We start from the raw sequence: 55,159 nt of genomic DNA on the forward strand, positions 1-55,159 counted from the left end.
TCACCGGCCTCGGGCTGATCACCCGTCGGGTGTTCGCCCGCAGGAACGGTGCTCCTCGGCGCTGACTCGCGCCGAACTGTCCCGACCATCCACTCATGTGCCTGCGCGTCAGGTCGGCTTTGGATGATTCGTCAGTAAATGTCGACACACCTCGGTTCAAATGTCGCATTTGATGACGTATGAACTTAGCCTGACCCTGGCACTGCCCGTCAGATCCGGGCCGCCCGTTGCGCGACACACCGACCCAGAGGATCCGTGCATGGACGTCACCCGCGATTCTTCGCAGCGACCCGACAACCTGCCCAAGGCGCTCCCGCCGGCACTGCCGGAACGTTCCGGCTCCGGCTCCAGTCCGCTGGCCGGCGCCACGACCGTCCGGACCGTCAAGCCGGGCGGCCCGGTCGACAGCGGTCCGGCGACCACCCCGCTGGCCGTCGTCCCGCACCCGTCGCCGGCCGGCGGCGCGACGGCGGTGCGCGACCCGCTGGAGTCGGCCGCCCCGGAGACCGTCGAACTCCCGGACCCCACGGCGGCCGGGGCCACGGCCGCCACCACCTCCCGGCGCCCGCCGCGCGCCGACCAGGCGCTGCGCGAGCAGCCCGCCACCGCGCTGCCCGGCTGGGTCGCCCTGCTGGCGCTGCTGATCGGCGTGGCCGGCGTGCTGTTCGTACTGCTGCGCACCGGTGTCATCCCGTACTGGGACGCGCTGCCCGACCTGCGGGGCAGTGCCGTGCGGGAGAGCGGCCTGGTGGAGGTGGACGCGAAGTGGATCGCCGCGGCGGCCGCGGCCGGCCTGCTGGCGGTGGCCGCGCTCTCCGGGCTGCTGGTCAACGCGGGCGGCGAGACCCGGGTGCTCACCCGTTGGGGCCGCTACCGGGGCACCGTCCGCCGGACCGGCCTGGTCTGGGTCAACCCGCTGCTGCGCCGTCGGCGGGCGGACGTGCGGCTGCGGCACTGGCGCAGCGAGCCGGTCAAGGTCGTGGACCGCACCGGCACGCCGATCGTGGTCCGGCTGCTGATCGTCTGGCGGGTCAAGGACACCGCACGGGCGCTGCTGGCGATCGAGGACCACGAGAGCTACCTGCGCGAGCAGGTCCAGGCGGTACTCACCCGTACCGCTTCCACCCTGCCCTGCGACAGCAACGCCGCGCCCGGACCGGCGCTGCGCGACGGGCAGTGGTTCGCCGACGAGATGACCAGGGCGCTGGCCGCCGAAGTCGCCCCGGCCGGCCTGGAGGTCTACTCGGTGCAGCCGCTGGCCCTGGACTACGCGCCGGAGGTGGCCGAGTCGATGCGCCGCCGCCGGCTGGCCGACCTGGACGCGGGTCTGCGCACCGTGCTGGTGGACGACGCGGTGGAGGCGGCGGCGCTCGCCGTCCGACGTCTGGAGCGGGCGACGGCGCACGAACTGGACGAGGCCGCCCGCAGCGCGCTGATGGAACAGCTGCTGGTCGCCTTCGTCGCCCCGGCCGGAGTGGCCGCCTCGGTACCGCCCCCGGCCGCCCGCGCCGGGCGGAAGGAAGGACGACCCGCATGAGGATAGCCACCGGCGCGTACGCCGAACCCGCCGAGGCCGTGGGCCCGCTCGGCCCCGACGGTGATCCCGGTCTGATCGGCTTCGAGGAGCGCCTCGGCCGCGTCCCCGCGATCGAGGGCTGCGGCTGCCCGAACTGCGTCGTCCGGCCGCGCACCGCCCGCTCCGCAGCGGCGGCCGGCGGCAGCCGAATACACCGGGCCGTGCGGAGCACCTGTCTGGCCACCACCGTGCTGGCGGGCGCCGGCGTCGTCGGCCTGACGGCCGGCGCCGGATCCGCGCACGCCGCGGCCGGGAAGCAGGGCTGGGACGGGTCGAAGTACTGGTTCAAGAACGGCGGTGGCGAGTGGCGCTGGACCAGCCACTACGACGTCTACGCGAGCCGCACCGGTCAGTCCGGCGGCTCGGCCGGCGCCACCGCCCAGGCCGTCTCCAACGGCTCGGCCTCCTCCGCCGGGATGCGCCAGGGCTGGGACGGGTCGAAGTACTGGTTCAAGAACGGCAGTGGCGAGTGGCGCTGGACCAGCCACTACGACGTCTACGCGAGCCACGCCGGTCAGTCCGGCGGCTCGGCCGGCGCCACCGCCCGGCCCGCGCCCCCCGCGAGCCGTCCGTCGACGACCCCCGCGCCGGCCTCCGGGAGCATGGAGGCGGCCATCGACTACGCGCTCGCCCAGCTGGGCAAGCCGTACGTCTGGGGCGGCAACGGCCCCTCCGGCTACGACTGTTCGGGACTGGTCCAGCAGGCCTACCGGCGCGCCGGGATCAGCCTGCCGCGGGTGGCCGACGACCAGTACGCGGCGACCACGCCGATCAGCGCCGGGCAGCTGCGCCGCGGCGACCTGGTGTTCTGGTCCGACAGCGGCCGGGCCTCGGGGATCCACCACGTGGGGATCTACCTGGGCGGCGGCAAGTTCGTGGAGGCCCCGCGGCCGGGTAGGACCGTCCGGGTCTCGACACTCAACTCGGGCTACTACCCGACCCACTTCGGGCGGCCGTAGCCGCGAGAACGGTGACGGGCCCCCGGCAGCGCGATGCCGCCGGGGGCCCGTCCCGTGTGCTCAGGGCAGTTGTGGCGCCGAGCAGCCGTGGCGCTGGGCGGAGCGGGCGGCGAAGGTCCGCAGGGCGTCCTTCTCCAGGGCCGGGTCGGGCGCGGCGATGTGGTTCCCGTCGAACACGGTGGCCACCGTGAAGAGGGCGGTGGCGCCGCCGGGGCAGGTGGCGGTGGCCCAGGCCACGTCGTCCTTGGCACCCGCCGGGCCGGTGACCGGGTAGTCCGCGACGGCGGGGAGGGCGTCCGCGAACGGCGGGTAGTACGCCCCCAGGCGGAAGCGCGGGGCGTCCTGGCCGGCGTACAGGAAGCAGTCCTCGATCGGGGCGTCCGGGTCCGCCGCGGACTCGTTGGTGGTGCCGGACAGGCCGGCGCAGGTGCCGGTGGCCGCGCCGTCCGCGACCTTGACGTACCGGGTGTCCGCCGGGACCTCGGTGATCTCCGGTCCGGAGGGCGCGGTGCAGCCCCAGACCCGGGCGGCGCCGTCCGCGGCGCGGGCGGCGAAGCGGGCGAACCGGGCCCGCTGGGCCGGGTCGTCGAGGAGGTGCTTGCCGTTGGCCGGGACGGCCCCGACGGTGACCAGCAGGCCGGGCGAGTTCGGGGCGGGGCAGTCCAGGGCGACCACGGCGGTCGCGCCGATCCGGCCCTGGAGGTCCAGGACGCCCCTGCGGCCGTGGCCGAGCGGCATCACCATGGTGGTGGAGAGGTTCGGACGGTCCCGGCCGAGCCTGTGCAGCGCCCCGTCGGCCCGCTGCCGGCTCCGGTCGATCCGGACGTCCAGGAAGCCGTTGCCGGGATTCCCGGCGTTGTCCACGGAGCAGCCGGCCAGGCCCTCGGGCACCTTGGCGTCCTTGCCGCGCGCCCGGTCCACCCCGAGCAGGTCCTCGACCTCGGCGGTGTCCACACTGCCGTGGCAGAGCCCGGCCAGCGAGCGGCCGTCCTGCCAGCGGTCGTACCCGCCGCCCAGGTAGAACACGGCGCCGGCGACGAGGACCAGCCCGACGGCGGCGGCGACCGGAAGCCGCCACCGCCGACGGGCCCCGCGCGGTTCCGCGGGCTCGGCCGTCACTTGTTCTCGCCCCCGCGGCCGAGGGCGGCGGCGGCGTCGCTGCGGCCGGTGTTGTAGATCGTCCGCATCTGCTGCTCGTCCCAGTCGACGGCCGGGGCGTCCGGGTTGAGTCCGGCCCGCTGCTGCTGCCACTTCTCGACCATGGCGCTGATCCCCTCGTGTCCGCTGCGGCCGTCGGCGCCGGTGAGGGTGTTCGCCTCGATCCGGCCGGCCGCAGCCGCGTTGATCTCGGCGGTGGCGTTCATCTGCCACCCCATGATCCCGTCACCGAGCAGGCTCTGGGCCATCGCCCCGACCCCGGGGACCGGGACGAGCTTCAGCGGGGTGCCGATGCCCTGGTACAGGCCCTTGGCCTGCCAGGCCTTGACCTTGGTGTCGTCGTCGCGCTCGTCGAGGATGGCGTCGGCCTGGACGGCGTCGTACACGCCGAGGGCGACCGAGGAGTTGGCCATCACGCCCTTCCACTCCTTCTCGCCCACGTTGGGCGGGAGTTCGGCGAGCTGCTGGGCGACGTGCACCATCTCGGCCTGCTGGACGACGTGGTGGGACTCGGGGTCGTCGGCGATGCCGCGCAGGACCCGGACCAGGGAGCCCTTGTCGGTCGCCATCCTGGTCTCCCCGGTGACCGGGTCGACCCAGACGCCGCTGGCGTCCTCGCCGGAGTGGTCCTTGGCCGCGCGGTTGGTGCCGGAGAGGATGTCGTGGGTGTCGGCGGTGTAGTCGGCCAGCGCGTTGGCGATCGGGCGCTGCATGCCGGCCGGGAGCTTCTCGTGGCCGATGCCGCCGTCCAGCATGTTGACGGTGTCGCGCATGACCCGGGCCTGGGCCTCGCTGTGATGCCTGACGGTGTCCTCCTGGCCCGCCCGGTCGCCGGTGGCGGCGGCCTCGATGGCCAGGCCGAGCGAGTGCTGGCCCTGGACGTACTTGCCGTCGCGGATCTCGTCCGGCCAACCGCGCTCGTCCAGCAGGTACTTGAGGTGGTCGTTGGTCCGGGGGTCGCCCGGGTCCAGGAAGCGGGTGGAGGCCTGGGGGTTGTGACTGAGCGACTCCATGAAGCCGGCCACGGCGTCGCCGCCACGGCCCTCGCCGAGGTGGTCCCACTTGGGCTGGGTGGAGTCGGGCGCCCAGACCACCTGCGGGTCGACCTTGGCGTCGCGCTCGTACTTGAGCAGGCTCTCGCCGTAGGAGTTGAGGAAGTCGGAGTCGTACTCGCCGGAGCGCATCAGGCTGCTCATCAGCTGGTAGCCCAGTGGCATCGGGCCACCGCCCTCGCGCTTCACGAGCTGGGGACCGAGCTTGATCATCTCGTTCTCCCAGTCCTGCATGGGCTTGGAGTGGCTCTGGGTGGCGGTGCCCAGGGTCGCGCCCAGCGACGCCTGGAGCTGCTTCACGGCCTCGTTGCGTTCCTTGCTGTACCTGCCGAACTTCGTCGGGTCGTTGACGTCGCGCCAGAAGTCCAGGGTGCCGCGCGGGCCGAGCGTGGTGGCGAACTGCTCGGCGAACGCCGGGTCGCTCTTGCGCTTCTCCAGCAGGGAGTTGAGCCTGGTCAGTTCCTCGACCGAGAGGTCGCCGCCCTTTCCGGCCAGGGCGAGCGCGTCGGAGAGGTCCTTGCGGGCCTCGGTGGCCTCCTGGAGGCTGTGGTAGCCGTTGGCGTTGAACGAGTGGTCGTTCGCGCCGTTCGGGTCCGCGCGCAGCGCCCAGGCGGCGGCCTGGTCCGCGTCGGCGGCCTGCTGGAGCGCCGCTTCGAGGCTGTGGACCAGGTTCTCCACCGCGCGCTTGCGCTGGGGCAGGAACACCGTCTGGTAGTCCGGGTCCTCCTGGGCGCTCTTGTCGTTGAGCAGCGGGTGGACGTCGGTGACCTTCCCGGTGCCGTCCACCTTCAGGTGGTCGGCGGGGCCGTCCTCGTCGGCGATCTTCTTGAGCAGGTTCTGGGCGGCGGTGAACTGCTGGGCGGCGTCGGCGAGCAGCCCGCTGATGTCGGCGGACTCCTTTCCGGCGGCGTCGAGCTGTTCGGCGGCCTTCTTGATCTGCGCGCGGGCCTGGGTGGCGGCCTCGCCCTCCCAGCCGGCGGCCAGCTTGTCGGCGACCTCGCCGGTCAGCCGGTCCTTCAGGCCGACGTAGCGGGCCTGGAGGGTCTTCCACTCCTCGGCGGCCGCGTGCAGCGGCTCGATCTTGGCGTTGCGGACGATCTCGTAGCTCAGCACGGTGGTGGCCCCCTCAGTTCCCGCCGGACAGGTTCTGCTTGTTGGCGTTCTCGGTCGCCGTGTACTGGTCGGCGGTCTTCCGCAGCCGCTCGGCGATGTCGTAGAGGAGGTTGCCGAGGGTGGAGACCTGGCTGTCCCAGCGGATGGAGCGGTTGCGCAGCTCCGGGCCGGTCTGCCAACTGGTCAGCGCGGCATAGGCGGTGGTGGTCTTCTCCGCGGCGGTGTCGTCGACGGTGTGGAAGTTGCCCCTGATCTCGTCGACGGTGCCGGCCCGCGCCTTCAGGTCGGCGGGGCTGACGGTCACCTTGCCGCCGCCCCCGCCGCCACCGGCGGAGTTGAGCCGCAGGCCCGCGTACTTCTTCCGGTCCTCGTCGTCGAACAGGCCGTCCCAGGCAGGATTGTCAGCCAAAGCGTTCCCCCGTGCTGGCGTCTCGGTCATGAAGTCTTGGTCCGTGCATGGTCGTTCATTGACCATGACTTTTCGGCCCCGTCGATGGTTCCCGAGCCGACGGACCTGAGCCGGAACGCCGCGGGCCGCGAACCGCGCCCGGAGCGGGGCGAGTTCGCGGCCTACGCGGGGGAGCTACCGGACCGGCGCGGCTCAGGCGGAGGCGGCGTCCAGCAGGGCGGTCTGCTCCGGGGTGAGCTTCAGGGTGGCGCCGGCCAGCAGCGCCGGGAGCTGCTCGACGGTGCGGGCGCTGGCGATCGGGGCGGCGACCGTCGGTCGGGCGGCGAGCCAGGCCAGGGCGACGGAGGCGGGCTCCACCTCCTGCTCGGCGGCGACGGTGTCCAGCGCCTCCAGCACCTTGGGGCCGCGCGGCTCGGCCAGGTAGCGGGCGGCGCCCTCGGCGCGGGCGCTGTCCACGCCACCGGCGCCCGGGCGGTACTTGCCGGTCAGGAAGCCGGAGGCCAGCGCGTAGTACGGGACGGTGGCCAGGCCGTGCTCGGCGACGACGTCGGCCAGCGGGCCCTCGAAGGTGTCGCGCGAGACCAGGTTGTAGTGCGGCTGGACGGCGACGTACTTCGCCAGGCCCTCGCGGTCGGCGAAGGCCAGCGCCTCGGCGAGCCGCTCGGCGGAGATGTTGGAGGCGGCGACCGCCCGGACCTTGCCCTCGCGGACCAGCTCGTCCAGCGCGGTGACGAACTCCTCGACCGGGGTGTCGTCGTCCCGGTGGGTGTAGTAGAGGTCGATCCGCTCGACGCCCAGGCGGCGCAGCGAGTCCTCGGCCGCGGCCTTGACGTTGGCGGCGCCCAGGCCGTTGCGCTCGGCGAGCATGCCGACCTTGGTGGCGATCACGACGTCCTCGCGGTTGCCGCGGCTGCGCAGCCAGTTGCCGAGGACGGTCTCGGACTCGCCGCCGGTGTTGCCCGGCGCCCAGGAGGAGTAGACGTCGGCGGTGTCGACGAAGTTGCCGCCGGCCGCCGCGTAGGCGTCCAGGACGGCGAAGGACTGCTGTTCGTCGGCCGTCCAGCCGAAGACGTTGCCGCCGAGGGAGAGCGGGAAGACGGACAGGTCGGAGGTGCCGAGGCTCACCCGGCTGTGGTTTCCGGTCATGATCCCAGTCAACCGGATCGCGGCGGGGTGTGTTCCGTGAACCGTACGGTTTCACGGGCCCGTCGTACCGCTGTCGCACGTGGGGGTGGTGTGTCCCGCGCGACGGGGGTCCGGGGTGTGCCTGAGGTGGGCCGATTCGTTAGAGTCCCTGCCATGGCTGACAACGACTACGACCCCGCCGGCAGCACCCAGATGTTCCGGGCGTTCGTCGACGAGAGCCCGGCCCCGCAGGCTCCGGGCAACGTTTCCACCTACGGCAGCAGCAAGAGCGGCAGCCGCACCGGCGTGATCGCGCTGATCGCCGTCGTCGCGCTGGTCGTCCTGGGCGGCGTCATCTGGCTGGCGGTCAAGTGACCCTCGCGCGGGTGGCCCTCGTCCGGGTCACCCGCGCGACGGGAGTGGAAATCCTCAGCAGGGCTTGCGCCAGGCGTTCAGCTCGAGCTTCTTGCGCATCGAACTGAAGCCCAGCGACTTGGCCTTGGCGCAGAACTGGTCCGTGTCGAGCTTGTACTCGACGTGGAAGACCGCCTTGCCCGCCTTGACGAACGGGGCGACCCGGTCGCACTCGTCGAACTGCGCGCACTCCTCGTTGACCGCGAAGTCGAAGTCCCCGAGCAGCGCCGGGATCTGGTCGAGGTCGTTCTTGAGCCCGATGGCCAGGCCGCGTTCGTGGGCGAGCTGCGCCAGCATCCGGTTGTACCTGAGCTGGTCGTCGGAGGTCAGCGGGAAGCCGCTGTTCTGGTTGTAGGCCTCGATGGTGTCCGGTTCGACGGCGTCGAAGCCCTTGCTCCGGCACATGTCGAAGCGGGCGGCCATCAGCGGCTTCAGCTGGTCGAGCTTGCGGATGTCGAACCACTTCTCGCCCTTCCAGCCGGTGTCCGAGCCCTGCAGGGACTTGGCGAAGGCGGCGGAGTCGGGGCGGAAGTCCTCCCAGGAGCCGGCGTTGATGTAGCAGATCACCTTGCGGCCCTTGGCGTGCAGGGCGGCCACCACCGAGGCGTCGTTCTCGAAGCCGTCGATGTCGTAGACCGGTACGTCCACGGACTGGTCCACGCCGCCGCCGAGTTGCCACTGCCAGGCCAGGCCGGGGGTGGGCTGCCAGCGGGCGCCGGCCGGCGGCGGTGCCGGGTTGCCGGGCGGGGTGGCGGGCGGCGGGGTTCCGCCGGGCGTGCCCGGGGCCGGGACGGTGGTGCCGGGAGCGGTGGGTACGGGGGCCGGGGTGTCCGGCGCGGCGGTGGTCGCGTCGGGGGTGCCGGGGGTGCTCGGCGCGGTGGCCGCGGGGGAGTTGCTCGGGGTGCCGTCGGCCGAGTCCTGGTCGTCCTCCGATCCCGAGCTGCTGCACGAGCTGACCAGCAGGGCGGTGGCGGTGGCGAGGGCCAGGGCGGCCGGAAGCAGCCGGTTGCGACGGTTCACGGTAGTCGGACTCCGGATCGGGTCAGGTCAGTTCAGCGGCGTTCAGGCCGTACGGCAGGGTGCGCCAGGGGTTGTCCCCGGCTCCCGGTACGGCGCAGCCGACGCCGGCTCGCCGGGCGGCGATCAGGGCGGCGGCGTCCCGGGCGTGTTCGGCGGGGACGTCGTAGACCAGGTGGCAGAAGCGGGAGGCCGCGTGCCGGCCGGTCCACAGCGGCAGCGTCATGCTGCGGTAGGCGTCCCAGTCGCCCTCGAAGGTGACCAGCAGGTCGGCGAGGCCGACCTCGGCGTAGCCCGGGTCCGGGTGCTCGCCGTGGCCGAACACCACGGTGCCGCAGCCGGCCGCGCGGGCGGCCGTGGCCAGCCGCCGGTAGTGCGCCAGCGCGCCCGGGTGGGTGCTGACCTGGTCGAGGTAGACGCCGGTGATGCCGTGGCGCTGGCGGTACGTCAGGATGTCGGCCACCACGGCGGCGTGCGGTCGGCGTCCGTAGTCGGTGTCGGTGTAGCCCACCAACGGCAGGCCCGCGGCGCGGAGTTCGTCGGCCGCCTCGGCGAAGACGTGGTCCGGGACCGCGCCCGGGCCGTCGGCGAGGTTGAGCACGACGGCGGCGACCCGGGCGGGGTCGGCGGCGGCGACCGCCCGCCAGGCCGCCGGGTCCACCGCGGGGTGGACGTACAGCGGCACCAGCAGGCGGCCGTCGGGGGTCTGCCCGGCGGTCATGCGACCACCGGGTCGGGCGTGGGCCCGGCGGTGCCGAGCCACAGGTCCCGCAGGGTGTCGGCGAGGTCCGTCTCCGGCCGCCAGCCGAGTTCCCGGGCGGCGGCCGACACGTCGGCCTGCTGCCAGGAGACCCCGGCCGAGCGTTCCGAGCCGGCCCCGCTCTCGTCGATCCGGCCGGTGAAGCCGGCCGCGGCGACCAGCCCGTCGGCGATCGCCCGGACCTGCCGGGCGTGCCCGGAGGCCAGGTTGAGCACCCGGGGGAGCGGGCGGTCGGCGGTGACGGCCAGGCCGACCGCCTTCGCCACGTCCCGGGCGTCGACGAAGTCCCGGTACGCGGAGAGGTCGCCGACCGTGATCACGCCGTCGGCGCCCTCGGGCGCCACCCGGCGCAGCTCGGCGGCCAGCCGGCCGGGCAGCGAGCCCGCCGGGGCTCCGGGGCCGACCGGGTTGAACACCCGCAGCACCACGGCGTCCAGCGCCGAGCCGGCCACCGCGAGGGAGCCGGCCAGCTTGGTCGCGCCGTACACGCCGACCGGGCGGGCGTCGGCGTCCTCGGCGAGGGACTCGCCCTGCGCGCAGACGCCGTACTCGCCGGCCGAACCGATGTGCACCAGGCGGGCCTTCGGGGCGCCGAGGGACAGCGCCTCGCAGAGCACCGCCGGGCCGCGGGCGTTCACCTCGGCGAGCTTGACCGCGCTGCCGGCCACCGCGCCGGCGAAGTTGACCACCGCGTCGGGGGCCAGCGCGGACAGTTCCTCGCCGAGCGGGCCGGCCTGGGCGGTGGCCAGGTCCAGCCGGAGGTCGTGGGTGGGCCGCCGGCCCGCGGTCAGCACGGTGGCACCGGGCAGTGACCGCAGGACGGCGGTGGCGTGACGGCCGAGGAAGCCGTCGCCGCCGAGGAGCAGGATTCTCACGCGGCCCGTCCGTCGCTCTCCACGCCCGCGGCGGCGGGCTCGGCGGTCGCGTCGTCCGGAGCGGTGCGGGCGGCCGGGATCGGCAGTTCCGCGACGCCGCCCGGGGTGGGGCCGGTCGACTCGAAGGGCATCAGGACCGGGCGGATGGTGGAGAACTCGGCGTTGGCCCGGTCGTAGTCGTCGGGTCGGCCGATGTCCAGCCAGTAGCCGCCGAACTCGTAGGCCGCGGGCGGGGTTCCGGCGGCCAGCAGGTCCAGCACCAGCTCGTCGAAGCCCAGCGGCAGGCCGGGGGTGTAGTTGGCGAGTGCCGCGCGGGAAACGCCGTACACGCCCATCGAGACCCGGTAGTCGATGCTGGGCTTCTCCTGGAAGCCGGTGATGGTGCCCTCGGAGGTGGTCAGCACCCCGAAGTCGATCTTGACCTGACGGGCGTAGGTGGCGATGGTCAGCGGGGCGCCGGACGCCTCGTGGTGCTTGAGCACCCCGGCGAAGTCCAGGTCGGTCAGGATGTCGCCGTTCATCACCAGGAAGTGCTCGGGCAGGCGCTCCAGCATGGTGAGCAGCGGGCCCATGGTGCCGAGCGGGCTGTCCTCGACGGCGTAGCCGACCCGCAGGCCCCACTGGGAGCCGTTGCCGACGTAGGCGCGGATGATGTGGCCGAGGTGGCCGATGGCCAGGGTGACGCTCTGGAAGCCCGCGGCGGCGAGCTGTCGCATCACGATCTCCAGGATCGCGTGCTGGTCGCCGATCGGAACGAGCGGCTTGGGAAGCGCGGTGGTGTACGGGCGGAGACGGACGCCCTTACCGCCGGCCAGGATCACTGCGTGCATGGTGTTTCCCCCACGGAAAGGATGTGCAGGACACGAACCTTGGTTACCAGGACGAGCAAGATCGGTTGCGGCGGGTCAGACGTTGTAGATGTCGGTCTTGTAGCGGGCCAGGTTGGCCGGGTCGCGGAAGAACTCGATGGTCTGCTCCAGGCCCTGCTCCAGGCTGAACTCCGGGGCCCAGCCGGTGGCCCCGCGCAGCCGGGTCGCGTCCGCGACCAGGCGCATGACCTCGGAGTTGGTCGGACGGATGCGCTGCTCGTCCTCCTTCACCACCAGGTCCACGCCCATCAGCTTGCCGATCAGGGTGACCAGGTCGCCGACCGAGATCTCGCCGCCGGTGCCGGCGTTGAAGGTCCGGCCGACCACCGTCTCGGCGGGGGCGGTGCCCACCGTGCGGAAGGCGTTGGCGGTGTCCTTGACGAACAGGAAGTCGCGGGTCGGGCGCAGGTCGCCGAGGGTGATCTCGGTCTGGCCGGCCGCGACCTGGGCGATCACGGTCGGGATGACGGCGCGCATCGACTGGCGCGGGCCGAAGGTGTTGAACGGGCGCAGGGTGACGACCGGGGTCTCGAAGCTGGCGTGGTAGCTGTCCGCCAGCCGGTCCCCGCCCGCCTTGGAGGCGGCGTACGGGGACTGGGTGTTGATCGGGTGGTCCTCGGTGATCGGCACGGTCTGCGCGGTGCCGTAGGTCTCGCTGGTGGAGGTGTGCACCAGGCGGGGGATCTCCAGGTGGCGCACCGCCTCCAGCACGTTCAGGGTGCCGGTGACGTTGGTGTCCACGTACGAGTGGGGGGCTCGGTAGGAGTACGGGATCGCGATCAGGGCGGCCAGGTGGTAGACCGCCTCGGTGCCCTTGACCAGGCCGTTGACCGAGCCCGGGTCCCGGACGTCGCCGAGGATGATCTCGACCGACTCCAGCACCTCCGCGGACAGGGTCTCCAGCCAGCCGAAGGACGAGAAGGAGTTGTACTGGACCATCGCGCGGACGTGGTGCCCGTCGGCGACCAGGGTCTCGACGAGGTGGGAGCCGATGAAGCCCTCGGCTCCGGTTACCGCGACGCTGCTCATGCGGATTTCGCTTTCTCGATCTGCCGGGGCGGCCGGGTGACGGCCGGCCGCCGCCGACGGGTGGGTGTCTCGGGTGGAACGGGTACGGCGGTGCACGCGAAGGAAGGCGTGCGGGATATTCGATGTGTTCAGCGGTGCTGGGTGGTGCGGCCGAGCGCGGGCCCGGCGAGTGCGGTGAGGACGACGGCGGCCGCCCCGCAGCCGATCAGCTGCAGGACGATCGGGTCCACACCTGCCAGCAGCCCGGCGCTCTCGGCGACCGCGGCGGCCAGACAGACGAGGGCGGTGCTCCAGCTGAACCCGAAGGCGTTCAGCAGCAGCGCCAGCCAGAGTGAGCCGCCGAGGAGCAGCATCGCGCCGAGCTGCGGTACGCCGAGCGCGGGGGCGCCGGGCCACAGCACGGTCGCGGCGGCGTCCAGCGCGGCCACGGTGGTGAGGTAGATGAACAGGCAGCCGAGCAGGATCGCACCGGTGCGGCGGGAGAACTGGCCGCTGGTGTGGCTGGTGCGCAGCGCGGCCACCGCCAGCGCCCGGTAGCGGAAGAGCAGCCACTCGGCGAGGCCCAGGCTGAGCGTCAGCGCGATCATGGCCGGGCCGGTCGGGGTGGTCGACGTCCCCTGCGTGGCGTGGCCGCCGGTCTGTACGGCCTGGTGGATGGTCCCGCCGAGGCCGGCGATCAGCGTGAGCGCGCCGCAGGCCAGGCCGAACAGCAGGTGCGGGAGCTCCTGGCGGACCGGCAGCTTCAGCTCGACGGACTCGCGTTCGCCGCCGCGGATGCAGACCAGCAGCTCCCGGACGGCCAGCCCGACCGCCAGTGCCACCGAGGCGAGCAGCACCACCGTACGGACCAGCTGCGGGACGTCCACCGCCAGCACCACGCCCGCGCCGACCGAGGCCGGGGCCAGTGCCAGCAGCAGGAACTTCTCCCGCCCGAGCACCAGCAGCACGGTGGCCGCGGCCAGGTAGCAGGACTGCCCGGCGGCGAAGCACAGCGCGCCGAGCGGCCCGCCGACCACGTACGCGGCGGCCGAGGCGACCAGCGCGCCGGCCGGGGCGCCGAAGGCCAGGCAGACCGCGGCGTCGCGGCGGCGCAGCCGGCTCAGCCAGCGGTAGGAGCGGTGCGCCAGTGCCTGGTTGAAGCCCCAGCTGACCAGCGTGGCGACGGACAGCGCGAGCATGCCCGAGGGCAGGCCGAAGCGCATCCGGGCGGTCGCGAACAGGTTGGCGCCGAGCAGGTAGCCGAGTCCCGGCAGCGCGAACACCAGGCCGCGCACCACGCAGCGCCAGGGGTCGGCCCGCCAGGGGTTGGCGAACTCGGAGCTCGGGCCGGGGTAGCGGCGCTCGACCTTCTCGAACAGCTCCTCGGCGACGGTGAAGGCGTCGGGGCGGCCGTACAGCAGGGCGGCCTGCTCGTCCGAGAGGCCGTCGGACTCCAGGAAGGCCGCGATCTCGTACGGGTGGACGGCGTCGGCGCAGACCTCGCGCAGGCGCTCGGCGAGTTCGTCCAGCGGGTCCGCGGGCAGGTAGAGCGAGTCTTCCGGCTCCGGCTCCGGCTCCGGCTGGACGGGGCGGCGGCGCTTGAGCGGCAGCGCGCGCAGCTGCATGGTGTGCTCGGGACCGCCCTCACCGGGGACCAGACGCAGTGGACCACTCATGCGCCCACCTCGCTGTGCTCGGCGGCCGCTTCGCGGGACACGCGCCTCTCGATGGTTCTCTCTCCCGCGGCCTTCGGCCGGGGGTACTCCCAACGCTCGTTCACGCCCCGACCTCGCTCGGCTCGGGGCGGGCGGCGGCCAGCTGCTGGTCCCAGTCGGGGCTGGGGGCCTGGTCGGTGACGGCGACCATGCCGCCCGGCATCCAGCGGGCGGTGCCCAGGAGTTCGGTGTAGATGCCGCGGAAGCCGTCGATGTTCTGGCGGAGGGTGAACTGCTCGATCACCCGGAGCCGGGCGCCCTCACCGAGCCGGGCGCGCCGTTCGGGGTCGCGCAGCAGCTCGATCGCGGCGGCCGCCATCGGCTCGGGTTCGCGCGGGGGGACGACCAGTCCGGTGTCGCCGACGGCCTCGCGCACACCGCCGACGTCGGTCGAGACGGTCGCGCGGCCGCAGGACATCGCCTCGATCAGGGTGAACGGGAAGCCCTCGCTGATGCTGGAGAGCATGACCACGTTGCCCGCCGCGTACGCGTCGGTGATGTCGGCGACGCGGCCCTCGAAGGCCACCGAGTCGGCTATGCCGAGCTCGGCGGCCAGGGCTATGCAGCCGTCCCGGTACGCCTCGCCGCCCTTGGGAGTGCCGCCGAAGAGCCGCAGCCGCGCCTCGGGGATCTCGCGCCGGACGATGGCGAAGGCCCGGATCAGCGTCTCCAGGTCCTTGATCGGGTCGACCCGGCCGGCCCAGCTGAGGGTCGGCGTCTCGGGTTCGGGGCCGGCCGGCGGGAAGGCCGCCGGGTCCACCCCGTTGTAGACGGTGCGGATGTGCGAGGACGGCGTGCCGCCGCGCTCCTCCCAGCGCCGGTTGTACCGGTTGCCGGGGGTGACCAGCGCGGCCTGCCGGTAGCTCTCCTCGGCGAGCATCCGGTAGAAGCCGAGCAGCAGCGCCTTGACCGGCCAGCGGTACGGGCCGGTGCGGTAGCCGAGGTAGCGCTCGCGCAGGTAGATGCCGTGCTCGGTGAGCAGAAACGGTACGCCGTACTGCTGAGCGGCGATCAGCCCGGGCAGGGTGGCGAGCCCGCCGCTGGCCGCGTGCGCGACGCCGTCCTTGGGCGGCTCGACCGAGAGCGGCCGCAGGGCGTGCTCCAGCAGGTCGGTGGCGTTCAGGGCGTCGTGCAGGGTGGGCCGGGAGACGGCGGTCGGCAGGTAGTCGCGGGTCCAGACGTGCTGGAGGGTGCGCAGGGCGCGCTCGCTGCGCAGCGCCGGGCTGAGCAGCCCGTGCCTGGCGAGGTCGGCGAAGCCGTACAGCTCGGTGCCGAAGTGGGTGGTGTAGACCGGATCGAGGATGGAGTGCAGGAAGCGCTCGTACGCGTTGAGGAAGCGCCGCATCTCCTTGCCGCGCGGCGGTCGGCCTTCCGAGGCCGGCCCCCACAGCGGTGCGGTGGTGACCGACCGCACGTTGGCGGGCAGTTCCCAGGCCAGCGGCTCGTGACCGGTACCGGTGACGGCGATGACGTCGAACTCGACGTCCGGCATGCCCTGAACGAGCTGGTCGCACCAGACGCTCACGCCGCCGTGCTGGTGCGGATACGTCCCCTCGGTGAGCAGGGTGACGCGCATTCCTGTCCCCCCTCCTGTTCTTGCGTCGGTTCCGGCCTGGATGACCGGAACGGGAGCCGTGGCGGGGCCGGGCCGGGCGACCGGCCCGACCCCGCCGACGGCGGGTGGTACCGGTTACCGGTTGCCGGAGCGTCCGGTGGTGCTGCTCGGCGTGGCCGTCCCCCCAGACGCCTTGCCGTTCTTCGTCGCAGCGGTGTCGCCGTGGTGGCCGTTGCCGCCCTCACCGATGGTGCCAGCGACGACGTCCTTGCCGGGCACCGGGGTTCCGCTACCCGGGACCAGGGACGCGGCGGGCTTGCGCGTGGTGTCGCTCGGGCCCACCGGGACCGGCGTGGCGACGCCCTGCGGCACGACCTTCTTGTCCGCCGGCACCGGGGCCGGGACGGACTTGGCCGCGACGCTCGGGGCGACGGCCGCCGGGGCGGCCGGGGCGGACGGCAGCTGCAGGGTGACGCTGCTCTGCAGCGCGCCCGGGGCCACCCAACCCGAGAGGGTACCGGCGTAGGACGAACCGAACCCGCCCGTCCCGATGGCCAGCTTCTGAGCGGTTCCGGTCGGCATGGTGGCCTGGACCTGAACGCCGGACGGCGCGTTCACGGTGACGGTGTTGCCGACCCGGTAGGCGGTGACCTGGCCGGCGGCGAGCGCGTTGTTCCAGGCCGCGCGGCGCTGGAACTCCTGGCCGATCTCGCGCTGGCTCAGGTTCACGATCGGGGCGTTGTCCGCGTGCAGCGAGCGGTAGGTGCCGAGGATCTTCTCCAGCACCGGGTACAGGATGCGGTCCTCGGACAGGTTCGACTGGTGCACGAAGTGCGGCCGCGGGTCGTTGTTCAGCACGTGGCCGAGGTCGATCCGGGCCTCCAGCGGCACGATGTACGACTGGTAGCCGGTGTTGACGTCCAGCGGCTGCGACAGGCAGGTCGAGTTGGCGTTGTTCTCGCAGACGCCGCTGCCGCCGTTGGCCTTGCTGGTGTAGATCCAGTTGTACTCGTCGGCCTCCTCCTTCGCCGTGCCGGCGTTGTAGAAGACGTTCATCGGGTACCGCGGCACGGTCAGCGTGGAGGTGCCGACGGCGCGCTGGCCGCTTTCGCGGGAGGCGTCGCTGGCGGTGAACTTGATGCCGTTGGAGGCCAGCGCCGGCGCCAGGTTCGGGTTGTCGCTGGTCTCCTGCGGGGCGGTCAGCAGACCGGAGTGCTCACCGGTGACCAGGGTCTGCGGGTCGACCTGGAGGCCGCGCGCGGCGGCCCAGTCGAAGTTGTTCCGGATCTGGGTGGAGATGGTGTTCTGGTCGACCCAGACCGTCCCGCCCGCGGCGTTCTTGCTGCAGACCCACGGCACCACGGTGACGTTCTGGACGCAGCCCAGGTACGGGTGGGTGTAGGTGTGGTTGATCCACCGGTAGCTGCTCTGGTCGGCGATCATCTGGTCCGCCGTGGGGTCCACGGTGGTCTCGTGGTCGGTCTTCCAGTCCTCGCTGCCACCACCGTTGAACACCATGTCCAGGGTGAAGTTGTTGGCGGCCTGCCACTGCTTCAGGTGGTTGGCGTCGTCGACGGTCATCCGGATCGGGTTGGCGGTGTCCGGGGTGCCGGGCGGGCAGGTGACGTCGCCAGGGGTGCACTTGAGCGTGGTGTCCCAGCGGTCGTCGGCCAGGAAGACGTCGTCCACGTGGGTGGCGAAGTAGTTGCGGTCGTAGCCGAGGTGGACGCCCTGGGTCAGCCAGTCGACCATGCCGCGGGCCAGCAGGCGGTACTGCTGCTGGTACTGGTTGTAGACGAACGTGACGACCAGTTCCTTGCGGCCGTCGTGGGTGTACTCGCCGACCAGAGAACCGCGGGCGGTCGTGCTGGGTATCGGCGCGTCGACCAGCGGGACGAACGAGGCGCCGGCCGGCAGACCGGCGAGCGGGGTGGCCAGGTACCCGTAGCTCTCGCTGACGTTCGGGTCGTTGTCCTCGAACGGGACGCTGCCCTTGAGGTACCCGAACGGGCCCGAAGTTCCGGCGGCGGTGGTGGCGCCCTGGAATCCGTCCAGAGTGCCCACGAATCCCGGATTCTGAGCGTAGTTCAGACCCACTGCCGGGTTGGCCCACGTGTACGCGTCGATCTGGCGGACGTTGAATGCGGCTTCGTAGCTCGCGATCGCCGTCATCTCGGCGGCGCTGTTGGGGAAGGGGTTTTCGTTGGGCAGCACGATGCCCTGGAACTTCCCCCGGGGCAGGCCGTTCACCGTGTCACTCAGGAAAGCGGAGTTGATGACGGGTCGGTTGGGGTCGTTGAGGCTGACGACCTTGTAGGGCGTCCCCTGGCTCTTCAGCTCGGCGGCGATGGCCGCGACGGACGGGCCGCCGTCGTCGACGACCAGGACGGTGAGGTCGATCCTGGGCGGCGTGGTCTCGCCGTGGGCCAGGGTGGTCTGCAAGCCGCTGGCCAGCAGGACTGCCGCCGCGCACGCGGCGACTCTTCGGGTCGCTCGACCCATGGTGATCCTCCCCTTGGGGCAGGCGCGGCGCTGCTCGCCGCTCGCCTGCCCGTGTAGCTGTTCGCGGGCAGCAGGCTGCCCGGGGCCCATCCTGGTCGAGGGACAGCGGTGCGAGGGGCCAATTGGGCGAGAGTGCAGCGAACCTGTTACCAACGTTCATGGCGAAGCCATGAAGGCGCTGATTGTGACCGGAACCGTACCGGCGGCGCAAATAATGAATTGAGAATGAAAACCGGAAGCTGAGTGCTACAGGTGGTTACCGACGGTGTGGCCCGGTGGGGCGGACGGGACACCTGCACTGTTGCCCTTGCCCATCACACTCTTGCACATCCCGCTGCCCCGTTGGGCAGGTTCATGCAATATCGGGTACCGCTGTGCCATGTGACAGTCCGAATATGCAATGGAAGTGCTCGCGCGGTTGATCAGCATACCGAGCCGCGGGGATTCCGGACCGTACGGAATGCGTCACCGGAGCCGGGCGGAACGCCGCTGGTCGGACGCGGGCCCCGGTGCCGCGCGGCGCGCCGGACGCCGGGATCCGGGCCGCTGACGGGCGGTTGACGGGCGGATTCCCCGTCGCGGGACGGCGCTGCGCGGCGATGGCCTGAACCGTGCCACCGCGCCGGATCGGCCCGGCACACGGCTCGGGGCCGGGCCGAAGAACGGCCCGGCCCCGGTACGGCGGGCTCAGCCCTCGTTGATCAGCCCCTCGCGCAGCTGGGTGAGCGTCCGGGTGAGCAGCCGGGAGACGTGCATCTGGGAGATCCCGATCTCCTCGCCGATCTGCGACTGGGTCAGGTTGCCGAAGAACCGCAGCATGATGATCCGGCGCTCGCGCGGCGGCAGCTTGGCCAGCAGCGGCTTGAGCGACTCCCGGTACTCGACGCCCTCCAGCGCGAGGTCCTCGTAGCCCAGCCGGTCGGCCAGCGGCCCGTCGCTGTCCTCCTCGCCGGTGCTGGAGTCGAGCGAGCTGGCGGTGTACGCGTTGCCGACCGCGAGGCCCTCGACCACGTCCTCCTCGCTGACCCCCAGGCAGGTGGCCAGCTCGGCGACGGTGGGGGAGCGGTCCAGCCGCTGGGAGAGCTCGTCGCCGGCCTTGGTGAGCGCCAGCCGCAGCTCCTGGAGCCGCCGCGGAACGCGGACCGACCAACTGGTGTCCCGGAAGAAGCGCTTGATCTCGCCGACGACGGTGGGCATCGCGAAGGTGGGGAACTCCACCCCGCGCTCCGGGTCGAACCGGTCGATCGCCTTGATCAGGCCGATCGTGCCGACCTGGACGATGTCCTCCATCGGCTCGTTGCGGCTGCGGAAGCGCGCCGAGGCGTACCGGACCAGCGGCAGGTTGAGCTCGATCAGGGTGTCGCGGACGTAGGCGTGTTCGGTGCTGCCGGGGTCCAGCGAGGCCAGCCGCAGGAACAGCGAGCGGGAGAGCGTCCGGGTGTCCAGCCCGGAGCCGGGCGGCGTCTCCGATCCCGCTTCGGGGCCGGGCGGCCGGACCGGTTCGACCCGCTGCCGCGGGACCAGGTCCTCGACGACGGCCGTGCCGTTGGCCTGGCCAGCGTGGATCTCCGCAGTGCCCAGCTCTCCGGACATGCACCCACCCCCTTGTGACTGTCAGTTGAACGGGGGCCGTCGCGCGGTGGTTCCCGGGCGAGGGCCTTCCCCCTCCATACCGGAACACGGTCCACGGCAAACCCGAACGTCGCAAGATGTCACGCCGGGGTGACGCGCTGCAATCTCACTCTTCCCAGGAGTTGCCGGTCCGAAGCCTGGTCAGGATCCGTGAGAGCAGCCGGGACACGTGCATCTGGGACATCCCCAGCTCGGTGCTGATCTGGGACTGGGTCAGGTTGGCGAAGAAGCGCAGCATCACGATCCGCCGCTCCCGCTCGGGGAGCTGGACCAGCAGGTGGCGGACCATGTCCCGGTGTTCGACCTCGGCCAGCGCGGAGTCCTCGTACCCGAGCCGGTCGAGCAGGGCGAGCCCGCCCTCGTGCTCCTGCGCGGCCTCCAGGGACGCCGCGTTGTAGGCCCGCCCGGCGTCCAGGCAGGCCCGGACGTCCTCCTCGGGGATCCGCAGGCTGGCGGCGATCTCGGGCACCTTGGGCACCCGCCCGTGCAGCACCGTCAGCTCCTCCATCGCGCCGCTGACCTGGACCCACAGCTCCTGGAGTCGGCGCGGGACGTGCATGGTGCGGACGTTGTCCCGGAAGTAGCGCTTGATCTCGCCCAGGATGGTCGGCAGCGCGTAGGTGGGGAACTGGACGCCGCGGCCGGGGTCGAAGCGGTCGATCGCGTTGATCAGGCCGATCGTGCCGACCTGGACGACGTCCTCCATGGGCTCGCTGCGACTGCGGAAGCGGGTGGCCGCGTAGCGGACCAGCGGGATGTTCACCTCGATCAGGGCGGCCCTGACCCGTTCCCGCTCGGGGGCGTCGGGGGGCAGTTCGGCGAGCCGCTCGAACAGCACCCGGGTCAGCGTCCGGACGTCCACGACGGGCCGGCCGCCGGGACCGCGCAGCCGGTCCGGGCGGAGCTCGCCGGCCGGGCTGGTGATCGCAGCCAGCACTTCGTCCACGGACACCTCACCCCTCCCAAAGTCGTCGACGGCGGGCCCCGCGGATCGGGTGTCGCGGCCGGTTCTCCACCTAGCCAGGTCCGGCAAAACCGGTCATAGCATCACAAGGTGGGCACAGGTCGGGCAAGCACCCGACGGAGGTGTGTTGGTGGGGCTTTCAACGTTCCCCGGGCCGGCCGGCGAAGCGCCGCACGGGTCGCTCCGGGGGCGGAGCAGAGCGCCCCGCCCGCGGGTGCGGACGGGGCGCGGCGGCCGTTCGGGGGAAGGGCCCGGGACGGGCGCGGGACCGGCTCGGGGCGGGCCGGTCGGACGGCTCGGGGCCGGACGGGTGCTCAGACCTCGACGTCGGCGATGACCCAGGTGGCGAACTCGCGCCAGAGGCCGGCCGCCGCCTGGTGGTCAGGGTGGGTCAGGTAGGCCTGGAGGGCGTCCCGGTCCTCGACCAGGCTGTTGATCGCGTAGTCGTACGCGATGTCGCGCTCGGTGGTGTTCCAGCCGCACTCCCACTCGCGCAGCTCGGGGATCACCGCGCCGAGCGCCTCGAAGGCCTTGGCGCCGGCGAGCACGCGCTCTTCGTCCTTGCCGACGCCTTCGTTGAGCTTGAACAGGACCAGGTGGCGGATCACGATTGCCGCTCCTCGCGGACGGGGACAGAGGGTCCCGCACACCGTAGCCGGTGCACGGGGGCCGGCGGCCATTCGAAGGGGCGGCCGTCCGTCACTTGATCAGACCGGTCATGAAGGCGCCGACCGCCTTGGCCGCGTTCGAGATCCCCTCGAACCCGAGCTGCACCAGCTCGGCGGACCGCGAGGGGGAGGTGATGATCGAGTAGAGCACGAAGACGAGCAGGAGGACCATGCCGATCTTCTTCGCCTGCGCCATCGGGTGACCTTCCTCCGAGCCGTGGGCCGCCGTCATCCGGTCCCCGAGCGGCCTGCAGGGGCAGCTTATCCACCCGGACGGGCTATCAAGTGTGCGACGCGTTCGGCCGGCGGGACGAAGGTCCCCGCGAGTGAGGCCTTTCTCCGGGTGCCCCGTCGTGGGCCGGGCGGCAGGATGGAAGACGTACCGAGGATCTGGCAGGAATCCCCGGTGCATGGATCCGGAGCTCCCCGCTGTGGGACCGGTGGCCGCGGCTTCCCCCCGACGCGGCGCCGGTTGTGGGACTCCGCCGGGGGAGCGGTCAGTCCCCCCGAGCCGCTCCCCCCTCCAGGCTCCGTACGGACCGGGCACCGGTGGTCATCGGCCCGGGGTACGGAGCCGTTTTCGTTCCCGCTCCCGTGTCCGCGCCGACCCGTGCACGGCGCCGGTGGGCGGCGCACCGATCCGACAAACGCCGAGGGCCCGTCCGGATCGGACGGGCCCTCGGGCTTTCGAGCGGTAGCGGTGGGATTCGAACCCACGGTGGAGTTGCCCCCACACACGCTTTCGAGGCGTGCTCCTTTGGCCGCTCGGACACGCTACCGAGAGGAACTCTACCGGAGGGGTGGCGCAGTCACGAAATCCGTACCGCCGCGGCGTCCGGCGGGCCCTCGGCGGCGGGTGTTCAGCGGGTGTTCAGCGGTGGGTGTCGAAGAAGGCGCGCAACTGCTCGCCGCACTCCTCGGCGAGGACGCCCCAGACCACCTCGGGGCGGTGGTTGAGCCGGCGGTCGCGCATCACGTCGAAGAGCGAGCCGGCCGCGCCGGCCTTCTCGTCGAGGGCGCCGTAGACCACCCGGTCGATCCGGGACAGCACGATGGCCCCGGCGCACATCGTGCACGGCTCCAGCGTGACGACCAGTGTGCAGCCGCTCAGCCGCCACTCTCCGATCTGCTCGGCCGCCTGCCGGATCGCGACCACCTCGGCGTGCGCGGTCGGGTCGCCGACCGCCTCGCGCTCGTTGTGGCCGCGCCCGATCACCCGGCCGTCCGGGCCCAGGACGAGCGCCCCGACCGGTACGTCCCCGGTGGCCGGCGCCAGCGCGGCCTCGGCGATGGCGAGGCGCATCGGCGCCGCCCAGCGGTCGCGGACCGGGTCGGGGCGGACGGGGGCGGGCAGCGGGGGGACGTGCGGGACGGTCAGCGAGGTGGCGGGCTGCATGGCATCCAGTGTCGGGTATCCGGTGGCGGACACCGGCACGGCCGACCCCGCTACCGGACGGCCTCCAGGACCTCGCCGCAGCCGAGGGCCTCGGCGATCTCCTCCAGGGCGTCGCCCGGCACCGCGCCCTCGCCGCTGAGCGCGAGCAGTTCCTCGGAGGCGAGGCCGAACTCGGTGAGCAGGTGGGCGTCGCCGAGCGGGCCGACCGGGACGCCGCCGCGGACGTCGGCCTCCTCCTCGTCCTGCTCCTCGGCCTCCTCGGACTCGTCCAGCAGGTGGTCCAGGTCGCCGAACTCGCTCTCTCCGGCCTGGTCGACCAACTCGTCGGTGAGGACGGAGCCGTAGGAGCTGCGGGCGGCCGCGGCGCCGTCCGACACGAAGATCCGCGGGTCCTCCTCGCCGTCCACGCGGACGATGGCGAACCAGACGTCCTCCTGTTCGATGAAGATCAGGACGCTGTCGTCGTCCTGGGCGGAGTCGCGGGCCAGGTCGGCCAGATCGGCCAGGGTTTCGACGTCGTCGAGCTCCGTCTCGCTCACATCCCACCCGTCCTCGGTGCGAGCAAGCACTGCAGCGAAGTACGCCACCAGGGACACTCCCAAGATCATCGGTCTCGGCTGCCGGCGCGCACGGGCAACGCGGAAAACTGGCCGCCCCCGCGCCAGAGGCGGTCCGCTTGTTCGGACCGTCCCATCGGAATCGTGACAGAAAGCCCGCCCTCGCGGGGGGTGTTCGGCAGCGCGTCTTTGCAGGTCGTGTCGGAAGGACCGGGTGGCGGAGGGCGTTTTCCGGCCGGGGCGGTCCGAAGCCGGTCGAAATTTGCTCCGAACGCCGGAACGGGGCCGCCGCCTCCGATCGCGGGCGGTCCGGGGCCCGCGCCGGGTGCGCGTCAGGATCCCGTCAGGAGGGGCCGGGGGCGCCTCCGGGCCGCGTCAGATCCGGAAGGTTCGCATCCGCATCGCCTCGCGCATCCGCCGCTCCTTGGTCCGCCGGGGCTGGACCCGCTCCCGCAGTTCGCGCGCCTCGGTGAGCTCGCGCAGGAAGACGGCCCGCCGCTTGCGGCGCTCCGCCTCGGTCTCCGGGTGGTCGTACGGCGGGCCCTGGCTGCGGCCCGCCCCGTCGAAGGGCTCGTCCATCGAGCCGTCCCCGGCGTTCGGGTTGCTCGTCATAAGACGTGACATTCCCAGAACGGTCCGGTTGATACCACAGAAGGCACTTCCGTCCGGACAGCCGCGGCGGGTCACGGCGTGTCACCGGCGCGTCACCCGCGCCGGCGCACGGGTGGGGCACGGCGGGTCGTACACCCGTCCGGGGGCGGGCTAACCTCGATACATGCGTCTCCACGTCGTCGACCACCCCCTGGTCGCCCACAAGCTCTCCACCCTGCGCGACGAGCGCACCGACTCGCCGACCTTCCGTCGCCTGACCGACGAGCTGGTGACCCTCCTCGCGTACGAGGCCACCCGGGACGTCCGCACCGACGAGGTGGAGATCACCACGCCCGTGGCGGTCACGCTGGGTACCCGGCTCAGCTACCCGCGCCCGCTGGTGGTCCCGATCCTGCGGGCCGGCCTCGGCATGCTGGACGGGATGACCCGCCTGCTGCCGACCGCCGAGGTCGGCTTCCTCGGCATGGTCCGCAACGAGGAGACCCTCGAGGCCTCCACCTACGCCACCCGGATGCCGGACGACCTCTCCGGCCGCCAGGTCTACGTGCTCGACCCGATGCTGGCCACCGGCGGCACCCTGGTCGCCGCGATCAGGATGCTGATCGAGCGCGGCGCGACCGACGTCACCGCCGTGGTGCTGCTGGCCTCCCCCGAGGGCGTCGAGGTGATGCGACGGGAGCTGGCGGACCTGCCGGTCACCGTGGTCACCGCCGCCCTGGACGAGCGGCTCAACGAGAACGGCTACATCGTCCCCGGCCTGGGCGACGCGGGCGACCGGCTCTACGGCACGGCCGGCTGAGCCTGCCCACCCGAACCACCGAACACCGAGAGCCCCCGGCACTGCGTCTGCCGGGGGCTCTCCTGTCCGTCCGTCCGGTGGCTCAGCAGCTGCCGGTGGCGGTCGGGGTGGGGGAGGGCTTGGTGGCCAGCGCGAGGGCGGCGGCCGCCTGGGTCTCGTCCAGCAGGGCGTTGTAGCTGTCGCCGATCACGAAGTCCACGCTGGCGTCGGTGCGGGCGTCGGCGGTGACGGCGGCCCCGGCGATCTGCGAGCTGACCAGGGTGCCCGCGCCGGCGCCGGTCGGACCGGCGATCACCTGGGCGGTGCCCGGCACCTTCTTGTCCAGCTCGGCCGGGGCGTTGCCGACCTTGCCGATGACGAAGCCGCGCTTCTTGAACTCCTCGGCCGTCCGGCCGGCCAGACCGGCCTTGGTGGTGGCGTTGTAGATGTTCACGGTGACCGCGGTGGGCTGCGGGACGGCGTTCGGGTCGCCCTGCCCGGCGGCCGGCGCACCGGCGGCGGGGGCGCCCGGGGTGGCCCCCGGGGTCGGGGCGGCCAGGGCCTTGCCGGACGGGCTCGCGCAGGCCTGCGCCGAGGCGTCCTTGTTCCTGCCGATGAAGATGTCGTACAGCTGTACGCCGCCGAGCGCGACCAGGGCCAGGGCGAGCAGGCCGGCGAGCGTGGCGACCACCTTGCGGCTCTTCTTCGGGGGCCGGCCCAACCGTGGGTAGGTGTTGCCGGTGACGCGGTACTGCTTCCCCTTGAGGCCTCGGGGAGTCAACATGCTCACGGTTTGTCTCCCCCTCGTGCCAGGGCGGGGTCGGGATGACGGATCGGCCGGGTGGGGACTTCCCCCGGTGCGGGCGGAATCCCCTGGTCGCGGCCGTAGTCAGCAGCGTAGTGCCGTACGGCTTCGAAGGTACTAAACGATCATCATCTGGCGTACCCCGGTACCCGAAAGGGGGTACCGGGGTACGGACGGACCGCCCTCCGCCTGGTGGCGGGGGGCGGTCCGGAAGGTCCGTGCGGGAGGGACGGCCCCGGGGTGGGGCCCGTCACTCCATTTCGAGGACACGGGCGTGCAGCACCTGGCGCTGCTGCAGCGCCGCGCGGACGGCCCGGTGCAGACCGTCCTCCAGGTAGAGGTCGCCGTGCCACTTCACCACGTGGGCGAAGAGGTCCCCGTAGAACGTCGAGTCCTCGGCCAGAAGGGTTTCGAGGTCGAGTTGACCCTTGGTGGTCACCAGCTGGTCGAGTCGCACCGGGCGCGGGGCGACGTCAGCCCACTGGCGGGTGCTCGTCCGGCCGTGATCCGGGTACGGCCGCCCATTGCCGATGCGCTTGAAGATCACACGGAAAGCCTACCGTTTGGGCGGCGGATGGCGCAGCAGCCGCGGCGCCGCCACGCGCGCCGGTGTGAACTGCGCATGGACGAATGCGGCTGTTTGGTGGGAAATGTCGCGAACATCGCCCGGTGCCGATCGGGTTCCGCGTCGATGTCGAAGCGTTCCGAAGCGTTCCGATCCGCTCAGGAGTGTGCACCGATGTCCTCCGGCCTCACCCCTCCGGCCGTCCGGAGAGCGCCGACGGGCACGCCTTCACCGGGCCGGCGCTCGACCTAGGTGCGGTGCTGCTGGACGGCGCCGCGTCCCGGACGCCCCGGGTGCGCATCCCGCTGGGCGGGCGCGCCCGGCGGGCAGGCGGCTCGGGCAGGAGATCTCGCGCAGCCTGTTCGGGAGGTCCAAGCGGCGCCGCCGAGCGGCGGCTGAGCGACCAGGTGGGCGGCGGTGCCGGCTGACCGGCCGCCAGGGGGCGCCGGGCGGTCAGCCGGCGAGCGCGGCGCCGATCCGGTCCAGGGAGGACAGCCGCATCAGGCCGTAGTGGTAGAACTCCACCTCGGGGACGCCGAGTTCGCGCAGGGTGGTGATCTTGGCGGCGAGGTTCTCCGGGCCGTCGCAGTCGGAGGACATCGGGCGCAGGATCACCGCCATGGAACGCGGACGGACGCCGTGCAGGGCGAAGGCGGCGATCTTCTCCCGGACGGCCTCAGGGGTCCGCTCGTAGCCGAGGGTCTCGACCTGGTCGGTGACCTGCGCGAGGGCGGGCAGGTCGATGCCGGCGAGCCAGCCCCTGCCCGGGCCGCCGCCGTCCATGAAGCTCAGCCGCATGCCGTGCCGGCGGGCCTGTTCGGTGAGGTCGGCGGCCAGCGAGGTGACGGTGGCGGCGGAGGCGTCCACGTAGGCGGCGAAGGCGCCGTCGGCGAGGGCGCTCAGGTCGGCCGGCTCGGCGGCCGCGGACTCGTCGGCCAGCCGGCGGCGCAGCTCGGCGCGGACCGCCTCGGCCACCTCCTCGGCCGGGACCCCGGCGGCGGTGGCGGCGGCGCGGCAGTGCGGGCAGAAGCAGACCCCGAGCAGGGCTTCTGCGGTCGGGCCCAGTTCCTCGAAGTAGCGCTCGTGGTGGTGACCGTGGCGCAGGCCGTGGAAGTGCAGGGACTCGGCGCGGATCGCGTCCACGCCGTACCGGGCCAGTTCGGCGACCAGGGTCAGCGCGTACTCCCTGACCTCCGGGTTCGCCGGGCAGAGCTCGGTGAGGTGGCGGTCGCCGAAGGCGTTGGCCGGGGCGCAGTCGGGGTGGGCGAAGCCGAGCCGGTCGTTGTGGCAGAAGACCGTCCAGGCGTGCAGCTTCAGGCCGCGGAGGCGGGCCTCCTCGGCGGCCTCGGCGAAGGGGTCGCGCTCGCCGATCGCGGTGGACGGCACGGGCGCGAGGCGCCGGCCCAGCCAGCGGACCGGGTCGGGACGGAAGTACGCCGCGCCCGGCTCCAGGTGGCGGAGCACCCGGCGGGGGTTGTGCGGGAAGACGTCGCGGGCCTCGTGGTAGACCGAGGCGAGGGTGACGCCGCCGACCCCGGCGCGGTCGGTGAGGTTGCCGAAGAAGGTGTCGGCGCCCTCGTCGAGCAGGTCGGTGGCGAAGGCGAGGACGGACGACTCCACGGTGCGGCTCCGGAGCTGGGGGAGGGTGAGCCGTCCACGCTATCCGCAGGGGTCGGGATTGGTCTATACCTGATGGCCCGGGTGGGTTGCGGGGGCCGCGGCCGGCTGTGGCGCCGGCCGCGGGGCGGCCGAGGCGCCGGCTACAGGCCGAGCTCGTCCAGCTGCTTGAGCAGGGCGGTTCCCGGGCTGTCCGGGGTGCTCGCCTGCTTCTCGGCCGACTGCGTGGCCCGCTTCGAGGCCGGCTGGTTGCGGAGCAGGACGGCGGCGGCCAGTCCGCCGATCAGCCCGCCGAGGTGGCCCAGCCAGCTGACGCCGGGGGTGACCGGCAGCACCCCGATCAGGATGGTCGAGTAGACCACCGCGACGACGATGCCGACCACCGCGTCCAGCACGTTGCGGTCCAGGACGCCGCGCAGCACCACGTAGCCCAGGTAGCCGTAGACCATGCCGCTCGCGCCGGCCGTCACGGTGTTCGGGCTCTCCAGCAGCCAGACCAGCAGGCCGCCGGACACCGCGATCACCAGGCTGGCCAGCAGGAACTTCCGCATGCCCCGGTAGGCGGACAGGAAGCCGAGCACGAACAGCGGCCAGGAGTTGGCCTCGATGTGGCTCCAACTGAAGTGCAGGAACGGCGAGGTGAACATCTCCGGCAGGTCGCCGACCTGCTCCGAGCGGAGGCCGAACTCCCGCGACAGCCCGTAGTCGTCCAGCCAGTTGGCCACCTGCACCGACCAGATGACGGCCTGGACGCCGAGCATCGTGAACAGCGCGCGGCGGGAGTCTGCGAACAACTGGGCGAATTTGGCGGCCATGCCACCGACTCTAGGGGCGCCGGGAGCGCGCGTGCACCCCATTACAGTGACCTCTGTCATTCCGACCGTGAGAGGTGGCACACCCCATGAGCAATCGCCCGCCGCTGCCGTACGACTTCCTGCCGAAGGTGCCGTCGTTCCGGCTGAGCAGCCAGGACATCACCGAAGGCGGCACGTTGGGGCAGGAGTTCATCCACGCCGGCGGCAACCTCTCGCCGCAGCTGTCCTGGTCGGGCCTGCCGGAGGGCACCCGGAGCATCGCGGTCACCTGCTACGACCCGGACGCGCCGACCGGCTCCGGCTGGTGGCACTGGCTCGCCCTCGGCCTGCCCGCCGACACCACCGAGCTGCCGCGCGGCGCCGGGTCCTCGGACGCCGACCTGCCCGGCGGGGCCTCCTTCCACGGCCGCAACGACTTCCCGTCCAACCGGTACGACGGCGCCGCCCCGCCGCCCGGCGCCCCGCACCGCTACGTCTTCGCGGTGCACGCGCTGGACGTCGAGAAGCTGGACGTCGCCGCCGACACCCCGCCGGCCCAGGTGGGCTTCAACCTCACCTTCCACACCCTGGGCCGGGCGCTGCTGACCGCCGAGTACGGGGTCTGAGCCTTGGCCGTGTCCGATCGTCCGGTCGAGGTCTGGCGGCTGCCCGAGGAGGACGTCCGGGCCGGCCGCCGGGCCCTGACCTGGACGGTCGGGCCGGGCGGGGAACTGGCCGTCCTGGTGGTGCCGGAGCAGTACGCGGCGCCGGCCGGATCGTGGCCGCACGCCCGGCTGCCGTTCGACGGCGAGGTGGTGGTGCGCGGCCCGCAGGGCGAGTGGCGGGTGCCGCTGGCCGGGGTCGGGGTCCCGCCCGACCTCCTGGCGCTGCTGCCGGGCGGGCGGGTGCTGCTGGCCGGGCGCCGGGCCGAGGAGTCGGCGGACGGCTGGGAGCGCAACGGCCTGGTGTTCGGGCCGGACGGCAGCCCGGCCCGGGAGCTGCAACTCGGCGACGACATCCAGGCGTTGACCACCGACCGGGACGGCCGGATCTGGCTGGCCTTCGGGGACGAGGGCAACTACGGCGACAACCCGCTGGCCCGGTGCGGCCTGCTCGGGCTGGACACCGCCGGGCGGATCGTCTGGCGGCCGGACTTCAGGCAGCTGGGCGACGAACCGCTGGAGGGCATCGCCGCCGCCACCGAGGGACGGCGGACCTGGCTGGCCTGGTACGGGGAGCGCAGCCACCTCACCGGTATCGACCCCGCCGAGGGCGAGCCCGTCGTCATGCGGCTGCCGGCCCGGCAGCCGGTGGGCTTCGCGATCGCCGGGGACCGCGCCGTGTTCCTCCAGCCCGGCGGCGAGCTGCTGCACTGCGAGCGGGAGAGCCGGAAGGGCTGGCGGGAGGTGCGCCGCGAGCGGGTGGGCGGCCTCGGGGAGCTCGACCGGGAGCGCGCGTACGGCCGGGACGGGGTGCTCTGGTTCCGTTCCGGCAACGGCTGGTACCGGGTCGGGGCCTAGACCTGGGCCTGATCCCCCGCCGTGTGCTGGAAGCGGGACTGGTCCTCCGAGCCCGCCGCGTGCTGGGTGTGGGACTGGTTCTCCGGGCCCGCCGCGTGCTGGGTGTGGGACTGGTTCTCCGGGCCCGCCGCGTGCTGGGCGTGGGACTGGTTCTCCGGGCCCGCCGCGTGCTGGGCGTGGGACTGGTTCTCCGGGCCCGCCGCGTGCTGGGCGCGGGCGGCGAGTCGGCGCAGGTGCTCGCGCAGCGCCGGCGGCTCGTGCACCTCGAAGGCGCAGTCCAGCGACAGCAGCCGCATCGCCGTCCACTCCAGCGAGTCCGAGCGGGAGCGGAGCCGGCAGCTGTGCGCGTCGATCGGCTCGACCTCCGCGTCGCCCGGCCGCAGGCTGTGGCGGACCCGCTCGGCGGGGGCGTGCACGGTGGCGACCACGGTGCCGCTCGGTGACGGGCGGCGCAGCTTGCCCGCCACGTACGCGGCGGCGTCCTCGGCGGGGAGCGGGCGCGGGGTGAAGCGCACGCCGGTGGTGGCCGGGCCGCTCACCCGGTCGACCCGGAAGAGCCGCCAGTCCGAGCGGTCCAGGTCGTAGCCGACCAGGTACCAGCGGCGGCCGACCGAGACCAGCCGCTCGGGTTCGACCTGCCGGTTGGTCTCGGCGCCGTCGTACGCCCGGTAGCCGAAGCGCAGCCGTTCCCGGGCGGTGACGGCGCGGGCGAGCACGGTGAGGTCCTCCGGGTCGACGGTCGGGCCGTCCCCGGTGAGCAGCGGCACGGTCGCGGAGTTGAGCGTCCCGACCCGGTGCCGCAGCCGGCCCGGCAGCACCTGGAGCAGCTTGCCGAGTGCCCGTACCGAGGCCTCCTCGATGCCGACCACGGCGTGCCCGGCCGCCGCGCGGAGCCCGACCGCGATGGCCACCGCCTCCTCGTCGTCCAGCAGCAGCGGGGGCATCGCCGTGCCCGCGACCAGCCGGTAGCCGCCGTCCGCGCCCATGCTGGCCCGCACCGGGTAGCCGAGCTCGCGCAGCCGGTCGATGTCGCGCCGGATGGTGCGGGGGCTGACGCCGAGACGTTCGGCGAGCTCGCTGCCGGGCCACTCGCGCGGCGTCTGGAGCAGGGACAGGAGGCTCAGCAGCCGGGCCGGGGTGTCGGTCATGCCGTCCAGCATGCCGTCCCGGAGAGCGGCGGTGGGCGGCCGCCAACTGGGACAGGTTCTGACCTACATGCCCCGTACCGTCATGGGCGTGGAGAAGAGCGTCCCGGACGTGCGTAAGAAAGAGGACAACCGAATGAGCACCGCGGCAGCGGACCGGAGGAGGTGGATCGCGCTGACGATCGTGATGGTCGCCTCCTTCATGGACCTGGTGGACGTGACCATCGTCAACATCGCGATCCCGAGCATCCAGCAGGACACCGGCGCCTCCTTCAGCGCCATCCAGTGGGTCACCGGCGGCTACGCGCTGGCCTTCGCGATCGGCCTGATCACCGGCGGCCGGCTGGGCGACATCCACGGCCGCAAGCGGGTGTTCCTGATCGGGATCGGCGGCTTCACGCTGGCCTCGGCGCTGTGCGGGCTGGCCTCCGGCCCGGAGATGCTGGTCGCGACCCGACTGCTCCAGGGCGGGACGGCGGCGCTGATGGTGCCGCAGGTGCTGTCGATCATCCACGCGACCTTCCCGGCGGAGGAGCGCGGCAAGGTGTTCGGCCTGTTCGGCGCCGTGGTCGGCCTGGGCGCGGTCTCCGGCCCGCTGATCGGCGCGCTGCTCACCGAGTGGGACCTGTTCGGCCTGGCCTGGCGCCCGATCTTCCTGATCAACCTGCCGGTCGGCATCGCCGGGCTGCTGCTCGGCCGCCGCTTCATCGACGAGTCGAAGGCCGACCAAGCGCTGAAGCTGGACCTGGTGGGCGTGGCGCTGGCCAGCCTCGGCCTGCTGATGCTGGTCTACCCGCTGACGCACGGCCGGGAGGCCGGCTGGCCGCTGTGGGGCTACCTGTCGATGGCCGGCAGCCTGCCGGTGTTCGCGCTGTTCGTGGTGTACGAGCGGGTCAAGACGCGGCGGGACGGCTCGCCGCTGGTGGAGCTGGCGCTGTTCCGGGTGAAGTCCTTCGCGGCCGGGATCTGCGTGCAGCTGGCCTTCGGCGTGGCGCTCGGCATCTACTTCCTGGTCTGGACCCTCTACATGCAGGTGGGGCTGGGCTGGAGCCCGCTCAAGGCCGGTGCGACCGGCATCCCGTTCTCGATCGCGGTCTCCACGGCGGCCGGGCTGTCGGTGCAGAAGCTGGTGCCGCGGTTCGGGCGGAAGGTGCTGCAGACCGGCGCGCTGGTGATGGCGGCGGGCGTGCTCGTCTACATCTGGGAGGCGGACCGGTACGGGACGGCGATCACGGCCTGGCAGATGGCGCTGCCGCTGGTGGTGATGGGCCTCGGGATGGGGCTGATCGTCGCGCCGATCACCGACGCGGTGCTGGCGGAGGTGCCGCGCGAGCACGCCGGTTCGGCGTCCGGGCTGATCAACACCGTGCAGCAGGTGGGCAACGCGCTCGGGCTCGGCCTGGTCTCGGTGGCCTTCTTCGGGGCGATGGACGACGTCGTCGCGCCGGAGGCGCTCGGGACGGCGTTCGGCGGGGCCTTCGTGCACGCGATGTGGTGGGTCGCCGGGGTGCTGCTCGCGGTGTTCCTGCTGATGTTCGCGCTGCCGCGGCGACGCAAGGCGGCCGGTTCTGCCGGGGCGGCGGCCGGGGCGGCGGCCGGATCGGTCGGTGCCGACGGCTCGGCCGGTTCGACCGCGGAGGAGCAGGAGCCGGTCCTGCTCTGACGGAGTGCTCCCGTGCGCGGGCCCCGGTCGCGCGGCGCGGCCGGGGCCCGCGTCGCGCTCTGGGAGGGCCCGGTCGGCGTACGGCCGGCGGGGCGGGCGGTCGGGTGGGTCGGTCCGGCCAGTCGGGTCGGTCCGATCGGTCTGGTCAGTCGGTTCGGTCGGTTCGGTCGGTGATCAGCGCGCACCGGTCGGGGCGGCGGCGGAGGCGACGGGGGCGACGGGGGCGACGGATGTGCGGGTGGTGGTGCGCGGCTTGGCGGCGGCCTTGGCCTCCTTCGCCGCGCGTTTCATCTCCTGCTTGAACTCCCGTACCAGGGCGAGGGATTCGGGCCCGGTGATGTCGGCCACCGAGCGGTGCGCGCCCTCCTCGCCGTACACCCCGGCCGCCTCGCGCCAGCCCTCCGGCCGTACCCCGTACTGCTTGCCGAGCAGGGCCAGGAAGATCTGCGACTTCTGCTTGCCGAAGCCGGGCAGGGCGTTGAGGCGGCTGAGCAGCTCCTTGCCGGTGCGGACGTTCTTCCAGAGCGCGGCGGCGTCGCCGTCGTACTGCGCGACGAGGAACTGGCAGAGCTGCTGCACCCGCTTGGCCATCGCGGCCGGGTAGCGGTGGACCGCGGGCTTCGCGGAGAGGAGCGCGACGAACTCCTCCGGGTTGTAGGTGGCGATCTCGTGGGCGTCCAGGTCGTCGTGGCCGAGGCGCTGGGCGATGGTCAGCGGGCCGGTGAACGCCCACTCCATCGGGACCTGCTGGTCCAGCAGCATGCCGACGAGCGCGGCGAGCGCGCTGCGTCCGAGCAGTTCGTCGGCCTCGGGCTGCTGTGCGAGCCGAACGGTGACGTTCATGGGCTTGCCCTCCTCGGAGTTGACGTCGGGTCGGCGCCCAGTCTGGTGGAAGCGGCGTTGCCGTACGCAGTCAACACGCCCGTCACCGGGGATCTTGTCTCTTCAAGGCCTTGCCGGAGCTGCATTGTTCGTTGGCGGAGCGGTTGTCGAGGACAACGGTGGAGTGGCGCGGAATATTTTTTGCCCGCGTCCGTCACATCCGTCGGGTGTCCCGGGTCAGGGGAGTGTCGAACCGAACAGCCGTCGAATGAGGAGCACTCCAATGTCCGTCGCTCACACCGTCGTCACCGTCCTCGGCGCCCTCATGGTCGGCTTCTCGGCCTACTCCGTCTTCGCCGGCGCCGAGTACGTCGTGAAGCCCCTCGCCGACTACGGCGTCCCGCGCGCCTGGTGGCCCTGGCTCGGCGTCGCCAAGGCGGCCGGCGCCCTCGGCCTGCTGGCCGGCCTCGCCGTCCCGCCCGTCGGCTACGCGGCTGCGGCCGGCGTGGTCCTCTACTTCCTCGGCGCCGTGCTCACCGTCCTGCGCGCCCGCGCCTACGCCCACGTGCCCTTCCCCCTCCTCTACCTGGCGCCCGCCGCGGCCTCCCTCGCCCTCGGCCTCGCGTCCTGAACCGGGGCCGTTCCTACGAGCCTTGTGTGTGTGGGGGCGGTTGTCGGGGTGTGCGGGGGCGGAGAGGGCGCTCGGCCGGGTGGGTGGATTTTGGGAGGGGGCGGCGAGTCATTTCATATGACTATTTTTGTTGTGCCAGTGCGGTGACCTGACGGCGAGTCATTCTTGGTCCATCCGAAGCGTCCAGAAAGGCCCGCCCGCCGTGACCCAGCCGTTCGAACTGCCCTCCTTCTATGTGCCGCACCCGGCACGCCTCAACCCCCATCTGGACGAGGCGCGGGCCCACTCCACCGCCTGGGCCCGGAAGATGGGGATGCTGGAGGGATCAGGAATCTGGGATCAGGCCGACCTGGACGCCCACGACTACGGCCTGCTCTGTGCGTACACCCACCCCGACGCGTCGGCCGAGGCGCTGTCGCTGGTCACCGATTGGTACGTGTGGGTGTTCTTCTTCGACGACTACTTCCTCGACATGTTCAAGCGCACCAACGACCGCGACGCGGGCAAGGCCCACCTCGACCGGCTGCCGCTGTTCATGCCCGCCGACCCGGGCGCCGAGCTGCCCGAGCCGGAGAACCCGGTCGAGGCGGGGCTGGCCGACCTGTGGCGGCGCACCGTGCCGGCGATGGGCGAGGACTGGCGGACCCGGTTCGCCGCGAGCACCCGGAACCTGCTCGACGAGTCGCTGTGGGAGCTCGCCAACATCGGCGAGGGCCGGGTGGCGAACCCGGTCGAGTACATCGAGATGCGCCGCAAGGTCGGCGGTGCGCCCTGGTCCGCGCAGCTGGTCGAGTACGCGGCCGACGCCGAGGTGCCGCAGGAGGTGTCGGGCTCGCGGGCGCTGCGGGTGCTGATGGACGCCTTCTCCGACGGCGTGCACCTGCGCAACGACATCTTCTCGTACCAGCGGGAGGTGGAGGACGAGGGTGAGCTGAGCAACGGCGTCCTGGTGCTGGAGCGGTTCCTGGAGTGCTCCACCCAGGAGGCCGCCGAGGCGGTCAACGACCTGCTCACCTCACGGCTCCAGCAGTTCGAGAACACCGTGTTCACCGAACTGCCGGTGCTGTTCGCGGAGACCGGGCTCGACCCGGCGGGCCGCGCCCGGGTGATGGCGTACGTCAAGGGCCTCCAGGACTGGCAGTCCGGCGGGCACGAGTGGCACCTGCGCTCCAGCCGGTACATGAACGGTGGTGGGGCGGCCGGTGGTTCGGGCGGTGAGGTGGCGCCCGGAGCGGGCGGGTCCGGGGGCGGCAACTGGTGGGACCAGTACGCGATCGGGGGCATCGGCACCTCGGCGCTGGACATCCTGCGCAGCACGGCCATGACGGCCCCGGCAGGTCCGGCAGGTCCGGCAGGCCCGGCAGTCACGGCGGCCTCGGCGGGGAAGCGCGCGACGGCGGCGGCCAGGAGCGCGGCGGGCCCGGAGGGACGGCGGGCGCGGTCGTACGGCCACGTGCCGTACCGGGCGGTCGGGCCCTCCAGGCTGCCCGAGTTCAGGCTGCCGTACGAGCTCCGGCTGAGCCCCCACCTGGACGGCGCCCGGGAGCGCGTGGTCGAGTGGGCGGAGCGGATGGGACTGCTCTCGGCGGAGCCGGGCGCCCCCGCGTCCGGCATCTGGGACGCCGCGTCGATGCGCGACTACGACCTCCCGCTCTGCGCGGCCGGCATCCACCCGGACGCCACGGCCGACCAACTCGACATCGCCTCGGCCTGGTTGGCCTGGGGCACCTGGGCCGACGACTACTACCCCCGGGCCTTCGGGCACACCCGTGACCTGGGCGGCGCCAAGGCCGCCAACGCGCGGCTGTCGCTGTTCATGCCAGTGGACGGCACCCCCGCACCGGAGCCCGCCAACGCGCTGGAGCGCGGCCTCGCCGACATCTGGGAGCGCACCGCCGGCCCGATGACCGTCGAGGCCAGGGGCCGGTTCCGGACGGCGGTCGAGGCGATGCTGGACAGCTGGATCTGGGAGCTGGCCAACCAGATCCAGAACCGGATCCCGGACCCGGTGGACTACCTGGAGATGCGCCGCTCCACCTTCGGCTCCGAGCTCACCACGAGCCTCTCCCGCCTCGGCCACGGGGAGTCCGTGCCGCCGGAGGTGTACGAGCACGGCTCGATGCGCGCGCTGGAGAGCTCCGCGATGGACTACGCGTGCATGATGAACGACCTCTTCTCGTACCAGAAGGAGGTCGAGTACGAGGGCGAGCTGCACAACACCGTCCTGGTGGTGCAGAACTTCTTCAACTGCGACTACGAATCGGCGGTCCGGATCGTCGACGACCTGATGCACTCGCGGCTGGACCAGTTCCAGCACGTCGCGCAGAAGGAACTCCCGGTCATGTACGCGGACTTCGGGCTGGAGCAGGCGGCCCGGGAACGGCTCGACGGATACGTGGGCGAACTGCAGAACTGGCTCGCGGGCATCCTGAGCTGGCACGAGGGCTGCCGGCGGTACGGGACGGCCGACCTGGAGCGGCACTTCGGCGCGGGACGGGACCTGGCGGAGGCCTCGCAGGCCCGGCGGGCGGCCACGGCGGCGGCCGCCGAGGCGCCTACGGGACCGGCGGGGCCGGTGGCGCCCTCGGTGCCCACGGCCGCGGCGACGCCCCCGGTACCGCTCGGCCCGACCGGCCTGGGGACGGCCTCACTGCGCCTGTCGGCCGGCGGCTGACGTCGCGGGGGCGTACCCGCGCGGGTCATCCCGTGCGGTACGCCGTGTCGTCGCGCGGGTCATCCCGTGCGGGTGCGCCGCGTCGTGGCTAGGCTGGCGAACCGGGGGCGGCACGCGCCCTCCCGGCGCGCGCACTTCGCCACACACGAGGGCAGAAAGATGGCTGCGCTACCTGAGGGCACACCCTGCTGGGCCGACGCGATGTTCACCGACCTGGAGGGCGCGAAGGCCTTCTACGGCCACGTACTGGGCTGGACCTTCGGCGAGAGCTCGTCGGAGTTCGGCAACTACACCCAGGCGTACTCGGGCGGCAAGGCAGTCGCCGCGATCGTGCCGCCGATCCCCGGCGCGGAGGCCACGTCCACCTGGTGCCTGTACCTGGCCTCGCCGGACGCCGGAGCCACCGCGGCGCGGATCCGCGCCAACGGCGGGGAGGTGGCCATGGGGCCGCTCCAGGTCGGCGACTTCGGCACGATGGTGCTCGCCAAGGACCCGGCCGGCGTGGTGTTCGGGGTCTGGCAGGCCGGGCGGCACGAGGGCTTCGAGAAGCAGGGTGAGCCCGGCGCCTACAGCTGGGCCGAGCTGGTGACCCGCGAGCCCGCGAAGGCGGACGCCTTCTTCCCGGCCGTGTTCCCGTACGGCGTGCGGAAGATGGAGGGCGGGGACTTCGACTACCGGCTGTTCCAGGTCGGCGACCGGCCGGTGCTGGGCCGGATGGGCGCGGAGGGCGACTTCCTACCGCCCGAGGCGCCCTCGTACGTCAGCATCTACTTCGCGGTGGACGACACCGACGCCGCGATCGGACGGCTGACGGAGCGCGGAGGCAAGGTGCACTTCGGGCCGATGGACAGCCCGTTCGGCCGGTTCGCGGCGGTCGGCGACCAGCAGGGCGCGGCCTTCGGGCTGATCGACCTCGGACGGACGGTCGGCGATCAGCCGAGGACGGTGAAGGCCTGACGGGCGGCGGATCGGCGTGCTGAACGACGGGACGAACGAGGGGAGTTGCTGATGGATGAGCGCGAGGAGCTCGTCGAGACGCTGGACAAGCACCGCGGCCTGCTGCGGCGCACCGTCCGGGACCTCACCGACGCGCAGGCGGCCGAACACACCACGGTCAGCGAGCTGAGCCTCGGCGGACTGATCAAGCACGTGGCGGCGGTCGAGGCGCGCTGGGCGCGGTTCATCACCGGCGGTGCGGAGGCGATGCGGGGCAGGGAGGGGGAGCACGGCCCCGACGACGCGGAGGCCTGGGCGGCCCAGTTCCGGATGGCGGAGGGCGACACGCTCGCCGGACTGCTCACCGAGTACGAGCGGGTGGCGCACGAGACGGACGAGCTGATCCGGACCCTGCCCGACCTCGGCCTCGCCCATGAGCTGCCGGCCGCGCCCTGGTTCCCGCCGGGGACGGCCTGGTCGGCCCGGCGGGTGGTGCTGCACCTGATCGCCGAGACCTCGCAGCACGCCGGGCACGCGGACATCATCCGGGAGTCGCTGGACGGGGCGAAGACGATGGGCTGAGCGGGACAGGGCGGTCGGGTGGCGGGTGGCGGGTGGCGGGTGGCACTGCGGGGGCGGGTGGACGCCCCCCACCAGGCGGCTCGACGCTTCAGGACAACTCGACGCCGAGGAGCTCGCGCAGCGCCCGACCGCCGTCCGGAGTGACCCGAAGTGCCCGGCCGGAGCCGATCCGCTCCACCCAGGCACGGTCCAACGCGGCCCGGCAGAGCGCCGCGCCCAGCGCCCCGCCCAGGTGCGGGCGGCGCTCCGTCCAGTCCAGGCAGCCGCGCACCACCGGGCGCCCGCCCGGGCGGCCCGAGCGCGGCGGCAACTCGATCGCCTGCGCGGCCAGCCAGTCCCGGCCGCGCTCGGTGACGGCCAGCCCGCCCTCCTCGGTGACCAGGCCGCGAGCGAGCAGCGCGTCCGACACGGCGACGCCGAGGCGGCCGGCCAGGTGGTCGTAGCAGGTGCGGGCGCGGGCCTCGGCGCTCAGTCGGGTGGCCTCGCCGAGGGTCCGGGGCGCGGTCGCGCGGCCGGGGCCGGACTCGGCGAAGACGGTGAGGTCCTCGATCAGCGTGGCCACCGCGGGCGTGGCCAGCCGGACGTAGCGGTGCCGGCCCTGCCGTTCCTCGGCCAGCAGCCCGCCCGCGATCAGCCGGGACAGGTGCTCGCTGGCCGTGGACGGCGCGACGCGCGCGTGCCGGGCCAGCTCGCCGGCGGTCCAGGCGCGGCCGTCGAGCAGCGCGGTGCAGATGGCGGCGCGGGTGGGGTCGGCGAGCAGGGCGGCGAAGGCGGCTAGCGTCATGCCTCCATGGTCGGGGCACGGGGGTGTGTTCGAGGGACTGATCGCGGGTGGGGCCGGGTGCGGAAGGTCTGGCGCGGCCGGGTGCGGAGGTTCCGGCGCGGCCGCGTGCGGAGGCCGGGGCGGTCGCCGGGGCGGGGCCGCGTGGGGGAGCGGAGCCGGGGACATGCCTCCAGGATCGCCCCGGCACGGTTCGGCCGGCGCCGAAACGACCCGCGGCCACGATGGCGGCATGAGCGAAACCACGGCGGTCGCCGGCCCCGCGACCATGACCTTCTCCCGCTACGACGACGTCACGGCGGCGCTGGCCGACCCTGCGCTGGTCCCGCCGCCCGCCGAACCCGCGGCGCCCGGCGCCACCCCCGGCACGGTGGCCTGGCTGCGCTCCACCGTCGCCCGGTTCAGCTCGGGCGCGCCGCACGACCGGCGCCGGGCGCTGGTGCTGGCCGACCTGGAGCGGCTTGACCCGGATCGGCTGCGGGTGGCCGCGGCCGCCGGCTTCGAGCCCGACGTCCGGCTGCGGGTGGTCCGGGTGCTCGCGGCGGAGCTCGGCCTGGCCGACCCGGAGGCAGTGGCGCGGGACGTCGCGACCGTCTCCCGGGCGTACTTCGCCGACGGCCCGCACTCCCCGGCGGAGGACGCGGCGGTCACTCGGCTGCTGCCCGCGATGGGGGACGGGGACGAGGAGACCGCCGCGAACCGGATCGGCCTGCTCGTCCAGGCCTGCGACGCCACCGCCGCACTGGTCGAGGGCGCCCGCCGGCACGAGGACGGTCTGGCCGGCGTGCTGCGCGCGGACCCGCCGATCCGGACGATGCGTCGGCTCGCCGTCCGGGCGACCGAGCTCGGCGGGGTCGCGGTACCGGCCGGGACGCTCGTCCTGCTCGACATCCCGGCCGCCCAGTCCGGCGCGCCCGAGGGTGTCGCGCTCACCTTCGGTGCGCCGCCCAGGAGTTGCCCGGGCCGCTCGCAGGCCCTGGTCATCGCCGAGGGCATCCTGTACGGCGCCTCCGATCCGGCGGACACCGATGCGCCCGCTGCTGCGCCGCCGTCCGTACGGAACCTCGGAAAGGGTGAACTCGCCGCGCTGGTACCGGCGATGGTCGACCACGTGCTCGCGCTGGCGGCGGGCTGGACGGCCTGGGACGGTCGCCCGATCGTCAACGCCGACGGGCGGACCTACGCCCCGCACAAGGCGGTTCGCCGCATCGCCGACCATCTTCTGGACCACCTGGCCGAGTTGGAGGCCCGACTGGCCGGCCGGCCGACCGAGCCCGACCACTGGCACGCCTCCGGCGCCACCACCCCCGCCGACCTCGCCCCGTTCACCATCGCCGACCTGGACGAGGCCCGCAGTCGGCTGATCCGGCTGGCCGCGATCTGGTCGCAGCGGATCGCCGCGCTGCCGGACGAACGGCTGGACGACTCGCCGGGGACGGGCTGGAGCTTCCGGGAGCTCGTTCGGCACGTCGCCGAGGCGGGGTACTACTACGCGGAGTCGGTCGGGAGCACGTCCTGCGCTACCGCCGACCCAACGGACGCAGCCGCCGACCCGGTGGGCACGACCGCCGGCCCAACGGGCGGTACCGCCGACCCAATGGGCACGACCGCCGACCCGGCCGGCGTCGCCGGACACCGTACGAACGACCCGACGGAGACGACCCGATGACCCCCTTCGCCGCCCTGCACCACCGCCCCGGCCGCCCGCTGCTGCTCCCCAACGCCTGGGACCACGCCTCGGCTCTCGCCCTCGCCGCCCAGGGCCACCCCGCGATCGGCACCACCAGCCTGGGCGTGGCGGCCGTCGCCGGCCTGCCCGACGGCGCCGCCGCCACCCGCGAGGAGACCGTACGGCTGGCGCGCCGGCTCGGGTGCGCCGACTTCCTGCTCAGCGTCGACGTGGAGGCCGGTTTCAGCGACGACCCGGACGAAGTCGCCCAGCTCGCCGTGGAGTTGGCGACGGCCGGGGCGGTCGGCATCAACCTGGAGGACGGTCGGGTGGACGGCTCGCTGACCCCGTCCGCCCGTCATGCCGCGAAGATCGCGGCGGTGAAGGCGGCCGTGCCGGAGCTGTTCGTCAACGCCCGCACCGACACCTACTGGTGCGGGCAGGACGCCCCCGAGACGGAGGCGCTCCGGCGCCTGGACGTCTACCAGCAGGCGGGCGCGGACGGCGTGTTCGTCCCCGGACTGTCCGATCCGGCGGCCATCGGCCGGCTGGTCGGCGCGCTCGCCGTCCCGCTCAACATCCTCTGGACGCCGGGCGGCCCGGGCCTCGCCGAGCTGGCCGCGCTCGGGGTGGCCCGGGTCAGCCTCGGCTCGCTGCTGTACCGCGCGGCACTGGCGGCGGCGGTGGCCACGGCGGCGGCCGTCGCGGCGGGCGAGCCGGTCGGTTCGGTGCCGGGGTACGCGGAGGTGCAGGCGCTCAGCGGGAGTTGAGCACCCCCAGGGCGAAGACGCCTGCCCCGGGGGAGTTGATCCAGAGGGGAGTCGAGCCCCCGAGGAGAGTCGAGCCCCGAGAGGAGCCGAGTCTCCCCGAGGGGAGTCGAGCCCCCCGAGGGGGGTCGAGCCCCCCGGGGCCCGGCGTCCTCAGGCCTGGCGGCTGGCGGCCAGAGCCGCCTCGACCCCGTCCAGGATGACGTTGACGCCGCGGGCGAAGGTGCTGTCCCGGCCCGCGGCGACCTCGTCCGGGACCTCGGTGGTGTACAGCCGGTGCAGCCGCGGGAAGTCCTTGGTGGCCTCGATGACGGCGGGCAGCAGCTGGTTCATCCACTCCTGCTCGTCCTGGCCGCTGCGGGCCAGCGCGTTCACCCAGGAGGCCTCCACGGTGGCGGTCCCGATGGTGTAGCCCATGACCGCGCTCATCGCGTCGTTCGCCTGGCCGACCTCGAAGCCGGCCGTCTCCAGCACGGCCAGCAGGGCGTCGGAGAGCCGCATCCAGTTGGGGCCGAGGTAGATCATCCCGACGTCGCCGATCACCGAGACCATCCACGGGTGGCGCATGATGGCCGCGCGCATGCTCTCGGCGCACTCCATGACCGTCGCGCGCCAGACCTTCGGGTCCTCGGAGCCCTCGGCCCGGGGCTGCGGGAGGGTGCCGAAGACGTGGTCGACGACCAGGGCGAGCAGTTCGTCCTTGTTGGCGACGTGGGTGTAGAGCGAGGTCGCGCCGGCGTTCAGTCGGGCGGCGAGCTTGCGCATGCTCAGCGCCTCGATGCCGTCGGAGTCCAGCAGTGCGAAGGCCTCGGCGACGATCTGCTCGCGGCTGAGGGCGGGCTGCTCCCTCCGTCGCTGGGGCCGGTTCCACGGCAGGGGGATGCCCGGGGTCGTGCCGTCCTCTGATTTGGCCGCCATGTGGGCCCTCCTCACCAGTCGTCCGGACCCGGTCCGGTCCGGCGCAGCCCGCACCGGCTGCTGCGCACAGTGTACGGCGGTGCGAACGGTGTGCGGCGGACGAACGGCGTACGCATCTCCGAACGTCGTGCGGAGATCGAACGGCGTACGCCATTGCGAACAGTGTGCGGTGTCCGTACAGTGTTCGGAGCGGCGCACACCGTACCCCAGGGGACGGAGGTCGGTGTGCCCGCGCCGACTTCCGCGCGGCCGACGGCCCGCGCCCGATCCGGAGTTCATCCGCAGTCCAAAGGGGGAAACGCCGTGGAACGTCATCCACAGCGCTGGCTCATCCTGGTCGTGCTCTGCCTGAGCAGCCTGGTGCTGGTGATCGACAACATGGTGCTCACGGTGTCCATCCCGCCGATCGCGGAGGATCTCAAGGCCGGGGCGCAGGACATCCAGTGGATCATCGACTCGTACATCCTGGTCTTCGCCGGCCTGCTGCTCACTTCGGGCAGCCTCTCCGACCGCTTCGGACGCAAGAAGGTGATGATCGTCGGCCTCGTGCTGTTCGGCGCGGCCTCACTGGTCGCGGCGTACGCCGGAAGCCCCGGTGAGCTGATCGCCGGGCGCGTCCTGATGGGCGTCGGCGGTGCGCTGGTCATGCCGAGCACGCTCTCCATCCTGATCACCGTCTTCGACGACGAGGAGCGCCCGAAGGCGATCGCCGCCTGGACCGCGGTGGCCATGGTCGGCCTGGTCGGCGGTCCGGTGCTGGGCGGCGCGCTGATCGCGCACTTCTGGTGGGGCGCGGTCTTCCTGCTCAACGTGCCGATCGCGGCGGTCGCCATCCTCGCCGCGGTGCTGCTGATGCCCGAGTCCAAGGGGCCGTGGCGCCGTCCCGACCTGCTGGGCATGGTGCTGTCGATGGTCGGCATGGCGGCCCTGGTCTGGTCGATCATCGTGGTGCCCCGGGACGGCTTCACCAGCCCGAGTACCCTCGGCGCGCTCCTCCTCGCCGTGGCCGCGCTGGTCGGCTTCGCCGTCCGGCAGGTCCGCACCGACTCGCCGATGGTGCCGCTGAAGCTGTTCCGCAATCGGGTCTTCACCGGCGCCAGCTTCTCGCTCGTCCTGCTGACCTTCGCCACCGGCGGACTGATGCTGGTCCTCACCCAGTACCTCCAGTTCGTGCTGGAGTTCTCGCCCACCGACACCGGCCTCGCCTTCCTCCCGCTGGCCATCGCCTCGCTGGTGTTCAACGCGCTGGGCGCGGTGCTCGGCAAGAAGGTCCCGGCGCGGGTGCTCACCTCGATCGGCATGCTGATCATCGCGGGCGGCTTCGGGCTGCTGGCCACCCTCTCGGTCGGCGACGGCTTCACCAAGGTCGCCCTGGCCATGCTGGTGCTCGGCATCGGCTCCGGCCTCGGCATGCCGGCCGCCGCCAACGCGCTGATGGGCGCCATCCCCAGCGAGCACGCCGGCGTCGGCTCCGCGCTCAACGACACCATCCAGCAGTCCGGCGCGGCGCTCGGCGTGGCCATCCTCGGCACCGTGCTCTCCAGCACCTACACCGGCGCGATGCCCGCCGCCGCCCCCGAGGCCGCCCGCCACGACATCACCGGCGCGCTCGCGGTGGCCGGCTCCACCGGGGACGGCGGGCTGGTCGCGGCCGCCCGGGAGGCGTTCAACACCGCCACCTCCACCACCTTCACGGTGGGCGGTCTCGCGGTCGTCGCGGCCGCGGCACTCACCCTGGTGCTGATGCGCGACGGGCGGAAGGGCCCCGACGCGGGGGCCGAGGAGCCGGCGGAGCCCGCGTCCTCGCCGGTCGGCTGACCTCCCCCCTCCGGGTCGATGGCCCCGGCCGCCCCACCGCGGCCGGGGCCATCGGCGTGCGCGCGTCCCCGGCCCGCGGCGCGTAGCCTCACGCCATGCACTCGTCCTCGACGTACCAGGAGCGCGCGTCCCGGCTGCCCGGCGCGGTCGTGTGGACGAAGCACGCCGTCGGGCGTACGGGTGCGGCCCGGGCGCCCGTTCCTACAGCCGTCCTACCCGTCCTGCCCGTCCGTGCGGCGCACGCCCTACCCGTCCTGCCCGACGGCTGCATGGACCTGCTGTGGACGGAGGGCCGGCTGCTGGTCGCCGGACCGGACACCCACGCCTTCCACCCCGACCCCGCACTGCGCGGCCCGTGGGCGGGCGTACGTTTCCGCCCCGGCACCGCCCCCGCGCTGCTCGGCGTCCCCGCCCACGAACTCCTCGACCGCCGCGTCGAGTTGGCCGACCTGTGGCCGTCCTCCGAGGTCCGGTGTCTCACCGAACGCATCGACGCCGCTCCCGACCCGGCCGCCGCACTGGAGGCCCTGGCCCTGCGGCTGGCGGCCGAGGCCCGGCCCGAGGACCCACTGGTCCGCGCCGTGGCCGCCTCGCTCGCCGCCGGACGCTCCGTCGCCGCGACGGCCGAGACGGTCGGCCTCGGAGCACGCCAACTCCACCGCCGCTCACTGGCCGCCTTCGGCTACGGTCCCAAGACCCTCGCCCGGATCCTGCGCATGCAGCGCGCCCTGGCCCTCGCCCGCGGCGGCGTCCCGCTGGCCGACACGGCGGCCCGCACCGGCTACGCGGACCAGGCCCACCTGGGCCGCGACGTACGGCAGTTGGCGGGCCTGCCGGTGACCGCGCTGCTGCGCTGCTAGGGGGTGTCGCCCTGGCTCCCCCGCAGGGGCGCGAGCAGATCCACCCCGTTGCCGTCCGGATCGTGCACCACGGCGTACCGCTGTCCCCAGAAGGCGTCCCACGGCGCCAGCTCCCCGTGGTACCCGGCGCCGGTCAACTCCCCGTACAGCGCGTCCACCCCCGTGGGATTCCCGCAGTGGAACGCCAGCGCCGTCCGGGTGCCGCCGCTCGGCGGCCGCCAACCGGGATGGAACGACCGAATGGTGGCCTCGGCATCGAGCACCAGGAGCGGCCCGCCCGGCAACTCGCCCTCGACGTGCGGCTCCTCCTCCGCCCCCTCGGGAAACCCCACCCCCAACCGCCGGTAGAAGGCAACCGACGCGGCCACATCCGAAACGGCCAACCCGAAGAAGGCGAACCGCGGTACACGTGTGCTGTCCATGCCCGCCACGCTAGGCACCTGCCACCCACCCGGTCTTGAACGAATCGGACACCCACCGCCGCCCCGGGGTCGTTGTCGTAGCCCGCCCCTAGGGTGACCGGATGGGATTCCGATCCAGCTTTTCGCTCTTCCGCATGGTCGAGGCGGCCAAGGAACTGACCGACCACGCGAGCGTTCTGCGACGCATCGACGCCGTCCTGCGCGTCATGGGGGTGGACCGCTCGTACGGCAAGGGCCGGCAGCTGGTGGATGCCCTGGAAGGTGTGGCCCAAGAGGCCATCCTGTGCGGGGACTTCGAACTCGCCCAGCGCTTCCAGAGGTTCGCCGGCTACGCCGGAGGAAAGCTGTTCCTCGAAGTCGTGCAGGGGTACTACGACGACGAATTCCGGCATCGCAACGAGGAGTACATGCGGAAGATGGCCGCGCTCGGCGCGGACCGGGCAGTCGCCGCGCTCGATGTGCTCTGCCGTGACAATCCGGACGCGACAGCCGCGGACGCCCGTGATCTGTTCCAGGGCATCGCCCGGGCCGGAGAGCATCTGGGCGCCGAGGCCGGGGAGGGCGGTATCCGGCTGTCCACCCAGGAGGTGAGGCGGCTCCAGCGATTCGGCCACATGGAGGTGCTCCTGCGGAGCCTGCCGCGACTGCCCTCCGCCGAGGCCGCCCGGTTGATGGAGGACGTCCTGGCGGATGCGGACGCGGGGCTGCTGGCCCAGTTCCTCGAACTCAAGGCCAGGCGGTCCGCCCTCGCGGCGCTGCGAGCCGCGGTGGACGATCCGACCAGCTCCGAGAGCGCTCTTCACGCCTGTCTGAAGAACCAGGAATGGATCTTCGGTGGGGCCTACGTAGGGGAGTTGGCTCGCCGCCAGTACACCCCGGACACCATTCTCGACATCCCGCTCCTGCGGGCCGACGGTTCCCTGCACGTCGTGGAACTCAAACGCGCCAGCATCAAGGAGCTGGTCATTCGGACCGGTGGGCACCTGATGCTGGGCGCGCCGCCTCACCGGGCCGTCTCCCAGGCGCAGAACTACCTGCGGGCCCTGGACGAGAACCGGCGGAGCATCCTGGCCGACTACGGGGTCGACACCCGCAGGGCCTCGGCGACCATCGTGATCGGCCACTCGCGCTACGTGGAAGGGGACGTCACGCCGCAGGACGTCGCGGAGACGCTGCGTACCTACAACACGCATGCCACCCGCATAGAAGTGATCACCTACGAGACCCTGTTGGACTCGGCGGCCCGGATGCTGGCGCTGTCGTCCGTGCAGCAGGACTCCGAACCGGCCGAGGAGCCCGAGGCGTGACCGACAACACCCCACCCGCGATCGAGCAGCTCCTGGCCCGCCTCTGCGGTGGCTCGATCACCGCGAAGGACTACGTGGGCTATTTCCTGAACGAGTTCGGCGAGGAACTCGTCTTCGCCCAGCGCCAGGGAGAGAAGACGGCGCGGCTCTGGCACAGCGACGCGGACTGGCAGATGTTCCACGTCAGCGACAACTCGATCCGGGTCGGTGAGGCCATGGACGGGATGATCACCGTGGACGGCTTGGTCATCGACCAGCCCGAGGCGACCTGGCTGTCCTCGTGCCTGGCCGCATCCCGCCATCTGCGTCGACGGTGACCACGAGGCTCGACGGCCGGAACCGGATCGTGCGGTCCCGGCCGTCGAGCGGGCCCCGCACCCCCGAAGGGGTCACGGGCCCGGGGCTCAGCCGCCGCCGTAGGTGCTCTGGGTCACGGCGAAGACGTTGCGTCCGCCCGTGGTCTCCTGCAGCGACCACAGCAGGTCGGGGTTGGTGGCGTCCTCCCAGTAGGAGAGGCTCTCGCCGCCGCTCACCCAGGCGAAGGTCGAGGGGCCCGCGGTCGGGGTCCAGTAGTAGAGCTGCTTCTGTCCCGAGGAGTTGAACCACCACCGGCCGTTGTGGGACGCCACGCCGTTGAGCCTGTACCAGGGCAGCTGGAGGGCCTGGCTGGCGGTCGTCGTCGCGGCGAACGTCGTCGCCCCGGTCGCGAACGGGAAGCGGACGGCCCTCGGCGGGCGGTTGGGGTAGTCGGTGCAGCCCGACTGGCAGGTGTACTCCGTCATCACGATCGACTTGCTGACCCGGTCGAGGGAGACCGAGGACCACACCAGCTTGTCGGCGGCGGTGGTCTGCGCGGTGATCGTGCCGACCTGGGGCAGCACGTAGGCGTAGTTGTGGGCGTAGTAGGTGGTGCCGGACTGGCGGCCGATCTGGTCGGCGGTGCCACCGGTGTCGGTGTTCAGGATCTTGCGCATGTCGAAGACGCGCATCCCGCGCCCGGTGTCGGCGACGTAGAGGTAGTCGCCGTACCAGGAGACGCCGCCGGCGTGGATCGGGATGTCCTTGAAGTCCGGCGCTGCCGCGGTGCCGGTCGGCTCCACGAGGAGGATCTTGCGGTAGGTGTTGGGGTAGGTGGCGTCCCAGTCGGCCAGGGTGATCCGGCTGCGCTGCTGGGCGCCGTCGCAGCCGTCCTTGGTGTACCAGCTCACCAGCACGAGCTGGTGGCCGTCGTAGTTGCCGCTGTTCGCCGTCCCCACGGCGTCCCGGCTCGTCGTGATGCCCTGCGGGACGCTCTGGCAGTCGGAGTTGTCGCCGTCGTCGAACCGGAAGCCGGTGGACAGGCCGGCGACGGAGAAGGACGAGGGGAGCGCCTGCCGGGTGTGGTTCGCGTTCTCCATCACCGTGTGCACGGCGGAGGTGCCCAACGTCGTGACGAGGGCCGAGTTGAGCGTGTCGAACCGGTGGTAGTCCGCGGTGAGGGTGTAGTCGGACGCGGTCAGGGCCGTCGGCGCCGTGGCGGCCGCCGCCGGAGGCGCACCGGCGAGCGCGCCGGTGACGAGCAGGCCGGCTGCTAGCACCGCTCGTGCCGCGGTTCTGACGTGACGGATCATCAAGACTTGCCTCTCCGTGTGAATGGATCAACGGGGCCACTCACGCTAGGGGTGCTCTGAGCATGTCCGCAACACCCCGAGGGGGAGGCGGCGGCCCCGCGCTCCGGCTGCCGGAACGCGCAGCGGGCAACGACGAAGGCCCGGCCCGCGTGTGGGGCGGGCCGGGCCTTCGTGACGGCGGAGGACACGAGATTCGAACTGGGACCACGGCTCACGGCTTCTCGGGCACGTGGCTCGGAGGAGCCCGTCAGCTCGCTGCGGAGGCGAAGCCGCGGATGGGCGCCCGGACGTCTGGCTCCGGAGTCATCGGGAAGCGGGGGCGGCGGTGGCCTCCAGCGTCTTCCGGATCGTCCGGACTCCCTGGTCGACCATCGCGGCGATGGGCTCCGCCAGGCCGTGCGGCTGCACGTCGATGATCCAGACGAAGCGGCTGCGGCCGCCGGCTTCGGCGAACACCTGCATGGAGGCGTGGTGGTGGAGGACGTTCAGGGAGCCGCCCACCACCGCGTAGGCGATGCGCCGGGCGTCGTCGTCGAGCGAGACGATGAGCTCGCGCACCACCGTGCCGTCCTCGAAGGTCACCACTCGGACGTCGCCTTCGACGCGGGTGTCGGTGACGAAGCCGGGGGCGAGTCTGCGGTGGACCTCACCCCAGTCGCGGATCGCTGCCCAGATCTCTTCGGGGGTGGCGTCGATCGGGACGGCTCGGCGGATGGTTGCCACGGGGATTCTCCGTTCGTCTCGGACGGTCAGTTGGTGGCGGTCGTGGCGGGGATCAGGCAGAAGGGGCCGCCCTGGGGGTCGGTGAGGACGACCCACTGACCCTCGCCCGGCTGGAAGGCGGGCCGGGAGGCCCCGAGGGCGAGCAGTTCCTCGACCGCGCGGTCCAGGTCGGGGACGGTGAAGTCGAGGTGCAGGCGGGTGCTCCCCTCGGGCCACCCCGGCGTCCGGTAGCCCTCGACACGGACGAAAGCCAGTCCCGGCCCCGCACTGCCCGCGCTGAGGGAGCAGAAGTCCTGGTCGCTGTGGGCGAGTTCCCAGCCGGTGGCCTTCTGGTAGAAGTCGGCGAGCGCGACCGGGTCGGCGCAGTCGACGACCACGGTGGTGAGCTGTTCGAGAGCGGGCATGAGCGGACTCCTGACATCGCGGGATCGTGAACGGCCGGAAGCCCCGCGGGCTTCGGGGAAGAGCCTCGCCCGGCCGCCCCGCCCGGGTCTTGAACATCCTTGCGGGGACGGGGTTGTCGGACCGGCCCCGTACCGTACGGACCGTGCTCTCCGCCCAACCCGTCGCCACCCGAGCCGACTTCGACATCAGCGCGGTCGCCTGCCGCAGCGACCACACCCGCTGGTCACCTCCCGAGGTCCGCGGCGACCACCGCGTGGTGCTGGTACGGCGCGGCCGCTTCCGCCGCCGGTCCGCCGGGGCGGCCGTCGACCTCGACACGAGCCTCGCCTACGTCGGCACCCCGGGGGAGGAGGAGAGCTTCGCCCATCCCGCGGGCGGCGACCACTGCACGTCGATCAGCGTGACGCCGGCGCTCTGGCGCTCCCTGGCCGGGGACGGGAACGGGCCTCCGGCGGGGACGGTCTACGTCGACCCCCCGCTCGACCTCGCCCACCGGCGCATGCTCGCGGCCGCCCGCTCCGGGGACGTCGACTACGCCGTCACCGAGGAACTACTGGCCCTGCTCGCGACCGCTGTCGCCCGCACGGTGCCCGGGCCGACGCCCACGGCGGGGCCCTCGGCCCGCGACCGCGCGCTCGTCACCGCCGCCCGCGAGGCGATCGCCGACGAGCACCCCGCCTCCGTCAGCCTCATGTCCCTCGCCGACCTACTCGGCGCCTCCCCCTACCGCCTGAGCCGCGCCTTCCCGCGAGAACTCGGCGTCTCGGTGACCCACTACCGCCACCGCGTGCGCATCGGCCGCGCCCTCGACCGCCTGGAGGCCGGCGAGACCAGCCTCAGCGTCCTCGCCGCCGACCTCGGCTACGCCGACCAGGCCCACCTCACCCGCACCCTCCGCCGCCACCTCGGCCACACCCCGACCGCCCTGCGCCGCCTGCTGGCGCCCGGCGAACGGGACGAGGATCGGCTGACGGGCCGCAGCGGATCCGAACAAAGGCCGGGACTGCGAAACAACGAAGGCCCGGGCCGCGTGATGCGGTCCGGGCCTTCGTGAAGGCGGAGGATACGAGATTCGAACTCGTGAGGGGTTGCCCCCAACACGCTTTCCAAGCGTGCGCCCTAGGCCTCTAGGCGAATCCTCCGAGGGAGAGCTTAGTACATGTTTCGGGGTGCTCGCGACCACCTATCCCGCAGGCAGGAGGGTGGGGGTGGCCTGTGGATCGTCGGGCCGCGGATCCGGTAGTGTGGGGGTCAGCCCCTCGTGTGGCGTCATCTCTCTGAACCCCCCCAGGGCCGGAAGGCAGCAAGGGTAGGAGGGCTCTGGCGGGTGCACGGGGGGTCTTTGCGTTCCCGGGGCCCGGTGGGGGTGAGGGGCGACGCGTTTGTCGGCCCGTCCCGATATCGTCGGTGGTGTGTCCCTAGCCCTGTACCGCCGCTACCGCCCCGAGACCTTCGCGGAGGTCATCGGGCAGGAGCACGTGACCGCCCCGCTCCAGCAGGCCCTGCGCAACAACAGGGTCAACCACGCGTACCTGTTCAGCGGGCCGCGCGGCTGTGGCAAGACGACGAGCGCGCGCATCCTGGCCCGTTGCCTCAACTGTGAGCAGGGGCCGACGCCGACGCCCTGCGGGGAGTGCCAGTCCTGCCGTGACCTCGCGACCGGCGGGCCAGGGTCGATCGACGTGATCGAGATCGACGCCGCCTCGCACGGTGGTGTGGACGACGCGCGCGAGCTGCGCGAGCGGGCGTTCTTCGCGCCGGTGCACAGCCGGTACAAGATCTTCATCCTGGACGAGGCGCACATGGTGACCTCGGCCGGCTTCAACGCGCTGCTGAAGGTGGTCGAGGAGCCGCCGGAGCACCTCAAGTTCATCTTCGCGACCACCGAGCCGGAGAAGGTGATCGGGACGATCCGGTCCCGGACGCACCACTACCCGTTCCGGCTGGTTCCGCCCGGCACGCTGCGCGACTACCTGGCGGAGGTGTGCGGCCGGGAGGGGATCCAGGTCGAGGACTCCGTGTTCCCGCTGGTGGTGCGGGCGGGCGCCGGGTCGGTGCGCGACTCGATGTCGGTCATGGACCAGCTGCTGGCCGGGGCTGCGGAGAGCGGCGTCACGTACCAGATGGCCACGGCGCTGCTCGGGTACACCGACTCCGCGCTGCTGGACGAGGTGGTGGACGCCTTCGCCGCGCACGACGGGGCGACGGTGTTCCAGGTGATCGACCGGGTGGTCGAGGGCGGGCACGATCCGCGCCGCTTCGTCACCGACCTGCTGGAGCGGCTGCGCGACCTGGTGATCCTGGCCACCGTGCCGGACGCCGGGGAGAAGGGGCTGATCGACGCCCCGGCCGACCGGGTCGCGGTGATGCAGGCGCAGGCGGACGCGTTCGGCGCGGCCGAGCTGAGCCGGGCCGCCGACCTCGTCAACACCGGGCTGACCGAGATGCGCGGCAACGCGGCGCCCCGGCTGCAGCTGGAGCTGATCTGCGCCCGGGTGATGCTGCCGGGCGCGTACAGCGACGAGCTGTCGCTGCAGGCGCGGCTGGACAAGCTGGAGCGGCGGGCCGCGGCGGGCGGGTTCGCCGCGCCGCTGGCGGCTCCGGTGGGCATGCCGACGGCGGCTCCGATGGCAGCTCCGGCGGCGGCTCCGATGGCGGTCGCGCCGGTGGCCGAGGCTCCGGCGGCTCCCGCCCCGATGCCGGCCGCGCAGCCCGTACCCGCTCCGCAGCCCGCCGCGCCCGCCGCGCCCGCCGGGCCGGCGCCGGGTGCCTGGCCGATCCCGCGCAGCTTCCCACCCGCCGGCGGCGCCCCCGCCGCGGCTCCTGCGGCGCCGCCCGTGGCGCAGCCGCAGGCCGCCCCGGCCCAGGCGCCGGCTCCCGCTCCCGTGCCTGCTCCGGCCCCCGCCCCGGCGGCTCCGGGTGGGCAGCCTTCGGCCTCCGCGCAGCAGGGGGCCGCGCAGGTGCGGCAGCTGTGGCCGCAGATCCTGGAGGCGGTGAAGAACCGCCGGCGCTTCACCTGGATCCTGCTCAGCCAGAACGGCCAGGTGGCCGGGTTCGACGGCAGCGTGCTCCAGGTGTCCTTCATCAACGCCGGCGCCCGGGACAGCTTCGTCGGCAGCAACAGCGACGACGTGCTGCGTTCCGCGCTGGCCGACGCGCTGGGCGTGGACTGGCGGATCGAGTGCATCGTGGACCCGTCCGGCGGCGCCGGAGGCCCGGGTGGCGGTGCGCCGGGTGGCGGTGGATGGGGAGCCCCGGCCCGTCCGGCGGCCGCCGCGCCGTCGATGCCCGCCCCCGCGCCGGCGCCCGTGCAGGCTCCGCCGGTCCAGGCCGCGCCGGCGCCCGTCCAGGTGCAGCCCGTGCAGCCCGCGCCGGTGCAGGCCGCGCCGCCCGCGGCGCCGGCCCGTCCGGTGCAGTCGGTGGCCCCGGAGGACGACATCCCGGAGGCGGACGACCCGGACCTCAAGGAGGACGTGTTCTCCGGCCAGGAGCTGATCATCCGCGAGCTGGGGGCGACGGTGCTGGAGGAGATCCACCACCAGGGCTCCTGAGCGGAGCCCTGAGCGGACCCTGAACCGGGCCCTTTCGGGGGCCCGGAGCAGCGGGCAGCACGTAGGCTCGGCGGTGACGCACGAAGCACCGCAAGACAGCCGTGACAGCAAGGAGACAGCCGTGTTCCCCGGTGGTGGCCAGCCCAACATGCAGCAGCTGCTGAAGCAGGCGCAGAAGATGCAGCAGGATCTCGCGAAGGCCCAGCAGGAGCTGGCCGAGACGAAGGTGAACGGTACGGCGGGCGGCGGCCTGGTCGAGGCGACGGTGACCGGCGCCGGTGAGCTGGTGGCGCTGACCATCGCCCCGGCGGCCGTGGACCCGGAGGACACCGAGACCCTGGCCGACCTGGTCCTGGCGGCCGTCCGGGACGCCAGCCAGACCGCGCAGAAGATGCAGGCCGAGCGCATGGGCCCGCTGACCCAGGGGCTGGGCGGCGGCATCCCCGGTCTGCCGTTCTAACCTCGGCTTCGAGTTCCAGAAGGTCTGAAGTTCAGACGACAGACCCATGTGATTTATGTGGGAGTCGGGCGTCGGGCGCTGTGTCCGACGCCCGATTCGTTGGATGATGGCACCGGAGCACCACCGGCCATCCGGTGCCATCGACGAGCCGGTGCGCCGGCCGTCCGGCACCACCGACCAACCGGCACCACCGACCAACCGGTACCGCCGGACGACCGGCACCACCGACCATTCGAGGGAAGGCGCGACGTTGTACGAGGGCGTGGTTCAGGACCTGATCGACGAACTGGGCAGGCTGCCCGGCGTCGGGCCCAAGAGCGCCCAGCGGATCGCCTTCCACGTGTTGCAGGCCGACCCGACCGACGTGCGCCGGCTGGCGCACGCCCTGCTGGAGGTCAAGGACAAGGTCCGCTTCTGCGTGGTCTGCGGCAACGTCGCGGAGGCCGAGCAGTGCCGGGTCTGCCTGGACCCCCGCCGCGACCTCGCCGTCATCTGCGTGGTCGAGGAGCCCAAGGACGTCGTCGCCATCGAGCGCACCCGTGAGTTCCGCGGCCGCTACCACGTGCTGGGCGGCGCGATCAGCCCCATCGAGGGCGTCGGCCCGGACGACCTGCGCATCCGCGAGCTGCTGTCGCGCCTCGCGGACGGCACGGTCACCGAGCTGATCCTGGCCACCGACCCCAACCTGGAGGGGGAGGCGACCGCCACCTACCTGGCCCGGCTCTGCAAGCCGATGGGCCTGAAGGTGACCCGTCTGGCGAGCGGCCTGCCCGTCGGCGGGGATCTGGAGTACGCGGACGAGGTCACCCTCGGCCGCGCCTTCGAAGGGAGACGACTGCTCGATGTCTGACCGGACGATCAACCAGCAGCCCCACACCCCCCGCCAGCAGTCCCACGGGGAACCGGGGGCACACGCCCCGCACGCAGGGGCCCACGCCCCGCACGCGGACGTCCACGCCCCGCACACCCACGGCCACGGTTCGGAGCCGGACGACTTCGCCGTGCAGATCGCCGACTCGGTGGAGAGCTTCGTGCTCGCCGTCACCGAGGTCGCCAAGGGCGACGAGCCCGGCAGCGCGGTCTCGCTGCTGCTCCTGGAGGTCTCGCAGCTGCTGTTGGCGGGCGGCCGACTGGGCGCGATCGAGGACGTCGTCCCGGAGGACCGCTTCGAGCCCGACGCGGGCCCCGAGCCGGACGGCGAGCAGCTGCGCGAGCGCCTCGCCGAGCTGCTCGCGCCGATCGACGTCTACCACGAGGTCTTCGACCCGTACGGCCCGCCGGAGAAGCCCAACGCCTTCCGGATCTCGGACGACCTGGCCGGCGTGGTCAGCGAGCTCCAGCACGGCCTGACCCACTATCGCGAGGGCCGGGTCAGCGAGGCGCTGTGGTGGTGGCAGTTC

53 protein-coding genes, 2 tRNA genes, 1 other RNA gene and 1 pseudogene (2 of these 57 only partly in view) are annotated in these 55,159 nt (G+C 72.9%); 24 read left to right on the plus strand and 33 right to left on the minus strand.

From position 1 onward, the window contains the following. The 3 genes from ACZ5OX_RS07845 to ACZ5OX_RS07855 form a co-directional block, all read left to right on the plus strand. A protein-coding gene (locus ACZ5OX_RS07845; protein ID WP_465629174.1) for a hypothetical protein crosses the window boundary here: on the plus strand, positions 1-65 show its end. Its footprint begins 400 nt before the window's first position; 65 of the gene's 465 nt are visible here — the last part of the coding sequence; its start codon lies beyond the left edge, outside the window; it ends in the stop codon at positions 63-65. Between the two features lie 194 nt (positions 66-259). Next, positions 260-1,537, plus strand: a complete 1,278-nt coding sequence (locus ACZ5OX_RS07850) for an SPFH domain-containing protein (RefSeq protein ID WP_465629175.1) — start codon at positions 260-262, stop codon at positions 1,535-1,537. Beyond that, positions 1,534-2,535, plus strand: a complete 1,002-nt coding sequence (locus tag ACZ5OX_RS07855) for a C40 family peptidase (protein ID WP_465629176.1) — start codon at positions 1,534-1,536, stop codon at positions 2,533-2,535. The genes ACZ5OX_RS07850 and ACZ5OX_RS07855 overlap by 4 nt, the downstream gene beginning before the upstream one ends. 60 nt (positions 2,536-2,595) lie before the next feature. On the opposite strand, the gene ACZ5OX_RS07860 is transcribed toward ACZ5OX_RS07855, so the two are convergent. The 4 genes from ACZ5OX_RS07860 to ACZ5OX_RS07875 form a co-directional block, all read right to left on the minus strand. Further along, on the minus strand, positions 2,596-3,654 hold the full coding sequence (locus tag ACZ5OX_RS07860; protein ID WP_465629177.1) for a hypothetical protein: 1,059 nt from the start codon (positions 3,652-3,654) through the stop codon (positions 2,596-2,598). After that, positions 3,651-5,858, minus strand: a complete 2,208-nt coding sequence (locus tag ACZ5OX_RS07865) for a WXG100 family type VII secretion target (protein ID WP_465629178.1) — start codon at positions 5,856-5,858, stop codon at positions 3,651-3,653. The genes ACZ5OX_RS07860 and ACZ5OX_RS07865 overlap by 4 nt, the downstream gene beginning before the upstream one ends. 13 nt (positions 5,859-5,871) lie before the next feature. Next, positions 5,872-6,267 (minus strand): WXG100 family type VII secretion target, encoded by a 396-nt coding sequence (locus ACZ5OX_RS07870; protein WP_449808616.1) that lies wholly within the window; start codon positions 6,265-6,267, stop codon positions 5,872-5,874. 192 nt (positions 6,268-6,459) lie between these two features. After that, positions 6,460-7,413, minus strand: coding sequence for an aldo/keto reductase (locus ACZ5OX_RS07875; protein WP_465629179.1), 954 nt, complete (start codon positions 7,411-7,413; stop codon positions 6,460-6,462). A gap of 153 nt (positions 7,414-7,566) precedes the next feature. Here ACZ5OX_RS07875 and ACZ5OX_RS07880 point away from each other — a divergent pair, with 153 nt between their 5' ends. Further along, positions 7,567-7,767, plus strand: a complete 201-nt coding sequence (locus ACZ5OX_RS07880; RefSeq protein WP_449788505.1) for a hypothetical protein — start codon at positions 7,567-7,569, stop codon at positions 7,765-7,767. 54 nt (positions 7,768-7,821) lie between these two features. Here ACZ5OX_RS07880 and ACZ5OX_RS07885 read toward each other — a convergent pair whose 3' ends face one another. From ACZ5OX_RS07885 to ACZ5OX_RS07960, 16 genes and pseudogenes are all read right to left on the minus strand, one after another. Continuing rightward, positions 7,822-8,826 (minus strand): endo alpha-1,4 polygalactosaminidase, encoded by a 1,005-nt coding sequence (locus ACZ5OX_RS07885; protein ID WP_465629180.1) that lies wholly within the window; start codon positions 8,824-8,826, stop codon positions 7,822-7,824. A 22-nt stretch (positions 8,827-8,848) separates the two neighbouring features. Further along, complete coding sequence (locus ACZ5OX_RS07890) at positions 8,849-9,544, minus strand: spherulation-specific family 4 protein (protein ID WP_465629181.1); 696 nt, start codon at positions 9,542-9,544, stop codon at positions 8,849-8,851. Continuing rightward, positions 9,541-10,458: an NAD-dependent epimerase/dehydratase family protein gene (locus ACZ5OX_RS07895; RefSeq protein WP_465629182.1), complete on the minus strand. Its 918-nt coding sequence runs from the start codon at positions 10,456-10,458 to the stop codon at positions 9,541-9,543. The genes ACZ5OX_RS07890 and ACZ5OX_RS07895 overlap by 4 nt, the downstream gene beginning before the upstream one ends. A gap of 128 nt (positions 10,459-10,586) precedes the next feature. Beyond that, positions 10,587-11,288 (minus strand): annotated as a pseudogene (locus ACZ5OX_RS07900) (nucleotidyltransferase family protein); the annotation flags it as partial. 75 nt (positions 11,289-11,363) lie between these two features. Then, positions 11,364-12,356, minus strand: a complete 993-nt coding sequence (locus tag ACZ5OX_RS07905; RefSeq protein WP_449788501.1) for an SDR family NAD(P)-dependent oxidoreductase — start codon at positions 12,354-12,356, stop codon at positions 11,364-11,366. A 128-nt stretch (positions 12,357-12,484) separates the two neighbouring features. Next, the gene (locus ACZ5OX_RS07910; RefSeq protein WP_465629183.1) at positions 12,485-14,011 is read right to left on the minus strand and encodes a hypothetical protein; all 1,527 of its coding nucleotides are present in this window, start codon (positions 14,009-14,011) and stop codon (positions 12,485-12,487) included. 100 nt (positions 14,012-14,111) lie between these two features. Then, positions 14,112-15,626 (minus strand): GT4 family glycosyltransferase PelF, encoded by a 1,515-nt coding sequence (pelF, locus tag ACZ5OX_RS07915; RefSeq protein ID WP_465629184.1) that lies wholly within the window; start codon positions 15,624-15,626, stop codon positions 14,112-14,114. Between the two features lie 114 nt (positions 15,627-15,740). Beyond that, a complete protein-coding gene (locus ACZ5OX_RS07920; RefSeq protein ID WP_465629185.1) occupies positions 15,741-18,107 on the minus strand; it encodes a hypothetical protein in 2,367 nt (788 codons plus the stop codon). A gap of 687 nt (positions 18,108-18,794) precedes the next feature. Beyond that, positions 18,795-19,700, minus strand: coding sequence for an RNA polymerase sigma factor SigF (locus ACZ5OX_RS07925; protein WP_449808619.1), 906 nt, complete (start codon positions 19,698-19,700; stop codon positions 18,795-18,797). A gap of 145 nt (positions 19,701-19,845) precedes the next feature. Beyond that, positions 19,846-20,691 (minus strand): RNA polymerase sigma factor SigF, encoded by an 846-nt coding sequence (locus tag ACZ5OX_RS07930; protein ID WP_465629186.1) that lies wholly within the window; start codon positions 20,689-20,691, stop codon positions 19,846-19,848. Between the two features lie 326 nt (positions 20,692-21,017). Next, complete coding sequence (locus ACZ5OX_RS07935; protein ID WP_392868419.1) at positions 21,018-21,311, minus strand: Dabb family protein; 294 nt, start codon at positions 21,309-21,311, stop codon at positions 21,018-21,020. Positions 21,312-21,402: 91 nt separating this feature from the next. Further along, positions 21,403-21,567, minus strand: a complete 165-nt coding sequence (locus ACZ5OX_RS07940) for a hypothetical protein (protein WP_392868417.1) — start codon at positions 21,565-21,567, stop codon at positions 21,403-21,405. Between the two features lie 496 nt (positions 21,568-22,063). Continuing rightward, a tRNA-Ser gene (locus ACZ5OX_RS07945) sits at positions 22,064-22,150 on the minus strand. Positions 22,151-22,242: 92 nt separating this feature from the next. Further along, positions 22,243-22,767 carry a tRNA adenosine(34) deaminase TadA gene (gene tadA / locus ACZ5OX_RS07950; RefSeq protein ID WP_392868415.1) on the minus strand — a complete coding sequence of 175 codons (525 nt, stop codon included), beginning with the start codon at positions 22,765-22,767 and terminating at the stop codon, positions 22,243-22,245. Positions 22,768-22,817: 50 nt separating this feature from the next. Beyond that, a complete protein-coding gene (locus ACZ5OX_RS07955; protein ID WP_449788495.1) occupies positions 22,818-23,375 on the minus strand; it encodes a tRNA adenosine deaminase-associated protein in 558 nt (185 codons plus the stop codon). A gap of 324 nt (positions 23,376-23,699) precedes the next feature. After that, complete coding sequence (locus ACZ5OX_RS07960; protein ID WP_392868779.1) at positions 23,700-23,903, minus strand: hypothetical protein; 204 nt, start codon at positions 23,901-23,903, stop codon at positions 23,700-23,702. Between the two features lie 196 nt (positions 23,904-24,099). On the opposite strand from ACZ5OX_RS07960, the gene upp reads away from it, so the two are divergent. Further along, on the plus strand, positions 24,100-24,735 hold the full coding sequence (gene upp, locus ACZ5OX_RS07965; protein ID WP_392868411.1) for a uracil phosphoribosyltransferase: 636 nt from the start codon (positions 24,100-24,102) through the stop codon (positions 24,733-24,735). An 82-nt stretch (positions 24,736-24,817) separates the two neighbouring features. On the opposite strand, the gene ACZ5OX_RS07970 is transcribed toward upp, so the two are convergent. The 4 genes from ACZ5OX_RS07970 to ACZ5OX_RS07985 form a co-directional block, all read right to left on the minus strand. After that, the gene (locus ACZ5OX_RS07970; RefSeq protein WP_465629612.1) at positions 24,818-25,498 is read right to left on the minus strand and encodes a LytR C-terminal domain-containing protein; all 681 of its coding nucleotides are present in this window, start codon (positions 25,496-25,498) and stop codon (positions 24,818-24,820) included. 271 nt (positions 25,499-25,769) lie between these two features. Beyond that, the gene (locus tag ACZ5OX_RS07975) at positions 25,770-26,066 is read right to left on the minus strand and encodes a type II toxin-antitoxin system VapB family antitoxin (protein ID WP_030061387.1); all 297 of its coding nucleotides are present in this window, start codon (positions 26,064-26,066) and stop codon (positions 25,770-25,772) included. Between the two features lie 471 nt (positions 26,067-26,537). After that, complete coding sequence (locus ACZ5OX_RS07980; protein ID WP_465629187.1) at positions 26,538-27,704, minus strand: hypothetical protein; 1,167 nt, start codon at positions 27,702-27,704, stop codon at positions 26,538-26,540. Between the two features lie 140 nt (positions 27,705-27,844). Beyond that, a complete protein-coding gene (locus ACZ5OX_RS07985; protein ID WP_465629188.1) occupies positions 27,845-28,516 on the minus strand; it encodes a rhomboid family intramembrane serine protease in 672 nt (223 codons plus the stop codon). An 86-nt stretch (positions 28,517-28,602) separates the two neighbouring features. Between ACZ5OX_RS07985 and ACZ5OX_RS07990 the strand changes: the two genes are divergently transcribed. Continuing rightward, the gene (locus tag ACZ5OX_RS07990) at positions 28,603-29,121 is read left to right on the plus strand and encodes a YbhB/YbcL family Raf kinase inhibitor-like protein (protein WP_465629189.1); all 519 of its coding nucleotides are present in this window, start codon (positions 28,603-28,605) and stop codon (positions 29,119-29,121) included. 9 nt (positions 29,122-29,130) lie between these two features. Next, the gene (locus ACZ5OX_RS07995; protein ID WP_465629190.1) at positions 29,131-30,015 is read left to right on the plus strand and encodes a hypothetical protein; all 885 of its coding nucleotides are present in this window, start codon (positions 29,131-29,133) and stop codon (positions 30,013-30,015) included. Here the strand turns inward: ACZ5OX_RS07995 and ACZ5OX_RS08000 are convergent. Beyond that, on the minus strand, positions 30,012-31,163 hold the full coding sequence (locus ACZ5OX_RS08000) for a helix-turn-helix transcriptional regulator (protein WP_465629191.1): 1,152 nt from the start codon (positions 31,161-31,163) through the stop codon (positions 30,012-30,014). The genes ACZ5OX_RS07995 and ACZ5OX_RS08000 overlap by 4 nt on opposite strands. A 133-nt stretch (positions 31,164-31,296) precedes the next feature. Here ACZ5OX_RS08000 and ACZ5OX_RS08005 point away from each other — a divergent pair, with 133 nt between their 5' ends. Continuing rightward, on the plus strand, positions 31,297-32,823 hold the full coding sequence (locus ACZ5OX_RS08005; RefSeq protein ID WP_465629192.1) for an MFS transporter: 1,527 nt from the start codon (positions 31,297-31,299) through the stop codon (positions 32,821-32,823). Positions 32,824-32,997: 174 nt separating this feature from the next. Here the strand turns inward: ACZ5OX_RS08005 and ACZ5OX_RS08010 are convergent, their stop codons facing one another. After that, on the minus strand, positions 32,998-33,666 hold the full coding sequence (locus ACZ5OX_RS08010) for an HhH-GPD-type base excision DNA repair protein (RefSeq protein ID WP_465629193.1): 669 nt from the start codon (positions 33,664-33,666) through the stop codon (positions 32,998-33,000). 262 nt (positions 33,667-33,928) lie between these two features. On the opposite strand from ACZ5OX_RS08010, the gene ACZ5OX_RS08015 reads away from it, so the two are divergent. The 4 genes from ACZ5OX_RS08015 to ACZ5OX_RS08030 all read left to right on the plus strand — a co-directional run bounded on the left by ACZ5OX_RS08015 (position 33,929) and on the right by ACZ5OX_RS08030 (position 38,468). Then, positions 33,929-34,276 carry a DoxX family protein gene (locus ACZ5OX_RS08015; RefSeq protein WP_465629194.1) on the plus strand — a complete coding sequence of 116 codons (348 nt, stop codon included), beginning with the start codon at positions 33,929-33,931 and terminating at the stop codon, positions 34,274-34,276. Between the two features lie 202 nt (positions 34,277-34,478). Then, positions 34,479-36,950, plus strand: coding sequence for a terpene synthase family protein (locus ACZ5OX_RS08020; protein ID WP_465629195.1), 2,472 nt, complete (start codon positions 34,479-34,481; stop codon positions 36,948-36,950). 159 nt (positions 36,951-37,109) lie between these two features. Next, entirely contained in the window at positions 37,110-37,907 is a 798-nt protein-coding gene (locus ACZ5OX_RS08025; protein ID WP_465629196.1) for a VOC family protein, read from the plus strand. A gap of 51 nt (positions 37,908-37,958) precedes the next feature. Continuing rightward, complete coding sequence (locus ACZ5OX_RS08030) at positions 37,959-38,468, plus strand: DinB family protein (RefSeq protein ID WP_465629197.1); 510 nt, start codon at positions 37,959-37,961, stop codon at positions 38,466-38,468. A gap of 88 nt (positions 38,469-38,556) precedes the next feature. On the opposite strand, the gene ACZ5OX_RS08035 is transcribed toward ACZ5OX_RS08030, so the two are convergent. Continuing rightward, on the minus strand, positions 38,557-39,252 hold the full coding sequence (locus ACZ5OX_RS08035) for an ArsR/SmtB family transcription factor (protein WP_465629198.1): 696 nt from the start codon (positions 39,250-39,252) through the stop codon (positions 38,557-38,559). 229 nt (positions 39,253-39,481) lie between these two features. Here ACZ5OX_RS08035 and ACZ5OX_RS08040 point away from each other — a divergent pair, with 229 nt between their 5' ends. Continuing rightward, on the plus strand, positions 39,482-40,918 hold the full coding sequence (locus tag ACZ5OX_RS08040) for a cytochrome P450 family protein (RefSeq protein WP_465629199.1): 1,437 nt from the start codon (positions 39,482-39,484) through the stop codon (positions 40,916-40,918). Continuing rightward, entirely contained in the window at positions 40,915-41,688 is a 774-nt protein-coding gene (locus ACZ5OX_RS08045; RefSeq protein WP_465629200.1) for an isocitrate lyase/PEP mutase family protein, read from the plus strand. The genes ACZ5OX_RS08040 and ACZ5OX_RS08045 overlap by 4 nt, the downstream gene beginning before the upstream one ends. A 150-nt stretch (positions 41,689-41,838) precedes the next feature. Here ACZ5OX_RS08045 and ACZ5OX_RS08050 read toward each other — a convergent pair whose 3' ends face one another. Next, positions 41,839-42,603, minus strand: coding sequence for a TetR/AcrR family transcriptional regulator C-terminal domain-containing protein (locus ACZ5OX_RS08050; RefSeq protein ID WP_465629201.1), 765 nt, complete (start codon positions 42,601-42,603; stop codon positions 41,839-41,841). Between the two features lie 303 nt (positions 42,604-42,906). Between ACZ5OX_RS08050 and ACZ5OX_RS08055 the strand changes: the two genes are divergently transcribed. Together ACZ5OX_RS08055 and ACZ5OX_RS08060 are read left to right on the plus strand one after the other, a co-directional pair. Continuing rightward, positions 42,907-44,421, plus strand: coding sequence for an MFS transporter (locus ACZ5OX_RS08055; protein ID WP_465629202.1), 1,515 nt, complete (start codon positions 42,907-42,909; stop codon positions 44,419-44,421). Between the two features lie 95 nt (positions 44,422-44,516). Then, on the plus strand, positions 44,517-45,281 hold the full coding sequence (locus tag ACZ5OX_RS08060; protein WP_465629203.1) for a helix-turn-helix domain-containing protein: 765 nt from the start codon (positions 44,517-44,519) through the stop codon (positions 45,279-45,281). Here the strand turns inward: ACZ5OX_RS08060 and ACZ5OX_RS08065 are convergent. After that, a complete protein-coding gene (locus ACZ5OX_RS08065) occupies positions 45,278-45,703 on the minus strand; it encodes a VOC family protein (protein ID WP_465629204.1) in 426 nt (141 codons plus the stop codon). The two genes, ACZ5OX_RS08060 and ACZ5OX_RS08065, sit on opposite strands and share 4 nt — an antisense overlap. Before the next feature lie 101 nt (positions 45,704-45,804). Here ACZ5OX_RS08065 and ACZ5OX_RS08070 point away from each other — a divergent pair, with 101 nt between their 5' ends. Both ACZ5OX_RS08070 and ACZ5OX_RS08075 read left to right on the plus strand, forming a co-directional pair. Then, positions 45,805-47,010 carry a Shedu anti-phage system protein SduA domain-containing protein gene (locus ACZ5OX_RS08070; RefSeq protein WP_465629205.1) on the plus strand — a complete coding sequence of 402 codons (1,206 nt, stop codon included), beginning with the start codon at positions 45,805-45,807 and terminating at the stop codon, positions 47,008-47,010. Further along, positions 47,007-47,327 carry a hypothetical protein gene (locus tag ACZ5OX_RS08075; protein WP_465629206.1) on the plus strand — a complete coding sequence of 107 codons (321 nt, stop codon included), beginning with the start codon at positions 47,007-47,009 and terminating at the stop codon, positions 47,325-47,327. The genes ACZ5OX_RS08070 and ACZ5OX_RS08075 overlap by 4 nt, the downstream gene beginning before the upstream one ends. An 87-nt stretch (positions 47,328-47,414) precedes the next feature. Here ACZ5OX_RS08075 and ACZ5OX_RS08080 read toward each other — a convergent pair whose 3' ends face one another. The 3 genes from ACZ5OX_RS08080 to ACZ5OX_RS08090 all read right to left on the minus strand — a co-directional run bounded on the left by ACZ5OX_RS08080 (position 47,415) and on the right by ACZ5OX_RS08090 (position 49,747). Next, entirely contained in the window at positions 47,415-48,620 is a 1,206-nt protein-coding gene (locus ACZ5OX_RS08080) for a hypothetical protein (protein WP_465629207.1), read from the minus strand. 303 nt (positions 48,621-48,923) lie between these two features. Next, positions 48,924-49,343 (minus strand): SRPBCC family protein, encoded by a 420-nt coding sequence (locus ACZ5OX_RS08085; protein WP_465629208.1) that lies wholly within the window; start codon positions 49,341-49,343, stop codon positions 48,924-48,926. Positions 49,344-49,369: 26 nt separating this feature from the next. Beyond that, on the minus strand, positions 49,370-49,747 hold the full coding sequence (locus ACZ5OX_RS08090) for a VOC family protein (protein WP_465629209.1): 378 nt from the start codon (positions 49,745-49,747) through the stop codon (positions 49,370-49,372). Between the two features lie 143 nt (positions 49,748-49,890). On the opposite strand from ACZ5OX_RS08090, the gene ACZ5OX_RS08095 reads away from it, so the two are divergent. Then, positions 49,891-50,802, plus strand: coding sequence for a helix-turn-helix domain-containing protein (locus tag ACZ5OX_RS08095; RefSeq protein WP_465629210.1), 912 nt, complete (start codon positions 49,891-49,893; stop codon positions 50,800-50,802). A gap of 3 nt (positions 50,803-50,805) precedes the next feature. On the opposite strand, the gene ACZ5OX_RS08100 is transcribed toward ACZ5OX_RS08095, so the two are convergent. After that, a tRNA-Ser gene (locus ACZ5OX_RS08100) sits at positions 50,806-50,890 on the minus strand. 108 nt (positions 50,891-50,998) lie between these two features. On the opposite strand from ACZ5OX_RS08100, the gene ffs reads away from it, so the two are divergent. The 5 genes from ffs to ACZ5OX_RS08125 all read left to right on the plus strand — a co-directional run. Further along, positions 50,999-51,095, plus strand: an RNA gene (gene ffs, locus ACZ5OX_RS08105) — signal recognition particle sRNA small type. A gap of 65 nt (positions 51,096-51,160) precedes the next feature. After that, the gene (locus ACZ5OX_RS08110; RefSeq protein ID WP_465629211.1) at positions 51,161-53,299 is read left to right on the plus strand and encodes a DNA polymerase III subunit gamma and tau; all 2,139 of its coding nucleotides are present in this window, start codon (positions 51,161-51,163) and stop codon (positions 53,297-53,299) included. Between the two features lie 121 nt (positions 53,300-53,420). Then, a complete protein-coding gene (locus ACZ5OX_RS08115) occupies positions 53,421-53,759 on the plus strand; it encodes a YbaB/EbfC family nucleoid-associated protein (RefSeq protein WP_449788473.1) in 339 nt (112 codons plus the stop codon). A 250-nt stretch (positions 53,760-54,009) separates the two neighbouring features. Then, positions 54,010-54,609, plus strand: coding sequence for a recombination mediator RecR (gene recR, locus ACZ5OX_RS08120; RefSeq protein WP_350575393.1), 600 nt, complete (start codon positions 54,010-54,012; stop codon positions 54,607-54,609). Continuing rightward, a protein-coding gene (locus tag ACZ5OX_RS08125) for a DUF5063 domain-containing protein (protein WP_449788472.1) crosses the window boundary here: on the plus strand, positions 54,602-55,159 show its 5' portion. Its footprint extends 198 nt past the window's final position; the window shows 558 of its 756 coding nt (coding positions 1-558); the start codon lies at positions 54,602-54,604; its stop codon lies off the right edge, out of view. Before recR ends, ACZ5OX_RS08125 begins: the two co-directional genes overlap by 8 nt.

The sequence above is a fragment of the Kitasatospora sp. NPDC032121 genome (genome assembly GCF_055580145.1).

What these genes read in the sequence shown, in the direction of transcription:
- ACZ5OX_RS07850 (WP_465629175.1), top strand. Translation starts at nt 260, where the DNA reads ATGGACGTCACCCGCGATTCTTCGCAGCGACCCGACAACCTGCCCAAG.
- ACZ5OX_RS07855 (WP_465629176.1), top strand. Translation starts at nt 1,534, where the DNA reads ATGAGGATAGCCACCGGCGCGTACGCCGAACCCGCCGAGGCCGTGGGC.
- ACZ5OX_RS07875 (WP_465629179.1), bottom strand. Translation starts at nt 7,413, where the DNA reads ATGACCGGAAACCACAGCCGGGTGAGCCTCGGCACCTCCGACCTGTCC.
- ACZ5OX_RS07880 (WP_449788505.1), top strand. Translation starts at nt 7,567, where the DNA reads ATGGCTGACAACGACTACGACCCCGCCGGCAGCACCCAGATGTTCCGG.
- ACZ5OX_RS07890 (WP_465629181.1), bottom strand. Translation starts at nt 9,544, where the DNA reads ATGACCGCCGGGCAGACCCCCGACGGCCGCCTGCTGGTGCCGCTGTAC.
- ACZ5OX_RS07905 (WP_449788501.1), bottom strand. Translation starts at nt 12,356, where the DNA reads ATGAGCAGCGTCGCGGTAACCGGAGCCGAGGGCTTCATCGGCTCCCAC.
- ACZ5OX_RS07910 (WP_465629183.1), bottom strand. Translation starts at nt 14,011, where the DNA reads ATGAGTGGTCCACTGCGTCTGGTCCCCGGTGAGGGCGGTCCCGAGCAC.
- pelF (WP_465629184.1), bottom strand. Translation starts at nt 15,626, where the DNA reads ATGCGCGTCACCCTGCTCACCGAGGGGACGTATCCGCACCAGCACGGC.
- ACZ5OX_RS07920 (WP_465629185.1), bottom strand. Translation starts at nt 18,107, where the DNA reads ATGGGTCGAGCGACCCGAAGAGTCGCCGCGTGCGCGGCGGCAGTCCTG.
- ACZ5OX_RS07925 (WP_449808619.1), bottom strand. Translation starts at nt 19,700, where the DNA reads ATGTCCGGAGAGCTGGGCACTGCGGAGATCCACGCTGGCCAGGCCAAC.
- ACZ5OX_RS07940 (WP_392868417.1), bottom strand. Translation starts at nt 21,567, where the DNA reads ATGGCGCAGGCGAAGAAGATCGGCATGGTCCTCCTGCTCGTCTTCGTG.
- tadA (WP_392868415.1), bottom strand. Translation starts at nt 22,767, where the DNA reads ATGCAGCCCGCCACCTCGCTGACCGTCCCGCACGTCCCCCCGCTGCCC.
- ACZ5OX_RS07955 (WP_449788495.1), bottom strand. Translation starts at nt 23,375, where the DNA reads ATGATCTTGGGAGTGTCCCTGGTGGCGTACTTCGCTGCAGTGCTTGCT.
- ACZ5OX_RS07960 (WP_392868779.1), bottom strand. Translation starts at nt 23,903, where the DNA reads ATGGACGAGCCCTTCGACGGGGCGGGCCGCAGCCAGGGCCCGCCGTAC.
- upp (WP_392868411.1), top strand. Translation starts at nt 24,100, where the DNA reads ATGCGTCTCCACGTCGTCGACCACCCCCTGGTCGCCCACAAGCTCTCC.
- ACZ5OX_RS07970 (WP_465629612.1), bottom strand. Translation starts at nt 25,498, where the DNA reads ATGTTGACTCCCCGAGGCCTCAAGGGGAAGCAGTACCGCGTCACCGGC.
- ACZ5OX_RS07985 (WP_465629188.1), bottom strand. Translation starts at nt 28,516, where the DNA reads ATGGCCGCCAAATTCGCCCAGTTGTTCGCAGACTCCCGCCGCGCGCTG.
- ACZ5OX_RS07990 (WP_465629189.1), top strand. Translation starts at nt 28,603, where the DNA reads ATGAGCAATCGCCCGCCGCTGCCGTACGACTTCCTGCCGAAGGTGCCG.
- ACZ5OX_RS08000 (WP_465629191.1), bottom strand. Translation starts at nt 31,163, where the DNA reads ATGACCGACACCCCGGCCCGGCTGCTGAGCCTCCTGTCCCTGCTCCAG.
- ACZ5OX_RS08005 (WP_465629192.1), top strand. Translation starts at nt 31,297, where the DNA reads ATGAGCACCGCGGCAGCGGACCGGAGGAGGTGGATCGCGCTGACGATC.
- ACZ5OX_RS08010 (WP_465629193.1), bottom strand. Translation starts at nt 33,666, where the DNA reads ATGAACGTCACCGTTCGGCTCGCACAGCAGCCCGAGGCCGACGAACTG.
- ACZ5OX_RS08015 (WP_465629194.1), top strand. Translation starts at nt 33,929, where the DNA reads ATGTCCGTCGCTCACACCGTCGTCACCGTCCTCGGCGCCCTCATGGTC.
- ACZ5OX_RS08025 (WP_465629196.1), top strand. Translation starts at nt 37,110, where the DNA reads ATGGCTGCGCTACCTGAGGGCACACCCTGCTGGGCCGACGCGATGTTC.
- ACZ5OX_RS08030 (WP_465629197.1), top strand. Translation starts at nt 37,959, where the DNA reads ATGGATGAGCGCGAGGAGCTCGTCGAGACGCTGGACAAGCACCGCGGC.
- ACZ5OX_RS08035 (WP_465629198.1), bottom strand. Translation starts at nt 39,252, where the DNA reads ATGACGCTAGCCGCCTTCGCCGCCCTGCTCGCCGACCCCACCCGCGCC.
- ACZ5OX_RS08040 (WP_465629199.1), top strand. Translation starts at nt 39,482, where the DNA reads ATGAGCGAAACCACGGCGGTCGCCGGCCCCGCGACCATGACCTTCTCC.
- ACZ5OX_RS08045 (WP_465629200.1), top strand. Translation starts at nt 40,915, where the DNA reads ATGACCCCCTTCGCCGCCCTGCACCACCGCCCCGGCCGCCCGCTGCTG.
- ACZ5OX_RS08050 (WP_465629201.1), bottom strand. Translation starts at nt 42,603, where the DNA reads ATGGCGGCCAAATCAGAGGACGGCACGACCCCGGGCATCCCCCTGCCG.
- ACZ5OX_RS08060 (WP_465629203.1), top strand. Translation starts at nt 44,517, where the DNA reads ATGCACTCGTCCTCGACGTACCAGGAGCGCGCGTCCCGGCTGCCCGGC.
- ACZ5OX_RS08065 (WP_465629204.1), bottom strand. Translation starts at nt 45,703, where the DNA reads ATGGACAGCACACGTGTACCGCGGTTCGCCTTCTTCGGGTTGGCCGTT.
- ACZ5OX_RS08070 (WP_465629205.1), top strand. Translation starts at nt 45,805, where the DNA reads ATGGGATTCCGATCCAGCTTTTCGCTCTTCCGCATGGTCGAGGCGGCC.
- ACZ5OX_RS08080 (WP_465629207.1), bottom strand. Translation starts at nt 48,620, where the DNA reads ATGATCCGTCACGTCAGAACCGCGGCACGAGCGGTGCTAGCAGCCGGC.
- ACZ5OX_RS08090 (WP_465629209.1), bottom strand. Translation starts at nt 49,747, where the DNA reads ATGCCCGCTCTCGAACAGCTCACCACCGTGGTCGTCGACTGCGCCGAC.